Annotated in this window: 42 protein-coding genes and 1 pseudogene (1 of these 43 running past the window's edge); 25 read left to right on the plus strand and 18 right to left on the minus strand. The window is 52.9% G+C overall.

The features are described from left to right. The 8 genes from yacG to pilB form a co-directional block, all read right to left on the minus strand. On the minus strand, nucleotides 1-75 hold the beginning of the coding sequence (yacG, locus tag CDH48_RS02600) for a DNA gyrase inhibitor YacG (RefSeq protein ID WP_100687126.1). 114 nt of this gene lie to the left of the window's left edge; only the first 75 of its 189 coding nucleotides appear in the window; its start codon is at nucleotides 73-75; the stop codon falls past the left edge of the window. Next, on the minus strand, nucleotides 50-2,464 hold the full coding sequence (locus tag CDH48_RS02605; RefSeq protein WP_100687127.1) for a response regulator: 2,415 nt from the start codon (nucleotides 2,462-2,464) through the stop codon (nucleotides 50-52). The genes yacG and CDH48_RS02605 overlap by 26 nt, the downstream gene beginning before the upstream one ends. A 43-nt stretch (nucleotides 2,465-2,507) precedes the next feature. Beyond that, nucleotides 2,508-3,251 carry a tRNA (N6-threonylcarbamoyladenosine(37)-N6)-methyltransferase TrmO gene (gene tsaA / locus CDH48_RS02610; RefSeq protein WP_100687128.1) on the minus strand — a complete coding sequence of 248 codons (744 nt, stop codon included), beginning with the start codon at nucleotides 3,249-3,251 and terminating at the stop codon, nucleotides 2,508-2,510. A gap of 151 nt (nucleotides 3,252-3,402) precedes the next feature. Further along, the gene (locus CDH48_RS02615; protein WP_227520897.1) at nucleotides 3,403-4,524 is read right to left on the minus strand and encodes a hypothetical protein; all 1,122 of its coding nucleotides are present in this window, start codon (nucleotides 4,522-4,524) and stop codon (nucleotides 3,403-3,405) included. Next, nucleotides 4,496-5,095 (minus strand): dephospho-CoA kinase, encoded by a 600-nt coding sequence (gene coaE, locus CDH48_RS02620; protein ID WP_100687129.1) that lies wholly within the window; start codon nucleotides 5,093-5,095, stop codon nucleotides 4,496-4,498. The genes CDH48_RS02615 and coaE overlap by 29 nt, the downstream gene beginning before the upstream one ends. An 8-nt stretch (nucleotides 5,096-5,103) precedes the next feature. Next, complete coding sequence (locus CDH48_RS02625; protein ID WP_100687130.1) at nucleotides 5,104-5,979, minus strand: prepilin peptidase; 876 nt, start codon at nucleotides 5,977-5,979, stop codon at nucleotides 5,104-5,106. Between the two features lie 172 nt (nucleotides 5,980-6,151). After that, nucleotides 6,152-7,375, minus strand: a complete 1,224-nt coding sequence (locus tag CDH48_RS02630) for a type II secretion system F family protein (protein WP_100687131.1) — start codon at nucleotides 7,373-7,375, stop codon at nucleotides 6,152-6,154. A 2-nt stretch (nucleotides 7,376-7,377) separates the two neighbouring features. Beyond that, nucleotides 7,378-9,093 carry a type IV-A pilus assembly ATPase PilB gene (pilB, locus tag CDH48_RS02635; RefSeq protein ID WP_100687132.1) on the minus strand — a complete coding sequence of 572 codons (1,716 nt, stop codon included), beginning with the start codon at nucleotides 9,091-9,093 and terminating at the stop codon, nucleotides 7,378-7,380. 387 nt (nucleotides 9,094-9,480) lie between these two features. On the opposite strand from pilB, the gene CDH48_RS02640 reads away from it, so the two are divergent. Continuing rightward, nucleotides 9,481-9,984 carry a pilin gene (locus CDH48_RS02640; RefSeq protein WP_318276724.1) on the plus strand — a complete coding sequence of 168 codons (504 nt, stop codon included), beginning with the start codon at nucleotides 9,481-9,483 and terminating at the stop codon, nucleotides 9,982-9,984. A gap of 443 nt (nucleotides 9,985-10,427) precedes the next feature. Here the strand turns inward: CDH48_RS02640 and CDH48_RS02645 are convergent, their stop codons facing one another. Then, the gene (locus tag CDH48_RS02645; RefSeq protein ID WP_100687133.1) at nucleotides 10,428-11,393 is read right to left on the minus strand and encodes a transposase; all 966 of its coding nucleotides are present in this window, start codon (nucleotides 11,391-11,393) and stop codon (nucleotides 10,428-10,430) included. Between the two features lie 267 nt (nucleotides 11,394-11,660). Here CDH48_RS02645 and CDH48_RS02650 point away from each other — a divergent pair, with 267 nt between their 5' ends. Together CDH48_RS02650 and CDH48_RS02655 are read left to right on the plus strand one after the other, a co-directional pair. Beyond that, nucleotides 11,661-12,098, plus strand: coding sequence for a pilin (locus tag CDH48_RS02650; RefSeq protein ID WP_100687134.1), 438 nt, complete (start codon nucleotides 11,661-11,663; stop codon nucleotides 12,096-12,098). 212 nt (nucleotides 12,099-12,310) lie between these two features. Continuing rightward, nucleotides 12,311-13,672, plus strand: coding sequence for an O-antigen ligase family protein (locus tag CDH48_RS02655; RefSeq protein ID WP_188437614.1), 1,362 nt, complete (start codon nucleotides 12,311-12,313; stop codon nucleotides 13,670-13,672). A 173-nt stretch (nucleotides 13,673-13,845) separates the two neighbouring features. On the opposite strand, the gene CDH48_RS02660 is transcribed toward CDH48_RS02655, so the two are convergent. Continuing rightward, entirely contained in the window at nucleotides 13,846-15,117 is a 1,272-nt protein-coding gene (locus tag CDH48_RS02660; RefSeq protein ID WP_100687136.1) for a type II toxin-antitoxin system HipA family toxin, read from the minus strand. Next, nucleotides 15,117-15,434, minus strand: coding sequence for a helix-turn-helix domain-containing protein (locus CDH48_RS02665; RefSeq protein ID WP_100687137.1), 318 nt, complete (start codon nucleotides 15,432-15,434; stop codon nucleotides 15,117-15,119). The genes CDH48_RS02660 and CDH48_RS02665 overlap by 1 nt, the downstream gene beginning before the upstream one ends. A 310-nt stretch (nucleotides 15,435-15,744) precedes the next feature. On the opposite strand from CDH48_RS02665, the gene sodC reads away from it, so the two are divergent. Further along, the gene (sodC, locus tag CDH48_RS02670) at nucleotides 15,745-16,293 is read left to right on the plus strand and encodes a superoxide dismutase family protein (protein WP_100687138.1); all 549 of its coding nucleotides are present in this window, start codon (nucleotides 15,745-15,747) and stop codon (nucleotides 16,291-16,293) included. Nucleotides 16,294-16,360: 67 nt separating this feature from the next. Here sodC and CDH48_RS02675 read toward each other — a convergent pair whose 3' ends face one another. The 5 genes from CDH48_RS02675 to CDH48_RS02695 form a co-directional block, all read right to left on the minus strand. Then, complete coding sequence (locus CDH48_RS02675; protein WP_100687139.1) at nucleotides 16,361-17,296, minus strand: type II toxin-antitoxin system HipA family toxin; 936 nt, start codon at nucleotides 17,294-17,296, stop codon at nucleotides 16,361-16,363. Nucleotides 17,297-17,318: 22 nt separating this feature from the next. Continuing rightward, the gene (locus CDH48_RS02680; protein ID WP_100687140.1) at nucleotides 17,319-17,636 is read right to left on the minus strand and encodes a HipA N-terminal domain-containing protein; all 318 of its coding nucleotides are present in this window, start codon (nucleotides 17,634-17,636) and stop codon (nucleotides 17,319-17,321) included. After that, entirely contained in the window at nucleotides 17,633-17,932 is a 300-nt protein-coding gene (locus CDH48_RS02685; protein ID WP_100687141.1) for a helix-turn-helix domain-containing protein, read from the minus strand. Before CDH48_RS02685 ends, CDH48_RS02680 begins: the two co-directional genes overlap by 4 nt. A 178-nt stretch (nucleotides 17,933-18,110) precedes the next feature. Next, the gene (locus CDH48_RS02690; protein ID WP_227520898.1) at nucleotides 18,111-20,318 is read right to left on the minus strand and encodes a mechanosensitive ion channel domain-containing protein; all 2,208 of its coding nucleotides are present in this window, start codon (nucleotides 20,316-20,318) and stop codon (nucleotides 18,111-18,113) included. Further along, entirely contained in the window at nucleotides 20,315-21,676 is a 1,362-nt protein-coding gene (locus CDH48_RS02695) for an MBL fold metallo-hydrolase (RefSeq protein WP_100687143.1), read from the minus strand. Before CDH48_RS02695 ends, CDH48_RS02690 begins: the two co-directional genes overlap by 4 nt. 150 nt (nucleotides 21,677-21,826) lie before the next feature. Here CDH48_RS02695 and cysQ point away from each other — a divergent pair, with 150 nt between their 5' ends. From cysQ to CDH48_RS02790, 19 genes and pseudogenes are all read left to right on the plus strand, one after another. Next, entirely contained in the window at nucleotides 21,827-22,594 is a 768-nt protein-coding gene (cysQ, locus tag CDH48_RS02700; RefSeq protein ID WP_100687144.1) for a 3'(2'),5'-bisphosphate nucleotidase CysQ, read from the plus strand. Nucleotides 22,595-22,639: 45 nt separating this feature from the next. Beyond that, nucleotides 22,640-23,119 carry a transcription/translation regulatory transformer protein RfaH gene (rfaH, locus tag CDH48_RS02705; protein ID WP_100687145.1) on the plus strand — a complete coding sequence of 160 codons (480 nt, stop codon included), beginning with the start codon at nucleotides 22,640-22,642 and terminating at the stop codon, nucleotides 23,117-23,119. 167 nt (nucleotides 23,120-23,286) lie between these two features. After that, on the plus strand, nucleotides 23,287-24,069 hold the full coding sequence (locus CDH48_RS02710) for a Wzz/FepE/Etk N-terminal domain-containing protein (protein WP_100687146.1): 783 nt from the start codon (nucleotides 23,287-23,289) through the stop codon (nucleotides 24,067-24,069). Nucleotides 24,070-24,279: 210 nt separating this feature from the next. Beyond that, complete coding sequence (locus tag CDH48_RS02715) at nucleotides 24,280-25,770, plus strand: capsule assembly Wzi family protein (RefSeq protein WP_100687147.1); 1,491 nt, start codon at nucleotides 24,280-24,282, stop codon at nucleotides 25,768-25,770. A gap of 46 nt (nucleotides 25,771-25,816) precedes the next feature. Next, on the plus strand, nucleotides 25,817-28,453 hold the full coding sequence (locus CDH48_RS02720; protein WP_100687148.1) for an SLBB domain-containing protein: 2,637 nt from the start codon (nucleotides 25,817-25,819) through the stop codon (nucleotides 28,451-28,453). Further along, a complete protein-coding gene (locus tag CDH48_RS02725; RefSeq protein WP_100687149.1) occupies nucleotides 28,453-29,421 on the plus strand; it encodes a Wzz/FepE/Etk N-terminal domain-containing protein in 969 nt (322 codons plus the stop codon). Before CDH48_RS02720 ends, CDH48_RS02725 begins: the two co-directional genes overlap by 1 nt. A 649-nt stretch (nucleotides 29,422-30,070) precedes the next feature. Beyond that, nucleotides 30,071-31,489, plus strand: coding sequence for a lipopolysaccharide biosynthesis protein (locus CDH48_RS02730; RefSeq protein ID WP_100687150.1), 1,419 nt, complete (start codon nucleotides 30,071-30,073; stop codon nucleotides 31,487-31,489). 549 nt (nucleotides 31,490-32,038) lie between these two features. Then, nucleotides 32,039-33,205 (plus strand): glycosyltransferase, encoded by a 1,167-nt coding sequence (locus tag CDH48_RS02735; protein WP_188437616.1) that lies wholly within the window; start codon nucleotides 32,039-32,041, stop codon nucleotides 33,203-33,205. 19 nt (nucleotides 33,206-33,224) lie between these two features. Next, the gene (locus CDH48_RS02740; RefSeq protein WP_100687152.1) at nucleotides 33,225-34,463 is read left to right on the plus strand and encodes an O-antigen ligase family protein; all 1,239 of its coding nucleotides are present in this window, start codon (nucleotides 33,225-33,227) and stop codon (nucleotides 34,461-34,463) included. A 436-nt stretch (nucleotides 34,464-34,899) separates the two neighbouring features. Beyond that, nucleotides 34,900-35,724 (plus strand): glycosyltransferase family 2 protein, encoded by an 825-nt coding sequence (locus CDH48_RS02745; RefSeq protein ID WP_100687153.1) that lies wholly within the window; start codon nucleotides 34,900-34,902, stop codon nucleotides 35,722-35,724. A gap of 83 nt (nucleotides 35,725-35,807) precedes the next feature. After that, nucleotides 35,808-36,884: a glycosyltransferase gene (locus tag CDH48_RS02750; protein ID WP_100687154.1), complete on the plus strand. Its 1,077-nt coding sequence runs from the start codon at nucleotides 35,808-35,810 to the stop codon at nucleotides 36,882-36,884. 65 nt (nucleotides 36,885-36,949) lie between these two features. Continuing rightward, nucleotides 36,950-37,228 (plus strand): annotated as a pseudogene (locus CDH48_RS02755) (NAD-dependent epimerase/dehydratase family protein); the annotation flags it as partial. An 80-nt stretch (nucleotides 37,229-37,308) separates the two neighbouring features. Next, nucleotides 37,309-38,571 carry a Vi polysaccharide biosynthesis UDP-N-acetylglucosamine C-6 dehydrogenase TviB gene (tviB, locus tag CDH48_RS02760; RefSeq protein ID WP_100687156.1) on the plus strand — a complete coding sequence of 421 codons (1,263 nt, stop codon included), beginning with the start codon at nucleotides 37,309-37,311 and terminating at the stop codon, nucleotides 38,569-38,571. Next, nucleotides 38,571-39,704, plus strand: coding sequence for a glycosyltransferase family 4 protein (locus CDH48_RS02765; RefSeq protein ID WP_100687157.1), 1,134 nt, complete (start codon nucleotides 38,571-38,573; stop codon nucleotides 39,702-39,704). The genes tviB and CDH48_RS02765 overlap by 1 nt, the downstream gene beginning before the upstream one ends. After that, on the plus strand, nucleotides 39,701-40,654 hold the full coding sequence (locus CDH48_RS02770; RefSeq protein ID WP_100687158.1) for a UDP-glucose 4-epimerase family protein: 954 nt from the start codon (nucleotides 39,701-39,703) through the stop codon (nucleotides 40,652-40,654). Before CDH48_RS02765 ends, CDH48_RS02770 begins: the two co-directional genes overlap by 4 nt. Nucleotides 40,655-40,658: 4 nt before the next feature. After that, entirely contained in the window at nucleotides 40,659-41,216 is a 558-nt protein-coding gene (locus CDH48_RS02775) for a sugar transferase (protein ID WP_100687159.1), read from the plus strand. A 67-nt stretch (nucleotides 41,217-41,283) separates the two neighbouring features. Then, nucleotides 41,284-43,224, plus strand: coding sequence for a nucleoside-diphosphate sugar epimerase/dehydratase (locus tag CDH48_RS02780; RefSeq protein ID WP_100687160.1), 1,941 nt, complete (start codon nucleotides 41,284-41,286; stop codon nucleotides 43,222-43,224). A gap of 64 nt (nucleotides 43,225-43,288) precedes the next feature. Further along, the gene (locus tag CDH48_RS02785) at nucleotides 43,289-44,698 is read left to right on the plus strand and encodes an MBL fold metallo-hydrolase (RefSeq protein WP_100687161.1); all 1,410 of its coding nucleotides are present in this window, start codon (nucleotides 43,289-43,291) and stop codon (nucleotides 44,696-44,698) included. Between the two features lie 192 nt (nucleotides 44,699-44,890). Then, nucleotides 44,891-45,259, plus strand: coding sequence for a histone-like nucleoid-structuring protein, MvaT/MvaU family (locus tag CDH48_RS02790; protein WP_100687162.1), 369 nt, complete (start codon nucleotides 44,891-44,893; stop codon nucleotides 45,257-45,259). 86 nt (nucleotides 45,260-45,345) lie between these two features. Here CDH48_RS02790 and CDH48_RS02795 read toward each other — a convergent pair whose 3' ends face one another. Both CDH48_RS02795 and CDH48_RS02800 read right to left on the minus strand, forming a co-directional pair. Further along, complete coding sequence (locus CDH48_RS02795; RefSeq protein ID WP_100687163.1) at nucleotides 45,346-46,305, minus strand: GGDEF domain-containing protein; 960 nt, start codon at nucleotides 46,303-46,305, stop codon at nucleotides 45,346-45,348. 3 nt (nucleotides 46,306-46,308) lie between these two features. Continuing rightward, complete coding sequence (locus CDH48_RS02800; protein WP_100687164.1) at nucleotides 46,309-47,340, minus strand: response regulator; 1,032 nt, start codon at nucleotides 47,338-47,340, stop codon at nucleotides 46,309-46,311. Between the two features lie 300 nt (nucleotides 47,341-47,640). Between CDH48_RS02800 and CDH48_RS02805 the strand changes: the two genes are divergently transcribed. After that, nucleotides 47,641-48,492 (plus strand): hypothetical protein, encoded by an 852-nt coding sequence (locus tag CDH48_RS02805; protein WP_100687165.1) that lies wholly within the window; start codon nucleotides 47,641-47,643, stop codon nucleotides 48,490-48,492. A gap of 49 nt (nucleotides 48,493-48,541) precedes the next feature. Next, entirely contained in the window at nucleotides 48,542-49,984 is a 1,443-nt protein-coding gene (gene sbcB, locus CDH48_RS02810) for an exodeoxyribonuclease I (protein ID WP_100687166.1), read from the plus strand. Nucleotides 49,985-50,141 lie beyond the last annotated feature (157 nt).

Below are 50,141 nucleotides of genomic sequence, written 5' to 3' on the forward strand. Positions count from 1 at the left end.
CGAGCAGAATGGTCGCCAGGGACTGGCCTCTGACCATTCCACGGATTTTTTACAGGTAGGGCATTCGACGTTCATAATCGCCTTTCAAAGTCTCATTTGTAGGTGGGTTTGGTTTTCCGTCCGACAACCCGTGAGCGTATTGTTCCAGTACCGCCCGCAGCATTTCAATGTTGACAGGCTTGGCAACAAAGGAATCCATGCCGGCGCGGCGGCAGCGCTCTTCATCTTCTTCCATGGCGCTGGCAGTCAGCGCCACCACTGGCACCCGCCTGCGCTTGCGGGAGGCTTCCCACGCGCGCAGGCGCCGGGTCGCCTCAAAGCCGTCAACCCTGGGCATTATGCAGTCCATGAACACCAGGTCAAACGGGTGCCACTGCCACAGGCTGCTTGCCGCTTCGCCATCGTTGGCGGTCATCACATCGCAGCCCAGTTTTTCCAGCAGCCTGCGGGTCAGGGTCCGGTTTACCGGATTGTCTTCCACCAGCAACACTTTCATGCGGCGGGAGGTCAGTTCTCTGCGTTTTTCCGTATCCCCGGTGGCCTGCAGTGAGAACCGGGTAAGAAAACGGCGCTCGTCCTTCTTTGCATCCTCAAAAAGCTGGTTGAGAATGGGTGTGAGGCAGGACTCTCTCAGGGATTTGCTGAGAAACGCATCGGCCCCCGCCTGGCGGAAATGCTCGGCATCGCCCCGCTGCGGGTTGGACGAGAGGATAAGCAGGCGCATATCGGCCCACAAGGGGTTGCTGCGAATCTGACGGCACAGCAGGTCACTGTCCATGTCGGGCAGAAAACCGTCCAGGATAATCGCATCAAAGGGCTCGGTATTGTCAAACGCGAGGCGCAGGCACGTCAGGGCTTCCCCCGCCGATTTGACCGCCTCGATGTGCACTTCGTGGCGTGACAGCATCTCCAGCGTAATCTTGCGGGAAAGCTCGTAGGAATCCGCCACCAAAACCCGTTTGCCCTGCACCATACGTGCATCCGGGCGCACGCGCGAGGTGCTCTCCGGTGCTGTGGGCAGAGTCAGTTCAATCCAGAAGGTGGAGCCTTCACCGGGCCGGCTTTCCACATCCAGGGAACCCTGCATCAGATTAACGAGCTGGCGGCAGATTGTCAGCCCGAGGCCGGCGCCGGGCAGCTGGCGCTGGAATCTCTGGCCCAGCTGTACATAGGGCTCGTACACCAGGGGGATATCCTCCGGGTTGATCCCGATGCCGGTATCTTCCACCGCCAGGCGCAGGCGTACCTTCTCATCGCGGCGCCCAAGCACTTCTATACTGATCAGCACATGCCCGGAATCCGTAAACTTGATGGCATTGGATACCAGGTTCAGCAATACCTGGCGAATCCGCACAGGGTCACCCCGCAGGGCCCAGGGCAGATCCTCGTCAATGCGCAGCTCCAGCGCCAGGCCTTTTTCCCGGGCGCGCCCGCCCAGCATGTGCACCAGGTCGTTCAGGGTTTCCCGCAGATCGAACGGAATCTTTTCAAGCTCAAGCTTCCCGGCCTCCACGCTGGAAATGTCGAGAAGGTCGTTAATAATGGCAGAAAGGCTTTCTGAGGCGCTGAGCAAGGTGTGTACGTATTCCCGCTGCTCCTGATCCAGTGGCGTATCGGTAAGCAGGTTGGCGTAACCGAGAACCGACTGCAGGGGCGTGCGCAGCTCATGGCTTACATTGGCCAGAAACTGGTTTTTCGCGCGGTTGGCCCGGATGGCCTCGTCACGCTCGCCCTGGGATTGCAGGGTGGTCTGCCGGAGCGAACGGGTGTCTTCCAGAATCTGCAGGCGCATCTTGTTCAGCGCCTGCTCCAGCTCTGAAAGCTCATCGGGGGTTTTTGGCGGTTTGCGCTTTAGCTTCAGCGGGTCCACCAGGGCGTCGAGGTTCAGCCGCGCGGCGTAATCCGCCATGGCTTCCAGATGGCGGGAAAGGGTGAAGCGCACAATCAGCAACAGCCCCAGGGTGCCCAGCATCACAACAATCGACTGGAACAACAGGTTAATCAGAGCGCTGCCACGAAGCTCGGAATAGACCTGTTCAATGGACGAGGTAATGGTGAGTGTGCCCACATCCTCGGGGGCACGGAGCGTGGAGCGGTTGAACACCAACGGAAAGGTTTGCGAGATAACCCGGCCTTCCGGGTGCGTGCCGGTGGTGAACTGCTCACCGGTGGAGGTGACAACCTTGGCGTAATGAATAGTCTCCACCGCCCGCATATCATCCAGGCTGTTGGCAACCTCGCTGAAGTTCATCAGCCAGATGTTGTTACTCATGCCACCGGAAACGAGCCCGGCTGCCCGTTTCTGGGTTTCCATAAGATCGGACTTGTAACGCTCAAACTCGCCGATCATCTGCACGCCGGTAGCTACCAGCGAGATAACCAGGCTGAACAGCAGCACGTATACGAGCAGCCGCATTGCCAGCGGCCGAATCCCCATGCGCGTAAAAAAGCGGTTTGAAGGCAAGGCACAAATTCCCTGTGTCGGCTACAAATTGAACAATCGAAGTCTAACAGACCGACAGCACTTCGACACGTTTCTGTGAATGATCATTCACAAACCGGAAGCGAACATTCAGATCATAAAGGTGCGCTCCGTAAATGCGCTCCTCCTCCCGGCCTCTGCGAAAGGAGGGGCGGGGGTCGTAGCTCACAATGTCGGTAATCAGCATTTCAAGCTCCGGGTATTGCTCCGCCGCAAGGCCGGCAAGCTGGGCCTTCGCTTCCGGCCGAAATACAACCTCCAGCCGCTCCGTGGGCGCCGTTTCCGCCCAGCCCAGAGTCGCCTCCGGCACTGAATCCGCGAATGGCAGGTAAGGTTTGATATCCAGAATCGGCGTGCCTTCAATCAGATCATGGTCGCTGATCTGCAGGATCAGTTGCCCATCTTTGCGCACAAGCCCCCGGTTTCGCACCACGGACAGCCCCAGGCTGTTAGGCCGGAAAGGTGAGCGACTGGCGAACACACCCATCTTCTGATTGCCCCCCAAACGCGGCGGCCGGACCACAGGCCGCCATTCCGCCCGCACGGCCTCGTGAAACTGGAAAATCAGCCACAGATGACTGGCGGTTTCCAGGCCCCGGAACGCATCTTCCCGGTCGTAGGGCGGCTGGATGAGCAGATCGGCTCTGGCGTGGCAGGTAAGCCCTGGTTGCCGTGGTACGCCAAACTTGTCCTTGAAACATGAACGGGTGAGCGCTATCGGATCAAGTGTCAGGGCGTCGGCGGGGGGGATGGAGTGGTGTCTTGGCATTGGCTTTTAAATTCATACTCCGAGTTTGAGGCCTGCAAGCGGGACCTTCCGGGAACCGCTACAAGCACATCCATGTGCGCTTGACTCCGGCCATCCATGGCCTCCGACATTCCCGGAAGGTCCCGCTTGCAGGCCTCCTCCGGCTTTGGAGTCAGAAGTCAGGATTAATGCTACCGGAAAAGTACATTTCGATGCGGAAAATCAGCGAACCCCGGTCTTTAAAGCTCTCGTCCCGGGGGAAGGTCAATGCCGGTATCAGCTCAGCAAACAACCAATCGCTGTGCAGACGGTATCGCCAGGTGAGATCAGCAAAGGCAGAGGTCGTGCGCCAGCCCGGCTTGCTCTCACCCAGCACTCCGACCCTGGGGGATAACACAGACCGGTTATTGAGCCGCTTGCTGGTTGTGAAAATATGCGCCGCCACAAACTTGCTGTCGCGGTGAACCCACTCCAGTTCCGAAGAGGACCAGAAATGCCAGCCATTACCAATGCCGCGACCGACATTAAGCCAGCTGCGGGCACCCCAGCCATCCTGGTGGTAGTAGTAAAAACGCTGTTGCGCGCGCAGCCCCCAGTCATCGTCCAGTTTCCAGTATCTTTCCGCCGTTGCTCTCCAGAAGGCGTCCGGCGGGAAGTGCAAACGGGCACCAATATCGTTGGACAGGTTAATGGCATCACCGATTTGCGAAAGATAGCGGAAGGCACCCGTGGCCTGGCCAGATGTCCGCTCCGGCTCGGTAAGCTGACGGTCGCGCTGGCGCTCTTCCAGAGGGATCAGCTCATCACTCTCGCTTTCAATCACCAGCCGCAGTTTGCGTTTGGTGGTGGGTATGTCCAGCCGAAAGCGCGCCTCCGGCTCAAATTGTGCCGGATTGCCGTACTCGGATTCCGTGGCAAATCCCAGGCGCAGATAACTGTCGTTCCTGGGTAAATCATGGATTTCTCCGGAGAGGGTCCGGTCAGCCCATTGCCCGAGGGACTGAACCTTGGGCCCTTGAATACGCTCCTGGAGCATAATGAAATTACTGAAATCGAGCCAGTAAGAGTCCAGGGGCTCAGCCCAGCGTTCACCTGGCTCAAAGGTATAAAACGACAATGGCAGTTTTTCCGGCTTCAGCCTCTCGGTAATGCTGTCTTCCACAATCTCGAACACCGGCTCGAGACCATGGCTGGCCGAACTGAACACCAGCAGCGGCACGGCCAGGCAGCAGGTGAGTGCGATGCTGTTCCTGCAGCGGATACGGTCAACCAAAGTCCACCATGAATGCGTCATGCAATGCCTGAACCTCAGCCGCAACCTTGTCTGAAGGCTGGTTGTTATCAATCACCGCACTGGCCCTTTGCAGGCGCTGTTCCCGTGGCATCTGGGCCGCAATAATGCGCTCAACCTGCTCCCGGGAGTTGCTGTCTCTGCCCATGGTGCGCTCTATCTGAACCTCCACAGGAACATCCACCACAATCACTTTTTCCACCAGTTCATGCTGATCGGTTTCCAGCAGCAGGGGCGACACCAGCAGAACATAAGGCAGATTATAATCATCAGGATGCAGTTGGCGAATCAGCTCTTCCCGGATAATCGGGTGCAGCAACTCCTCAAGCCAGGCGCGCTGCTCGGGTTGCTCGAACACAATCTGCCGAAGGCGCGCCCGGTCAAGCGCACCTTCAGGGGTAAGAATGCCCTGCCCGAAGTGCTCTGCAATTTCCGCCAGCGCAGGCGTACCCGGCTCCACCACCTCCCGCGCTACGTCGTCGGCGTCCACCCAGTGTACCCCCAGGCTACCGAACTGCCGGGCCACGGTGGATTTGCCGGAACCAATGCCCCCCGTTAAACCGATAACAACCATCTGCCCCGTCAACCCCCCAGTACCCCGAACCAGAACCCCTGGATTTCCGCACCAAACCACAGGCACAGCAAACCGGCCGCCGCCAGGTAAGGCCCGAACGGAATCGGAACCTCGCGCCCGTGTTTCCTGAATACCATCAAACCGATACCCACAACCGCACCTACAACCGACGACAACAGAATCACCGCCGGCAGCAACTCCCAGCCCAGCCAGGCGCCCAGGGCGGCGAGCAATTTGAAATCACCGTGCCCCATGCCTTCCTTGCCGGTGGCCAGCTTAAACAGCCAGTAAACCGACCATAAAGAAAGATAACCGGCCACCGCGCCCCAGAATGCACTGGTGAACTCCCCCAGAAAACCGAAATAACTCAGCACCAGCCCAAGCCACATCAAGGGCAGGGTAATGCTGTCTGGCAGCAGCTGGGTATCAAAATCAATCACCGTAAGCGCCACCAGCGCCCACACCAGAACCAGCGCCCACAAGGCGGTTGCCGAAGGGCCAATAATAAAAACCGTTAACACCGAAAAAATCGCGGTTACTGCCTCAATCAGCGGGTAACGAACAGAAATCGGCGCCTTGCACCCGCTGCACTTGCCGCCAAGAAACAGGTAACTGATAACCGGAATATTCTCCCAGGCGCGAATCTTATGGCCGCAGGAAGGGCAGGTAGAAGCCGGGCTGGAAAGCGTTACAGGCGGTTCCTGCTTGCGCTGGTCTTCCGCAATCTCCAGAAACGCCTCACACTGACAGCGCCATTCCTGCTGCATCATCTTCGGCAAACGAAGGATCACCACATTCAGAAAGCTGCCAACACACAGGGAAACCAGTGCTACCGCGAGGTACAGAAGCCAGGGGGTTGAGAGGAAGAGATCGAGTGTTGCCATTCAAAAGCTCAAGTTAAAAAATAAAGAATAAAAAATAAAAAAAAGAACCCCCTCTCCCCAACCCCTCCCCCTCGAGGGGGGAGGGGCTAAAGACATATGCCTGAGACCGGGGAGTTGCCTCCCCCCTCTCCCCTCGCGGGAGAGGGGCCGGGGGAGAGGGGGTGCACCACCCTTACCCCACAACCTGCCCCATCTGAAATATCGGCAGGTACATGGCAATAATCAACCCACCTACAAGCACCCCCAACACCGCCATAATCATCGGCTCCATCAGCGCCGTCAGGTTATCCACCATGTCATCAACCACCGCCTCATAATGCACGGCCACCTTCTCCAGCATCTCGTCCAGATTACCGGATTCCTCACCAATCGCCGTCAGCTGCACAGCCATCACCGGAAATATATCCTGCTGCCGCATGGAAGCCTGTAACTGCGTACCACTGGAAACATCGTTCTTGATACGGTCAATCGCATCCCGGTAAACCGCATTACCTGTAGCGCCCGCCACCGAGTCCAGCGCATCCACCAGCGGAACACCCGCGGCAAACGTAGTGGACAGAACCCGGCCAAATTTCGCCACGGCTGATTTATCCAGAATCTCGCCTACAACCGGCAACTTGAGCACGTATTTGTCCACAAGATCCGAGAACTTCTGCGACCGGCGTTTGGCTTCCTTGAACAGGAAAATGGTGCCCACAATGCCCAGCAGCACCACAAACCACCAGGACTGCATCCATTCAGACAGCCGCACAACCATCTGGGTAAACACGGGCAGTTCGGCGCCAAACCCCTGAAACAGGCTCTCGAACTGCGGAACTACTTTTACAAGAAGAATCGCGGTAACCACGATTGCAACAACGATAACCGCAATGGGGTAGGTCATCGCTTTCTTGACTTTCTTTTTCAGCAGTTCGGTTTTTTCAAGATAGAGCGCAATCCGGTCCAGCATCTGCTCCAGCGCACCGGCTTTTTCACCGGAATCCACCAGGTTGCAGTAAAGGTTGTCAAAGTGTTTCGGGTGCTTGCGCAAAGCCCCCGCAAAGCTGGTGCCCGAAGCGATATCGTTGCGGATGTTTACCACCAGCTCCTGCAGGCCTTTATTTTCAAGGCCATCTGCCACAATGTCGAAGCTTTGCACCAGCGGTACACCTGCTTTCATCATGGTGGCCAGCTGGCGCGTGAGCATGGCAATGTCGAAGGGGGTGATTTTTTTGCTGCCGCTGCCAAACAGGGGCTTGGGTTTTTTCTTCACCTTCTCTGGAATAATGCCCTGTTTGCGCAGCTGGGCTTTTACCAGCGACAGGCTGACACCATTCAGCTCGCCCCTGGATTTATTGCCTTTCCGGTCTTTGCCTTCCCAAACGTACGATTCCAGTTTTTGCGCTTTCTCTGCCATGCTTAATCCTTCGTGACGCGGTTGGCTTCCTCAAGACTGGTTACGCCCTCAATCACCTTCCTCAGTGCAGATTGGCGCAAATTCCGGAAGCCCTCAGCCTCAGCCTGCTTTGCAATTTTAATGGAGCTGGCTTCTTCCATAATCATGTTGGCCAGCTGGTCAGTAATCTTGACCACCTCGTAAATCCCGACGCGGCCTTTATACCCACCATTGCATTTATCACAGCCCTTGGGGTGGTACAACGTGAACCCTGTATCAATTTGTTCCTGTGTGAACCCCTCGGCCAAAAGTACGTCTTTTGGCACATCGCCGGGCTGCTTGCAGGCGCTGCACAGGCGGCGACCGAGGCGCTGGGCAATAATCAGGCTAACGGAAGTGGCAATATTGAACGCAGGCACACCCATGTTCATCATTCGGGTAAGCGTTTCCGCGGCACTGTTGGTGTGCAGGGTAGAGAGAACCAGGTGCCCGGTCTGGGCCGCCTTGATCGCAATGTTGGCGGTTTCCAGGTCCCGGATCTCGCCCACCATGATCACATCCGGGTCTTGCCGCAGGAACGCCCGCAGCGCCTCGGCAAAGCCCAGGCCCACGCGGTTGTTAACGTTTACCTGGTTAATGCCTTCCAGGTTGATCTCCGCCGGGTCTTCCGCCGTGGAAATGTTGATGTCCGGCGTGTTGAGTATGTTAAGGCCGGTATAAAGGGAAACCGTTTTACCCGAGCCGGTGGGGCCGGTCACCAGAATCATGCCCTGGGGTTGCGACAGCGCATCCATGTACAGCTTCTTCTGGTCCTCCTCATAACCCAGCACATCAATGCCCAGCTTCGCCTGGCTGGGGTCCAGAATCCGCAGCACGATTTTCTCGCCCCAGAGCGTTGGCAGGGTGTTAACCCGGAAATCTATGGCCTTGGTTTTGGACAGCTTCATCTTGATGCGGCCATCCTGCGGAACCCGGCGTTCGGATATATCCAGTTGCGCCATGATCTTCACACGGGCAGAAATCTTGGGCGCCAGCTTGATGGAGGGCCGGGACATTTCCTTGAGAATGCCGTCTGTTCTGTACCGGACCCGGTAGATCTTTTCGTAGGGTTCAAAGTGGATATCCGAGGCGCCGCCGCGAATCGCGTCCAGAAGCATCTTGTTTACATACTTTACGATGGGTGCATCATCTACTTCACTGGCTGAAACCGCACCATCGTCCTCCTGCTCGCCACCCTCGGTTTCCACCCCTTCAAGATCGGCATCATCCAGATCACCCATAGTGGTGTCCTGGGATTCCAGGTACTTGTCAATCGCCTCCCGAAGTTTGGCGTCGTCCACCAGAATGGCGTCGGTGCTCAGGCCGGTGTTGAACTTGATTTCATCCAGCGCCTGGATATTGGTGGGGTCGGAAACCGCAATAAACAGGCGGTTGCCTCGTTTGAACAGCGGGAGCGCATTGTGTTTGCGCACCAGCTTATCGTCCACCACCTTCTCCGGCATCATCTCCGGAAGAAAAGACGACAGGTCCAGCACCGACACCCCGAACTCCATGGCGGCGGAAAACGCCAGCCTGGCGCTGTCCGCCAGCTTGTTCTGGGTGAGGTAGGTTATGAGTGGAATGCGGTTCTGGGAGGCCTGTACAAAGGCATCCTTGGCGGTTGCTTCATCAAGAAGCCCGTCATCCACAAAACGCCGGGCCAGCCCGGTGAGGGTGATGTTGCTTTTGTTGGTAGCCATAAACGGAGTAAAGAGTGCTGCCTAAGTGGTTGAAAAGGGTATTTCAGCGATTGCAGAGAGTTTAGATGGCTGGTGTGGGTTTGGAAAGGTGTGGGGGCAACTACTCGGGCAAAGCTACTGCAATGGGCTTGGTGGCATCGGCCTCTTAACAGGTGACAAAATTTGTCATTGAATGACGGGGTGCGGCTCAAAAGATGTTTTCAGGTATGTAGCGTTTATCTCTGGCTGCCTGGTAATGGGCTGATTAAAAAGGATTTGCGTCTCGGGCTTCATTGTTGGCATGGAAGGTGCTGACACCTCTGCAGGCTCATAAGAACCGGTTGCGGGGCAAGGCTCCACCGGCCCCGGGCCATTTTGAGTTAATAAACGACAATGAAGAGGTCGACTATGAAGAACATGCAAATCAATCATGCTCAGAAGGGTTTTACCCTGATCGAACTGATGATCGTTGTGGCGATTATTGGTATTTTGGCGGCTGTGGCTATTCCGCAGTATCAGGATTATACGGCTCGCTCGCAGGTAACGAGAGTTGTTGGTGAAGTTAATGCTCTGAAGACTAATATCGAAGATGCGTTGCAGCGTGGTGCTGAAATTGTTGATGGTTACACCGACAATATCTCTGCCAACGAAATTGCGCTTGCATATGATTCCACCAAGTCGAATCTTTTGGACTCGAGTGCAGGCACGAATGGGGTGACAATTACCGGTGGCGATACCGCTACCCCGACGATTGCAGCAACTCTCGGTGGTCAAGCTTCTGCAGCAGTGACTGGAGCGGTAGTTCAAATTACTCGTGATGCTCAGGGGCGCTGGACATGTGCCGTTACCAACGGTGGTAATGTCACGGGCTGGAAAGACAGCTATGCTCCTGCAGGCTGCCCGGCTTCTTGATCAGATGGTTTGAATTACATTTAAGTTTGAATTGGACAGGCACGGCGTAGCCTGACCTGATCCCCAAAGGCCCGGCGGATTCGATCCCCGGGCCTTTGCCGTTTTGGAGGGCGAGTTTGAATAGTTTGAATTGGACAGGCATGTCATGGACAGGCACAGCTCAGCCTGACCTGATTCCCTAAGCTGATCATGGAGCCTTGGATCATGGACAGGCACAACTTTGGCAGACAGGCACAACTTTGGCACAACTTAGCCTGACGTGATTCCCAAAGGCCCGGTGGTTTCGACCTCCGGGCCTTTGCCGTTTTGGTGCGTCTATTTCGGGTTTATGGTAAGTCCGTCCCCGTATTCCGCAAAAACGTGCCGAAATCGTTGAAATTCGGGTAAGAGAGACCCTCGGCAGCGGTGCCGACAGGTGTGTTTGGTCAGGAGAGGGGAATAAGCTAGGCAGCCCGTTGTCGGCCAGCGGGGTTTCGATAATCCTGATAACTGTCTTCAAAGGCTGTCGCCCGATGACACCACCGATCCGGATCCAGGTTCAGTCTTTCCAGAATGGGCAGCGCTTTTTCATTAATGGCTCCGCGTTTGTCATCCCGGCGGATGCGCCCGGTGCAGTCCACCAGTTCCAGGTAATCTTCAAAGCTGAATAGAATTCCGCGCTGAATGCCATTCCGGATGATGCCCTCAAATCCCAGTAGCGGTTTCAGCGGTACGGCAAATTCGTTCAGTGCCTGCTGTTCCGTTTGCCGCGTGATTGCTTCGGCCAAGTTAAAAGTAGGCTGGATGCGTTCTTTAATGCTGGTGTGATCCGACGTTTCCGGGGTGTCCGCCATGGCGGCCCGGATGGGGTTCAGATCCACATAGGCCATGCAGGAGAGCAGGGCTTCTTCCGTGTCCAGAGCCTGGGATTTGAATCTGCTTTCCCAGAAATGCCCCGTGCATTCGTCTTCTTTGTTGGCTTGTCGGGCTATAGGTTCATTCAGGCATTTCATAAACCAGCTCAAGTCCCCCAGCCGCTGCCGGAAGGTGTCTGCATATTCATCAACTCGCCTTAGTTCGGCTGGGTGCAGGTTATCTCCCCGGTAATAGCGCTGTACCAACGGTGGCCCTTTGTAAAGGCTGCACCAACGTGCCAGAACCTCCTCGTTGCTCCAGGGCTTCACGTCATCCGGATTGAGTTTCACCACCAGGTGATAATGGTTAGACATCACCGCATAGGCCGCCACATCCACAGCAAACACGGAGGCCAGCAGCCGGATTCGCTCTTCAATCCAGGCTCGCCGGTGTTCGTAACTGCGCCCGGTAACACGGTCTTCTCCACAAAGAAACGTTCGCCGCACACAGCGGGAAATCACGTGGTAGAAAGGGGTGTCTGCAACGCTGATCTGCTCGGTACGCGGCCTGGGCATGACTGACTCCTTGTCGTTTTTCTGTACTAATGTAAAAATGCTGTATAAATATCCAGCTTTTTCTTGATTTTTGCAACACCCAGTCATGGACAGGCGCAGCCTAGCCGGGCGCAGCCTAGCCGCCTGGCGTGACTTGGTTCCCAAAGGCCCGGCGGATTCGATCCCCGGGCCTTTGCCGTTTACGCTCATAACAAAAATCAATCCTGGATAGGCACTGAATTTGCTTAATCAGCAGAGTAAACGCAAAACACCAAAAGCTGACCCTATATGACCAAAAGCACCGGTTTTACTCTCATTGAGCTGATGATTGTTGTTGCGATCATCGGAATTCTTGCAGCAGTTGCTATCCCCTCCTACCAGAGCTACATCGTAAAAACCCAGATAAACCGCGCTGTTGGTGAGTTGTCAGCTTACAAAGCTCCGTTTGAAGAGCGTGCGGGCTCACGTGGGAGCGTGACGAATGGAGATATTGGCTATACCCCCTCCGATCTCACCACGGGTAGCCAGGCTGTTGATATAGGGGTGCTTAACCTTGACGGTTCTGGTCAGTTGCAAGTGACCATGGGCGGCAACGCGCACCCAAATTTGGCAGGCTTGGTCCTGAGCTTTGAGCGCAGTTCCTTGGGCACCTGGGAGTGTGTCCTTGACACGAGCTCAGCGCCTGCATGGAGGGCATCTTACTTGCCGTCTGGCTGCAGGTTGTAAATCCGCCTCATTCATTGCTGGGTTGTTCGTGAAAGGCGTTTTTAGCGCCTTGTCTGAAAGCAATGACAATTTGATCTTTATATCTCTGAGGTTTTCGAGTGCAAATAGCCCGGAATATGCTCCTTTGGTTTGTCGTCGCAGCAGTATTCGTCAGTGTGTTGTTCGCAGATTTTCTGCCCTTGGCACTCGGCGGCTATGCATCGCAGCGGTTCATGTTGGTATGGCTTCTGGCGGCGGTAGTCAGTGTGGCAGGGGCGGTTTTGGTGAACCGGAATGGCTGCGCTGTTTTAAAGGGTGTGTGGCCGGTATTGCTGCTCGCGGCTGGGTTTATACTGCTGGCATTGCCATTTTCTGACGCCTTGTACCCTTGGGTTGAACCCGGAATGTACGCCGCGTTTTTTCTTGGTTTTGTGATGGCGGGGAGCTTGCCGAGAGGGAGCGCACAAACGCATCATTGGGTGGTTGTTCTGGTTTACATTGGGGCAGCTACTGGCGCTTTGTATGGCGGTGCGACTATCACGGTGTACCTTTTTGCGCTCTCTGATCAGGTCGCAAACTTGTCGAATTTTATTCCCTGGGGTTTCGTCAATATTCGTTACTGGAGTCATGTCGCCACATGGCTAATCCCCTTGCTGCCCCTGGCGGTACTCGTTGGGCCGCTCCAGAATCAAAGATTATGGCGCTTTTCCGTTGCCCTGGGGGCCGCCCTGTGGTGGTGGGTTGTGTTTCTCTCATCCTCCCGGGGCACCATGCTTGGGCTGGCGTTCGGAGTGCTTGTGGCAGTCATTTTCGTTGGTCGCCCGGCGTTGCCTTGGTTGAAGGTGTTTTTGCGATATCTGGCCTATGGCCTGGTTGTATGGTTGTTTCTTTCGGTATTGATTCCTTCATTGTTAATGGATGAAGTAAGCATTCGTACACTCAAAACTGATTCCTCTGGCAGAATACCGCTGTTCATTGAAGCCTGGAAAATGAGCCTGGAATATTTCCCCTTCGGCATGGGCCCGCAATCCTGGTTGACTCATGACCTCCTGACTGAAAACTATCGCCAGTCTCCCAAATTTGGCCACCCCCACAACATGTATCTCATGTGGGCTGCCGAGTATGGCTGGTTGTTAATTGGTGCTCTTTTAACTGTGGCTGGCCAGGCAATCCGGCTCTTTTGGCAGCGTCGAAGTGAGGTGCGTGCTGCGGAAAATACTGTGCTGGCTCTACCTTTAGTTGCGTTTACCGCATCGGTTTCAGCCGCTTTGTTGCATGCCGGCGTTTCTGCAGTATTCATGGCGCCTGGGTCCATGCTGATTGGTTTTCTGGTGCTGTGCGTGTTTTGGGCGTTGATCACCCCGAATACGCCGCCTAATACACCCAGGTACCCCAGGGTGAGAGCATTGATAGCTATTCTGGCGGCGATGTTGATAGGTCTTTCCTGCTACTTCTGGCTGCAACAAGTAGCTGCATATCACAAGGCCATGGAAAGTGACCAGGAATTCTATTACGAAAACGTGCCTGCCGGCACACTACCAAGGTTCTGGTTTCACGGGAATTTTCCGAGGCATCCCGATCAAATGCCTCGGTGATAAGGCCATGGACAGGCACAGAAGGCCATGGACAGGTGAAGGCCATAAGGCCATGGACAGGCACAGCCCAGTCTCAGCCCAGTCTAGCAATTGACACTATGGACAGGCACTGAATTGGACAGGCACTGAATTGACTGAATTGGACAGGCACTGAATTGACAACGTTGGCCTTCTCATAGAATGCGAAAGTCTTCCTGAAGTCTGCCCCAGTGCTCTATAAGTGACTGTTTGTGGCCTTCGTTCATCGGCAGATCTTTAATGGCTCCGGGCCATAGGCACCTGGCTTTCTCCATCGTTTCATCCAAATGGGGCTTGATTGCCCGCCAGGGAATTCCTGAGCGCTCTGCCCAAAGCTGAAAGTGATCGTAGGAGACGGTGTACCAGGCTTTGGTTTTCCCTAAATTAAGTGCGTAATCTTTTTCGTTCTCGATGTAGGCGCTGGTTGTAACGATGTCATATGCCGGGGCAAGCCGGGGCGTAATCTGATCAGGATATAGCAGGCTCCAGTTCTTGAGGTGCGCATCGCCATTGGCAAGCAATACGTTAACGAGTAATCGTTTGGCGAATTGTTGGGCGTCTGCCAGCCCATCGCCAGAATACTCGTATAGAATTCTGCCGATTTGTTCGTAGTTGGCTGAGTTGTATTTTTCGTGAGGGTATTTCACTAGTACCTGAGCGAAGTCCTCCATGTGAATCCGCGTGTTGCCATTCCGATCAAAACGCTTGATTGCAAACGCCAGTTTTTCGCCGGGCAGGTTTATTGGGGGGAGGTTGTCGAGCCTGTTTAATTCAACCAATTTGATTTCTGGTATGTTGATCCCCGCCTGCGCCGCAAGCGACATGGCCGTAAATTCGTTTGCCGGCACTTCTTTGTGCTGTGTTGATGGTGTTTTGATGATCCAGTCGCCCAGCGCATCGTTACCGGAAAGGTTGTAACGCCCTTCTTTTTCCTTCATTGAAAACTTCATTTGCACACCGGCCAGGGAAAACTTGTTTCCCATGGACACCCTCCCGAAATTAACGGCTTGGGCTTTACTACCGTGGGCACCCAAAATACTAGCGGGCACGTCTTCTGGCGCCAGTGGCTCAGCTATCAAAGCGCCGGGTAAGTCTCCTCCAAGATACGACAGGATGTGAAATTCGTTATCAACATGAACCTTGAGCCCTTGAGCAATCAACTCTCTCAGGGCTCCTTCCGGAAGCAGGTTGGATAGCACCGGGTGCAGCCTTTGGTTTCGTGCCCAAGGCTTTTCCATCAGTGCTTTTGCGCGCGGAAACGCGGGGTGGGTAATCAAGCTAAATGTGGGGCGGTTTGTGTCGGTCGTGAATACCTCGGCAAAACTCAGTACGTTTCGGCCATTTTGAAAGCCTGCCAGATAACCCACCAGTCTGTCATGCAGGGTCAGTTTGAGTACCTTTATTTCATCAATGCGGTTACTACCCATCAATCATCCCCCAGCAAGCCCTTCCAGGGGTCGTCATGTAAGCTTGTGCTGGCACCTTCCCGGGGCGTATCTGAGGTCTGATCCGATGGTTCATGCTCCAGCACCGCAATCACTGCGCCAAGCTTATCTTTGGGGATAAGCATGAGTTCGCTGTTAAGGGCCTGTGCTATGAGTTCCAGGTTATCCAGCCTGGGGTTTCCCCTGGATTCCAGGCGCTGATATTGCTGGCGAGACATGCCCGCTCGCAGCATCATATCGCTCTGCTTGAGGCCGAGTGCCAGTCGTCGTTTTTTAAGTTGTTGAAGTAAAGAGGCCATAGGTGTCAACGTTTGTGTTGCTTTATTTGTTACACGAAACACATTAGTTGCTTTTTCGGTAAAAGGCAACAAATGTGTTGCTTGTGATAGAAGCGACGTTCAAGCGACGCAAGCGACGTTGGACAGGCACAGCCTAGGGACAGGCACAGCCTAGCCGCCAGGCACAGCCTAGCCGCCAACCCCGCCCATCATCATCCAGCACATCAACGAATGTTTAAAAAATTGGAAATCATGGCTACGCTTGTTGATGAACGTTCACAGCGCAGGGTCGGCGGGGCCTTCTTTGTCAGAAATGGAAAAGGAGAAGATTATGCATTGCACAAAACCCGGATTATCCCTTCTGGCAGCTTCCGCTGCTTTGATTCTGTCAGCTTCGCAGGTGTTCGCAGAGCCGAAGCTTGAGGTAGAGATGTTTGAGGCAGGTGTGGAAGGCCAGGGGGATTCGTTGGGTACGGTTACCCTCATCGCTTATGACCAGGGCGTATTGATTGAGTCGGATCTTCGTGGGCTTGCGCCGGGAATTCACGGCTTTCACCTGCATGAAAATCCTGACTGCAGTCCGGTAGAAAAAGACGGAAAGATAACGCCCGCAGGTGCGGCTGGCGGGCATTATGACCCGCAAAACACCGGGAAGCACAAAGGCCCATTCGATAAGACAGGGCATCTAGGGGATCTGCCGAGACTGCACGTGGGCCCGGATGGAGAGAACGCCCAGACCAATATTGCGCCAAGGCTGACGCTGAACGATTTCAAGGGCCGGGCTCTGGTGATTCATGGTGGAGGGGACAACTACTCGGATTCTCCCCAGCCTCTGGGCGGCGGCGGTGCCCGCATAGCCTGTGGTGTTGTTGCCGATTAACAAGGCATGGACAGGCACAGCTTACTCGATTAACAAGGCATGGACAGGCACAGCTTACACAATGGATTCATTTATCTTCGGGTTCGATCAGCTTCATGAACTTCATTCTTTGCGAGATCAGATTCAGGTACCGGGTCTTCATCTCATCGGGCATGAAGGAAGCGCGAATGGTATCCGGAGCGTGGCTTTCTATCTGTTTTAATAGCTGGATGATCCGTTTCCTGACGGCCGGTTCAAGAAGGCCGGCTTTCTTACCGAGTTCAACAAAATCAGAGCCGGCATAATAGCCGTTGCCCATTTCATGGTAATACTGCGGTTCTCCTTCTTTGAGAAAAGGTAAAGCCATGGGGTTCTCGGCTTGGGAGCTATAAAGCGATGACGCAAGAACGTCGTAACAGGGTGTTAGTCGGAACATAGGTTCATGGTAGAAACTGATATTTTTCAGGTGGTGGTCGTCATTGCCAACAACATAGCTGAAAACAAGTCGAAGCAGCAGTTCCATGGCTACAGCCATACCCGCATGTTCTATGATCAGTTCCATAACCTCTTGGTAGCTGGCGGATGTGTACTTTCGTGATGATTCGGTATTGGCAATCCCAAGGGCTTGCATTGCATCTTCCTGATGGAGCCTGGAGCCATCGGTGAAATTACGGTCGTAACGTCTGATCAGGAAAACCAAGTGGTCGTCCTGAAGTCTCAGGAGCCCACAAGGAGGGACCTCAAAACCAATCCGGTCCATTATTACCAGCGTTGCGTGTTCGTTCTCGGCAACATTCTGATATTCCTCTGGGGAGGGTTTCATGATGAACTGGCCACCACTGTCGACCAGTTTGAGTTTTTTATCCTCAATCGCCATCTGGCACTTCATTTGAACGCCACTGATTGAGAAGCCGTGAGTTTTTTTGGGTATAGCGGAGACGAGGTCCTTTCTGCTCTCAGGCAGGTTCAGGTCGAGGACTTTGCTGCCAAGCAGGTAGTCAAGGCACTTGCTGTGGTAGCCCATTTGGGTGAGCTTTGGTAATGGTTTAAGGCAAATCAAGCAATTCAATGGTTATGGCTCCCGGCAAATCCTCTCCGTTGGACACGAGTAAGGCAAAATCATCATCAGGGTCAATGCGTTGTTCGCGTGCCTGGACTCGTTTCAGCCAGCCCTCACTGACAAGACCGCTAAAATAGGGCGGCAGACCCTCGTATTCATAGGCTTCTTTTCGTAGGGGGAGGCTCTTGCTCAATGCCGGTTGCCCGAGTGTTAAATAATTTTTGTCGTATTGGAACCAAACCGTTACTCCTTTTCGTTCCAATATGCCAGCAACCGTGCCGTTCATGCGTACCAGAGCCTTCATTTGAGCTCGATCCACAGCCTGAAGTTGAGTACCTTGCCAACGACTTGCAGCGTCTGAATGGTAGGGTTTGCGTTTCCGATCTCCATTGCGCGGTATGTGTTGGGCGACAAACCGGCAAGATCGCTCACCTCCTGGGCGCTGAGACGGAGGGTTTCGCGGCGGTTCTTCAGAACAGGCGCAAGCTCTGAAAGCGGGCGCAGGTCCGGTTCTTCGGAAGACTCAATTCGCTCGGCCAGTGATTGCAGATTCCGGATCTCTTGTTGAACGGCAGCCAGTAATCCCTGTTTTGTTTTCATCTGTTGCTTCGGCCTTCAATTTAATGCGTAAACGTCGACTGCGTCTTAACTTCTATTACTATAATGGTTGGCAGGGATGGCCAAGTCAATTTAATTTTTATTTTTGTCGATATCGGGTTATGTGCTCATTAAAATGCAGTGCGGCGTTTGCACTGCTTTGATAAACCCCGGTTGCGCCTCAGGCCTCACCCGGCGCCCGCTTCTCGATATACGGTGAGCGCGCGCCACCTTCCCCTTCCATCTGCACGCTGATCCTTGGCGCAGCAATATCTATGTAGCGCTCTTCCGTTCTCCGCTTGAGCAGCAGGTTGAAGGCCCGGGAAACGTCCCACTGGTACTCCGGCTTGGTGCGCATTCGCATCCGCAGCACCGGGCAGCCGTCTTCGAAGGCATGAATGCCCTGCATCTCCAGGGGGGACCAGATCAGCCAGCGCATGTCCGGCAGGGTGCGCAGTTCCTCGGCAGTTTCGTTCATCAGCAGAATGGCATCATCAATGGGCAATTCCCGGGGGATGCGGATCTTGATGAGGGCGATACCGAACTGGCGGGACATGTTGTGAATGGAGCTGATCTTGCTGAAGGTGATGTGGTGAACAATGCCTTCCAGATCCCGTAGCCGGACCGTGCGCAGGTTAAAACCCTCCACCGTGCCCATAAAGCCGTTGATTTCCACAAAATCGCCCACTGACATGGAGTCCTCAACCACAATAAACAGGCCGGTAATCAGATCCTGAACCAGTGTTTGCGCCCCGAAACCCACGGCCAGGCCGATGATACCGGCACCGGCCAGCAGCGGGGTTACATCAACACCCAGGGTGGAAAGCCCCACCAGGGTTGCGACAACCAGAATGATAATGAGCAGGGTATTGCGGGCAATGGGCAGAATGGTCTGGGCCCGCGCCGGGTTGATCCTTTTTTTGCGATCCCCGCCGCGCATGGCCCGTTCCAGCAGTTCGTCCACAAATATCCAGGTCAACTTGGCAATCAGTGCGGTCAGAAGCAGGCCCACCAGTATGTCGGCCAGGCCTGCGCTTATCGCGGGTGATTCACCAAGGCCGAACAGGGAAAAGCCCCATATCTGCAGGATCAACTCGAAAAATACCAGCCAGGCCGCGGTTTGAATCAGCCGGTACCCAAGCTGCACAAACCGGCGGCTGAACTCGCTCAGGGCCTGATGCTTGGGCCGGTTCTCCTGAATGCCGATCAGCCCCTGAATGGCCAGGGTCAGGGCGAGCAGCAGCGCGCAGATCATGGCCTTGCCGAGCGCTGCGTCGGCTTCACTGCCATTCACAAAAACCGCAAAAACCGACGCGCTGATGGCCAGCAGCATGGGTATGTGCCAGAGCCGGGCCAGCAGTGTAATAACTTCACGCCCGACGCCCTGGTCCTTGCGCTGGCGATAGGGCCGGTTACGGATCAGATGGGTTACCGGGCGCCGGTTGCGCAGAATAAGGAAGAAGCTCAGAAGTGCCGCAACTATGCTGAAAATGAGCGCCAGTGCGCTGGCCAGCTCTGGCCCCAGTTGCTCCGTAAGCTCTGGCGTGCCAAGGGCATCTTCGAGCGCGAAAAGTACACCGATAACAAACAGTGGCCTCAGCATCCGCCGGCGCAGAATCACCACCGCTGCCTGGCGGTGGCCGCTGGAGAAAACGGAGATCAGCACATCGAACAGGGATGTCAGCACCCGGGCGCCGAGGGCCGCATAAGCCAGAATCAGCACGGTGGTCTGGCCGGCCTCCGACATACCGAATGTGGGTAGCCCGGCCAGCAGGGCAGTGAAGGTGAGTAACCAGGGCAGAATTCGCCGCACAAAGTGGGCTATCAGCATCCACGGCCTGGGTTGCCGGGGCATTTGCAGTGGCCAGCCGCGCCATACAAAAAACAGGCTGGCCAGGCGCGAGAGCCCGTAAAGCGCCGCCAGCCAGGCCACAAGCCCGACGGCGGTTTCGGCCATAACCCGGAATGAGGCGCTGGTGAGCAGCTTTTTCGCGGCGCTGTAGGCGTTGTGAAAATTGGTTTTCCACTTGCCCAGCGGCGTTTCGTCGCTGCTCTGCGGGTTGGTAGCCTCGTCAAAAAAAACCGCAAGGGCGCCCAGCAGCCCGCCGTTCCCTCCGGGGGCGCTTTTTGCAGATTCTGCAGCCTCGGCCTGCAGCCCTTGCTGAATGGCCTTGAGTTGTTCAACCAGGGCTTCCCGGCTCTCGTCGTCTTGCAGGGCCTGAATGGTTACCTCAAGCGATGCCTGCAGCTCTTCCGGTGAGGCGGTTTCCTCCTGCTCCGGTTGCCCGGAAAGCCCGGGAATGCCGGGCAGGGTGAAGGGCTGCGCCTGGGCAGTGCCAAGGGTAGCAAAAAGCAGGAAAAGGCCGCAGAAGAGTGCAATAAACTTCAAATTTCTACCTCTTCGAACAAATCCGGCACCTCCGCATCCCATCCAAATTTCTCGCTGATTCGCTTGCGCATAATGTCGCTGGCCAGCATTTCGCCGTGGGTAACGTACACCTTCTCCGGTTCCAGTGTTCCCTGCTCCAGCCATTGCAGAATCTCATTATAGTCGCCGTGGGCGGAGAGGGAGCCCATGTTGTGGATGTCAGCCTTCACCGGCCAGTACTCCCCGTGTATTTTTACGGATTCCACACCGGCCACCAGCCGGTCGCCACGGGTTCCCGGCGCCTGAAAACCGGCAAACACCACGCTGTTCCTGTGATTGGGCAACAGGGTTTTCAGGTGGTGGAGCACGCGCCCGCCGCTTGCCATGCCGCTGGCGGAGACAATGATGCAAGGATAGCGCACGGAATCCAGTTTGATGGAATCGTCCACGGTGCGAACAAATTCGGTGTGGCTGTCGATTGTCTCGCACTGGCTGGCGCTGAGCTTGTGCTCTTTATGGTGCTTGCAGAAAATCTCCGTGGCCTTGATGGCCATGGGGCTGTTGAGAAACACCGGCAGCCTGGGAATGTGTTTCTCTTTCATGATCTTGTGAATCACATAAAGCAGCATCTGGGCCCGGCCAACGGCGAAAGCCGGTATCAGCACTATACCGCCCCGGCTTGCAGTGCGGTTGATGATCTCCGCCAGTTCAATTTCCGGGTCGGTGCTCTCGTGCAGTCTGTCGCCATAGGTGGATTCACACACCAGCACATTGGCTTTGCGGATGGGCTCCGGTGGGCGCATTATCGGGTCGTTCTGCCGGCCCACATCGCCGCTGAAGACCACCGTGCGGTCATGGGCCTTATGGTGAACATGCACGCAGGCAGAGCCCAGAATATGCCCGGCGGGGGTAAAGGTGACTTCAAAGCCTTTTACCGGCTCGAAGGTTTCGTGGTAATGCAGGGATTCAAAGTGCTTCAGGGCCTCCCAGGCATCCTTCTCGGTAAACAGCGGCTCCGGGTGTTCGTGCCTGGAGAATTTCTTGCGGAAGGCGTATTTGGCGTCCTCTTCCTGCAGATAACCTGCATCCGGAAGCAACACCTTGCACAAATCGTGAGTTCCCTGGGTGCAGTAGATCTTGCCCTTGAAACCGTTTTTCACCAGCGCGGGCAGGTAGCCTGTGTGGTCTATGTGAGCGTGTGTAAGAACCACGGCATCTATGGTGCCCGGGTCGACAGGGAACCTGGCCCAGTTCCGTCTGCGCAGGGTTTTCACACCCTGGTACATGCCGCAATCGATCAATACACGGTGGTTGTCGTCTGATAACAGGTAACGCGAACCGGTTACCGTGCCGGTACCACCAAGGAAGCGAAGTTTCATAGCAAAAGACCTTCTGGCTGGTCAGATTGGAAAATACCCGAAATGAATCCTGCCAGATTGCCTGAAAGCGCCCCTACAAAAAAGCCTGAATACGGATAGGGGCCAATATTTGATACCATAGCCGCACCCCAGACAAGCAGGACGCAGGCAATGTATTACAGCTCCATACTCCCGAAAGTTATCAAAGTGGCGGATGAAGCCAGTGAAAAGGTGCTTCACATTTACCAGTCCGATTTCAAGGTGAGTTACAAGGAAGACGAATCGCCCATCACCGCTGCCGATGTGGCCAGCCACGAGATTATTGTAAAGGGCCTGCGAAACATAAGCCCCGATATACCTATCCTCTCGGAGGAGGGAGCGCAGGCACCCTGGGAGGAGCGTAAGCACTGGCGCCGGTTTTGGCTGATTGACCCTATAGACGGCACCCGGGATTTCACCCAGCGCACCGGTGAATTCACCGTGAACATCGCCATGATTGAAGACGGCGTGCCCGTTATGGGCGTTGTTACCGCCCCTGCGTTAAAAGAAGCCTTCTGGGGAATAAAAGGTGAGGGCGCCCACAAGCGCGACCGCACCGGGCAGGTGCACCGCATTCGTGTGGCGGAGCCAAAGGCAACCAGGCGCGTGGTTGCCAGCAAAAACCATATGAACGATGAAACCCGCAACTTCATCCGGGCCCTCGGCCCCCACAGAACAGTCCAGGCGGGCAGCTCCCTCAAATTCTGCCGCATCGCCGAAGGCCACGCCGACCTCTACCCCCGAATGGGACCCACCAGCGAGTGGGATACAGGGGCCGCCCATGCCGTGCTGCTTGCGGCTGGCGGTAATGTGTACACACTGGATGGCGAACCCCTGCAATACGGCAAAGAGGATGTGCTAAATCCATATTTCATTGCTGTCGGAAATTGGTATTTTTGAGCGCTTGGCGTTTCAGGGCTCATCATTAACCAGCACCGGATTCCTATGACTTGGTACGCACTCCAACACAAACCCGCCCAGGGCGACCGGGCACTGGCACACCTGCAGAATCAGGACATCACCTGTTTCTACCCGAAAATCCGGGTAGAAAAAATCAAGGCCGGAAAACGCACCAAAAAGCTCGAGCCGCTGTTTCCCGGCTACCTGTTCATCAACCTGGAGCAAACCGACCCCAGCTGGGCAAAACTGCGCTCAACCCGCGGTGTGCTGCGAGTGGTCAGCTTCGCCAACAAACCGGCAGCCATTGCCGATGAGGTTATCCAGCACATCAAGGACAGCCTTGATACCGTTACCCGACAGGGCGGGCTCAAGCCCGGCGAAGCGGTTCAGCTGAGTGAGGGGCCGTTTGAAGGGATTAACGCGGTTTTTCAGGCTTATGATGGGCAGGAGCGGGCGATTGTGTTGATTCATTTTATGCAGAAGGAGCAGAGGGTTAAGGTGCCGGTGGGGGCGCTTGGGAGATGATGAGGGAATCGAAGCGCTTGCCGCGCCCCCTCTCCTGTGCAACCGGAACATCGGTAACTGCAAAAGCAGACCATAGCCTGTAAACTAGAACCCCAAACTAATCACTACCGGAATCCGCCGCCATAACAAACGCGATTCCCGACCCAACTTTTTCGGACAAACAGCGAATGGATCACAGGCAACCCCCCCTCCCTGATAGCCAGAGGCCAGAGTATTCCGATGAAATCAATCTGGTAGATCTTGTCGCTACCTTCATCCGCAGGCGCATGGTTTTTTACGTGGTTTTTGCGTTTGTAACTCTCGCCGGCCTGGCCTATGCCCTGCTGGCGGAGGCAGAGTACGAATATGTCAGCCTTATCCAGATAGCCCAGAAAGATAACGGATCATATTTTCAGTCGCCCGAAACAACCGTCGCGACACTGGAAAACCGCTGGTTGCCCGAGGTAAAAACCGCTTACTACGCTAACCACGATAAAAACTTACCTTTTGAGGTGTCGTTCAGTAACCCCGAAAGCACCGGCCTCATTCGTTTCACGACCAGCGCACCGGATGAGGCAAACGAGGATGTTAGTGCCGCGCACAGTGCATTAATCAAAGGCGTCAAAGATCATCAGGGTGCACTTGTTGAAAGTGAAAAGTTGAGCCTTGAGCGCCAGATAAAATCTCTGGAAGACGTTCTTGAAACACTCAAGGGAAAGGACGCGGGCGAGGCTATCGCCAGTGCCATAGAAAGGCGCTCAAACCTTGAAGGCAAGCTGGAACGCTTGCAAAACCTTGAGGTGCTTGTTACCAGCCGTCAAAGTGCGCATAAAATCGCCCCAAAGCGTGTTCTGATTGTTGTGCTGGCAATAATGCTCGGCGGGATGCTGGGTGTTTTTTTGGCCTTCATGAGTGAATTCGCAGCGTCTGTTAAAAGCCACATAGCCAATGAGGCCGAAGAGCAGGGTTGAATTGGATGTAACTCTGATCTTTTGACAAGCTTTAACGCTAATGCCTGGGCCAGGAAGACCTGTCAGACTTTTTGTCACTTGCTTGTCTCATACGATGGCGTAAAATCGCGACGCTTCAGACACGGAACATCCACACGTTAACAGGGATGCAGTTGGGAGCGTGCTTTCCCCTTTCTGGATTTCATCCCTGTTGTTGCTGGCAATTTATTTATGACCTTGAAACACTGGGCACTGGTCGGTGGGGCGGTAGCGTGCCTGATCAGCAATTTAACGGCAGCGGCGCCATGGCTTGAGCCCGGTGATGCACGTGCCCGGTATGCGGTTCAGAAGCTTGCAGATCGCGGGCAACTTCAGCGCCCTGTTACGAGCTGGCCAATAATGTGGGGCTCCATCACCAACGGTCTGAGCGAGGCTGGCGGTAAGTCTGGTCCAGCCGCCGGGATGGCTCGTTATTACCTTGAATTTGAGCGTTCTCAGCAGGCGCCTGCGGGTTTTCATACTGAGCTTGAGATTTCCGGCACCAATGAAGTGGCCATGGTTCAGGGTTTTGATCGCGGGCCAATGGCCGATGCAACAGTAAAGCTTGACGTGCAGTGGCAGGGACAAAACTGGGCATTTGGCCTCAGCCCAGCCTATGCCCACAATGCCGATGACAATGAAAACGCCCGGTTTGACGGCTCCTACCTCGCAGCTACCGCAGGCAACTGGGTATTTGGCGCTGGCGCTATTGACCGCTGGTGGGGGCCTGGCTGGCAATCCAGTCTTATTCTGTCCAGCAACGCCCGGCCACTGCCATCCGTATGGTTGAATCGCAAAGATGCCTCTGCGCCAGAAAGCCCCTGGCTGAACTGGGTTGGCCCCTGGCAATTAACAGTGTTTGCCGGGCAGTATGAAAAAGAACGCGAAGTGCCAGAAGCCAAGCTGATTGGTATGCGCCTGAATATGCGCCCATTGAACGGGCTGGAGCTGGGCTTCTCCCGGGCAATCATGTTCGGTGGCGAAGGCCGGCCCGAAGGCGCATCTACAATCTGGAATGCGTTGATCGGCAAGGATAACGGCCAACTGGAAGAAGATGACCCGGGCAACCAGCTTGCCAGCATAGATGCGCGTTACGGCTTCGCCCTAGGTCAGCAGTCCATGGGCGTGTATGGCCAGATGATGGGAGAGGACGAAGCCGGCGCATTCCCTGCGCGCAAATCCTGGTTGCTGGGAACCGACTGGACAAGCCAGCTCCTCAGCGGCGAGCAACAGTGGTTTGCTGAGTACGCGAACACCCTCGCTGATGACTTCATGGGTACCGCCATGCCCAACATCACCTACGATCACTCCCGCTATAAAAGTGGTTACCGCTATCAAGGCCGCACCATGGGTGCCAGCTTCAGTGGCGATGCAGAGGCGGTCACCTTGGGTGGCTTTCACTTCTTCGACGATGGCCGCAACCTCTCAGGCAGCCTCAGTTATATTGAATTCAACAAAGACGGGATCAGCAAAACCCCGGTGATCGACAAAGACATCAAACTGATGGTGCCCGCCGAAAATGCCAAACAAGTGATCGCCAAAGTAGGCTATGGCACCCAAGTATTAAATGGCTGGCTGGATCTGAGCGCGCAGTTTGCTGGTAAAAAACTCGAACTGATCAACCCCGACGAAAGCAAAAGCGGCCAATGGTCGGTCGGCGCCACCTGGCGCTACCGCTTCTAGTTTCCAGAATTAACCAATCTAAGCAATAAACCGGACCCCAATAACCGTGAATCTAAAGAACCTCCTGCTCTCTTTAACACTCCTGCTCCCCATAGCAGCTCAGGCGCAATCCATCACGCCTGCTCAAATCCAGCAGTTCAAGTCATTACCACAAGCGCAGCAAGAAGCCTTGGCGCGACAGTACGGCGTAGATCTAAGCCAGATTCAGGGCAGCGCAGGCTCGAACGGGTCGAAGCCGAGCCAGCCAGTATCGGTGGTTGAGCCGCTTGAAAACGGCCAGCCTGATAATGAAGGCGACAACAAGCAAGCAAGAGAAGAGCAGGCGTTTGCAAAAAAGAACAAAGGCCTGAAGCCCTTCGGTTACGAATTGTTTGAGGGTAAGCCCAGCACCTTCGCTCCGGTGACTGAAATCCCGGTTCCCGCGAACTATACACTGGGCCCGGGTGATGAATTGAAAGTTCAGCTCTGGGGCAACGAAAATCGCCAGCTGTCTCTCACGGTTTCCCGCGATGGCACCATTGATATGCCTGAGCGTGGCCCGATTGTTGTTGCCGGCATGAGTTTTCAGCAAGTCAGAGATGAAATCAGCAAACTGGTGGCCGAGCAGTACATAGGTGTTAAAGCTGCAGTGTCGTTAGGTGAACTCCGCAGTATGCGAGTGTTTGTGTTAGGCGAAACCCGCACGCCCGGCTCCTACAGTGTCAGTTCCCTGTCGACCATCACCAACGCTCTGTATGTATCCGGCGGCATACGCCACACCGGTTCCTTGCGCAACATACAGCTCAAACGCAACGGCAAAGTGGTCAGCACCCTGGATTTATACGACCTGTTGCTCAACGGCGACACCAGTGGCGATACCCGCCTGCAAGCAGGAGACGCGATTTTTATACCGGCAGTAGGCCCTCGCGTGGGCATAGACGGCGAGGTGTATCGCCCCGCTCTCTATGAACTTAAAGGCCCAACCGATTTGCAGGAGCTGGTCAATCTGGCCGGTGGTATGACAGCGCAGGCCTATCCGCAAATTACCCGCATAGAGCGCACAAACCAGGAATTTTTGCGTGTGATTGCGGAGGCTGATCTGACTGAAGCGACCGGCAAGCAGGCGCGCGTAATAGCTGGTGATCGAGTGACTATTGCGTCCATTGCCGATGTAACAGGGCAGTATATTGATATAACCGGCGCGGCAACACGCACCGGCAAATTCGCCTGGGTTCCAGGAATGCGGGTGAGCTCCGTAATACGCAATCTGGATGCAGATCTGTTGCCCATGGCGGATACCAACTTCGCAGCCATTGTCAGAACCAACCCCGACACTCAGCAGATTTCCGTACTGAGCCTGCAGCTCAAAATTGCGGTAAGCAATCCCGGTGGGCCAGCCGACCTGGTGATGCATGAAAAAGACCAGTTACTGGTGTTTGCAGATGAAAGTAAGGGAGACTTCCGGCAGAGCTTCCCTGAAAAGGCCGGCATGCACAATGGAAATGGTGTGGCGGAAAACAGATCTGGTGAATTTACACAAAACGGAAGTGACGAACTGGCACAAAATAAATATGGCGAATGGACGCTAAACCGAGCTGATGACCAAAAAGACCCACAGCGTTTTAGCCGCAATGCACTCTTCGATCCCGTGGTAAAACGCTTGAAAGCCCAGGCAACACCGTCAGCGCCGCAGCAAACCATGACCATCAGCGGCCCGGTGCGTTATCCCGCTGAATACCCGTTGCCGGCCACCGGAAAAGTACGGGACGCCATTATAATGGCGGGCGGGTTAACAGACGCTGCCCTCATGCTGGAAGCTGAGCTGGCCCGCCGCACGCTGGATGACAACGGCGTAGAACGAACCCGTCTGCAAACCATTGACCTGACCAGTGCAATGAATGATCAGGTAGATGTGACCCTGCAAAGCCGTGATCGTTTGATGGTCAAGTCTGTACCCTTATTTGGCGCTACGCGCACGATCACTTTACAGGGCGAAGTTGTGTACCCAGGGGAGTACACCTTCAGCGATGGCGAAACTCTGGCAGAGGTACTTCAACGGGCCGGCGGCCTCACCAGCAACGCCTTTCCCCGTGGCGCTGTCTTCACTCGCGAAAAGTTGCGCGAGCTGGAGGCCCGGCGCCTGCGCGAGGCTGAAAAGCGACTGCAAGGCGATCTGCTCGGAGTACAGTTGGAGGGCGATAGCTTTGGTGGCAAGAACGCGCAGCGGATAGATCAGGTTAAAGGCCTGTTGGATGATGTGCAAAGTAGCCGGCCGGTGGGTCGCATGGTGATCGACCTGCAGGCAGTACTGAGTGATAGTGACTACCAGTCCATTCGCTTGCAAGACGGCGACACGCTGACCGTGCCCAGCATTCCGCAATCCGTCAGTGTGTTCGGTGAAGTACAGTTCCCAACCAGCCATTTGCACGTAGCCGGGTTAACGGTTGACGACTACCTGGAACGCTCCGGTGGCCCAACCCGGCAAGCCGATGAAAACCGGGTGTACGTTGTGAAAGCAGACGGCTCAGTCATGTTGCCCGAGAAAAGCGCCTGGTTCGGCGGTCGCAGCCAGCAGCTTCAACCCGGCGATACCGTCATCATGCCGATTGATGTAGACCGCCTGAACCAGCTGGAACTGTGGACCAACGTAAGCCAGATTGTTTACCAGATGGCTCTGGGTGCTGCAGCTGTGGGGAATTTGTAATGAATCAGCAGGTCAACCTTGAAACTACACCCCGGTACGCAGACGATGAAATCGAACTTCGTGAGCTTTTCGCCACGCTGTGGCGCGGCAAGTGGATCATCATCCTGTTCACCATCGTCTTCGCTGCCGCCGGCCTGTTCTATGCGCTAAGTAAGCCCAATATCTACCAGGCCAGTGTACTGTTGGCTCCAGTGCAGGATGAAGGCGGAGCAGGTGGAATCAGCGGTCAGCTCGGTGGCCTTGCCAGCTTGGCTGGCATCAATCTTGGCGGTGGTAGTACAAATCAAACGATCATGGCTAAGGAGGTGCTTCAATCTCGTGCTTTTTTGACTGATTTTATTCATCGTCACAATCTGATGGTTCCGCTTATGGCCGCCGAAGCATGGGATATAAAACGTGCAAAATGGGTAATCAATAGAGAGGTCTATAACCCCAAACAAAAAGAATGGCTCAAAGATGATGAGGGCGAAAGCCTTAAACCCACAGATTGGGATATGATAAAAAAATTCAAAGAAGAGCATCTGAGCATTTCCAGCAATAACGAAACTAGTATGGTGACAGTAAACATTAAAAACATGTCACCTCCCGCCGCGAGAGACTGGGCTAAAAATCTGGTACATGACATTAACGAACACATGCGCCAACAGGATGTCAAAAAAGCCGAAGCGCGCATTGCCTATTTGGAAGGAAAGCTCAGCGAAACTAATATTGCGGGCATGCAGCAGGTGTTTTATCAGCTCATCGAAAATGAGACCCGCACTGTAATGCTGGCTAATGCTCAAGACGAATATGTTTTCAAGACAGTAGATCCGGCTGTAGTACCCCAGGAAAAGAGTGAGCCCAAGAGGGCGTTTATAGTGGTAGTGGCTGCTATGTTGGGAGGGATGCTTGGGATGTGTACCTTATTTGTGATTGCCTTTATCCGCTCCGAAAAGAAAGATGCAGTAGAGAAACTGAAAAAAGATTAAAAGAAACAAACCGAATAAGAGACACCTATCAGTTTTCAAAGCTATGATATATCCGATTGGTTAGATCTTCGAATTTTTAGCGTTGAAAAGAGAATTGCCAAACCTTCACCGCTAATTGGCTGTAGAGTGGGTCTCCAGTTTTGAAAATCCAGCCCTACCCGTTTCCTATATTTAAAAAGTGCTTTTCATGAAATGTGGCAGGTTACGAATGATAGAAAGTTGTCAGATTAAGAAATCCGTTTTTCGAATCTAAAAAATAAGTGGTTGGCGGGCACTAATAGATTCACTTTAAGCTTGTCAAGAGTATCAATCGTGAATTCAGATAAATAAAACCTTCCTTAGAATGATATAAAAACTCCAATGACACGGGTTTTTAAGTCGTGTGTGATTTTTTATACTATTATTTGGATCTTTAACCACGAGCTTTCAAAAAAAGGCATTGATTTTGAGCTTTTAGTTCATGAAATATCTCGGCAGGCGCTCGCAACAAGCACCTGCAGTTAATCGAATTTGGTGGAAGGTTTGTGTGGTTTTGATGAGAATCGACATACAACTACTCAAAATGAAGGGTTAGTATGATTATCAGCGTGTTGTCGCGAAGCTACCAAAGTCGAAGTAAGGTAGCTGAGGCTATTAAAAGGCTAAGCAAGTGACGCCAAAAAAAATAGTCGCCTTTGCGATAGGTCCAATTGGTGCGGCTATTCTCGGCTTTATTTCTTTGCCGATCATTACCTGGTTTTTTACCCAAGAAGACGTGGGGCGGATGGCGATGTTCCAGGTGACTTTAAGTTTCAGCACCCTGTTGTTTAGCCTTGGTCTTGACCAGTCTTACGTCAGGGAATTTCACGAGGTGGAGAATAAACCGGCCCTGCTAAAACGAGCGATGCTACCGGGTTTAATACTACTAACAATAGCGGTCATAGTGCTCTTGTCGTTGGGCGAGTTGATAGCCAGTTGGCTGTTCGGTGTTCCGCATTTGCATTTGGGAGTTCTTGTTGTGCTTGCCCTCGTGACGAGCTATATCTCCCGTTTTCTGTCTCTTGTGCTGCGCATGAACGAACGCGGCTTGGCTTTCTCAATGAGTCAGTTGCTTCCTAAGCTGCTACTGCTGGTCATTATCGGGGGATATATTGCAGCTGATGCTGACAAGGATCTGACTAATCTTGTTCTGGCGAACACTGCAGCACTCGCCTTTGTTTGTGCAATCTACGGTTGGAATACCCGTGAGGAATGGCTTGCCGGTATTCGCGCCAAGCTGGACATTGACCAATTAAAAATGATGCTCCGTTTCGGGCTACCTCTAATTCTTGGTGGTCTGGCGTTCTGGGGGCTCACGGCCATAGACAAGGTATTTTTGCGCGCACTTGCCAGTTTTGAAGATCTGGCCGTTTACTCGGTGTCGGTCAGCTTTGCCGCAGCGGCCGGCATACTGCAAAGCGTTTTCTCTACGGTTTGGGCGCCCACAGTCTACAAATGGGCCAGTGCAGGCATTGGGCTGGAGAAGGTGCACAAAGTAAATCGTTACGTGCTGGCTATGGTTGTACTTGGGTTTTGTTTAGCTGGACTGTTGTCGTGGATTGTCGCTATCTTCCTGCCGCCCAACTACGCGACCGTACAATGGATTGTGGTGTCTTGCATTGGCTACCCTCTGCTCTACACGCTTTCAGAAACCACGGTTGTGGGAATAGGCATCTCACGGCGAAGCTCTTTTTCGATGCTGGCTTCTATTGTTGCGTTTTTACTTAACCTTGTGGGCAATTGGTGGCTTATACCCATTTTCGGAGCGGCTGGTGCGGCAGTGAGTACCTGTATATCTTTCTGGGTGTTTTTCTTTCTGCGAACCGAGTTTTCTGTCTACTTGTGGAAACCTATGCCGAGGTTGCTGCTCTACTCCTTCACTCTGAGTGTTGTTTTCGGGGCGGTGGTCTTTACGATCTGGGGAGAGATATTGCAGGGCTGGATGGTTGTATATTGGTTGGTTGTTTTAGGATGCTGGGCTGTTGCCTTTAGAGTAGAGATGCGGGAGGTTATTGGTTTGATTGGACGTAGGAAGCCCATAGTGGTTTGAGCCGGTTATCAATAAGCAACCTCAATGCGGTTTAATGAGCATAAATCTCCAATTCGATTGTTTTCATAACCTGTTTCGTAGAAATCTGGTTGTCACATGCCAAAAAAACATTCTTGCCATAGTGTACAGAAGGCTGATTTCAGATGGCTTTAATGAGATTAATTTCTACTGTAGCTAAAAACGTCTCCTCCATGGGTATAATGGGTTGAAGTACGTTAGTGGCAAGCTATCTCAGAACGCTTATGTCGAATGTTAAACTTACACTGTTCGATAGAACTGGCGAGCTCAGCACTTGTTCGAGAGTACATATAACGTCAAGAATTACACAACCCGTTGGCTCTGGCATAGTAAATGCGAACGACCTAATATTATGGGGCTTGGGGGGATTACCTCTCAACAAAAGGTGATCGTGGTCCCTTCATATCTTTTGCTCAACTCCGCCAACACGAAAGGAGTATCGATGAACGTTAAAGAATTGCTACTTTGAGGCCGCCCATGAATGTTTGTGTGTTTCCCGGAAACTTTCCAACGCGCTCCGAAACGTTTGTTATGAATCACGTTACCGGGTTGATCGATCGCGGCCTGAACGTGACGGTGTTAGCGAATAGCGAAGACGTCCATGCTTGGTCTAGTCTGGAGGATTATCAGAGAGTATTGAGAGATAAGGTTTTTTATTACCGACTTCCGAAGTCGAGAAGAGCGCGGATAACCGGTGGTGTTGAAAAACTTTTACACGGCATTGTTAGGGGAGACCGCAAAGCCCTCTCTACTATGAATTACAATCGCTATGGCCGGAGTGCCATAAATTTTTCCTTGTTATATGCGTATTCGCTTGCCAAGACAATGCCTAAAATCGACGTGTTGCATTGTCATTTTGGCCCGATTGGAACACTCGGCGCGCACCTAAAACGCATGGGAGTAGTGGATAAACTCGTAGTTACCTTTCATGGACACGACGTATCGAGGGCTCTGGTTAGTAGTGAATCGAATCCGTACGAAGCGGTTTTCGAGCAGGCGGATCTGATTCTGCCAATCAGTGATCGCTGGTACAGCGCTTTGAGCAAACTTGGAGCACCCAGCGACCGAATGTGTGTCCATCGGGTTGGCATCGATGTTTCACGTTTCCGCTTCAAAGCGAGAACGGGGACTCCGGGGTTTCTGCACATTTTGACTACCGCAAGGTTTACGGAAAAGAAAGGGATCCGCTATGCCGTGGAAGCGGTGGCAAAAGCTTTGGAGCGCCAACCCGATCTCAGCATCCAATACGATATCGTTGGTGAAGGCGAACTATTTAAAGAAATAAGGGAGCTCATCGATATCTTGGGATTGACAGCTTCGATCAAGTTGCATGGGGCTAGAAGCCATTCGGAAGTAAGAAGTCTTCTGGGGGAAGCCGACATTTTCTTGCTACCCAGTGTGACCGCCACCGATGGAGATCAGGAGGGTATTCCGGTGGCATTGATGGAGGCAATGGCTGTGGGTATGCCTGTAGTCACCACGGAGCACAGCGGAATCCCGGAGCTTGTGGAAGACGGAGTTTCCGGTTATCTCAGCCCGGAAAAAGATAGTGACAGCTTGGCAGAATCTATTCTGACGCTATCGCAGAACCCTGATAGCTGGCAACGACTCGGTGCAGCTGGCAGAGAAAGAGTAGAAAAATATTTTAGTTTAGAGGTTCAAAATAATAAGCTGATCGAGCTATACCGAACATTATGATTTTAATCGCGAGCCATTAATGATTATTAGTAAAACTTTTAATCCAGAGAAGGTTTTTTTTTCAGTCTTTATTGTTTACTATGTGTTTAGATTCCTTTTTCCCGCCGTAAATGGCCTAGGTGTTGGAACCCTTATATTTGGGCTTTGTATATATTGGGTCTCTGTTTCGTTTAGATATATTGAAACACGCATGCTCTTCCCGGCTCACATTCTGTTTCTCTTTCTTTTTTGCTTTTGGGCTATAACTCTCACATTTTTCGCTACCTCATTTAGCTTGGCTACCGTAATTTTCTTTGTTTATTTGCTGGCTTTCAGTTATGCAGCTTATTTCCTTTCGAAACTAGGAGCATATAATTTTGTTGCGAAAATTCTTTTGCTTTTCCTTGGCTTCCAGCTTTTTGTAGTTCTAGGCCAAGCAGCAAAAATTCACACAGGGTTGGGCTTTGATGTGCCAGCGTCGAGCATAGAGGGTATCGATAAAAGTTACTTTTTAATGACTCCAGGCACTTTCTTTAATAAAAATGATCTAAGTGCTGTATCTGCTCTTTCATTTGTCTATTTTCTTATTTTTGGCCATTACCTCGGGTTCGATAAAAAGGTTACGTTAGGGCTTTTTTTCTCCGTCATTTTGGTCTTAATTACTACATCTAGATCATCTTTACTTCTTCTGGTACTATTAGTTTTTATTTATCTTCTGTTTAAAAAGCGAAGATTATCAATACTTTTGGTTCCGGCTTTGATTTCTATCTTTTTTGGTATATGGTTGATATTATTCGAGTATAGAGAGGAAGTTGTTCTATTAGATATCATTGTAACTAAAATCGAGACGATTTCGGAAATAGTAAAAGGAGGAGCATCTAGTAGCAACTCGGTTTCTATTAGGCTTTATTCATACTTTAATTTTATTGAAAATATTGGAATATTAGGCTTTGGATCGGGGGATCTTAAAAGCTATGGTGCATATATTCCGGGCGATGCTCCGTATAGGGGAATGCTTGCGAGCGTCCCTCACTCTTTAGTGGTTGAACTTGGTTATTGGGGTGGGTGGCCCCTGCTGATTCTTTTTTTTATTTCAATATTATCTTTTAAGATGCTTTGGTCTTTAATGTTTTTTATTTATGTTGTCGCTTTTTTGGGCCTTTCATTTGTAAGCTCTAGTGTTATTGGAAATTTTGCATTTTTCTGGGTTTTTTTTAATGGATTTCACTTGTGCTTAGATAAAAGTATATTACGACCCAAGACACAAAAGGCACAATAATTGATAATGGGTTTAGTCAATGTCAAAATTTTCGAGGTATTAAATAACGTGAACTGATGCGATGGCTCTGTAGCCTGAATCGTTAAGGAGAGAGCGCGTCCGGTGGGCACGCCCGTCGGTCGACCCATTAAGCGCCATCATGCCTATGAATTGCTTGGGCAGTTTTCCTCTTTGTTACATTCTTGTTTTTCCCCTCCGACTGTTCCAGCAGAACTTGGGTGCACTGGCTTCGCGCCAGTTGGGGTATTGCTCCCATGCCAACAACAGCGAAATATGAACAAGATAAACTGGTGTTACTACGTTTTTTGTGAGCTCCTCTATGCGATCCGAAGCAGAATTGGGAAAGATTTGCTGGCGGTTAGAGAAACAATCCGGAGGATTGTGTGGCTGAAGCTGGTTTGGTGAAAAGAATGATTTCGTGGTTAAGGACTTTCTGATGAAAGAAAAAGTCTCAATAATAATTCCGGTCTGCAATCGCGAGTTTGAATTGCGACGCGCAGTCCTTTCAGTCTTGAACCAAACGCATCAGAATGTTGAGGTAATTGTAATTGAGAACAATTCGAGAGATCCAGTTCTGGTAAGGACTGTCGTGGATAAACTGAATGACGAGCGTATTCATTTTCATTCCCTGAAATATTGTCGTAACGCCAATGTCGCGCGGAATTTTGGTATGTTAGTCGCTAAGGGGGACTACATCGGTTTTCTTGACTCCGATGATGAGTTTGAGCCGGATCATATCCGGACATCAATCCAGTTCATTGAAGAGAATGGACTGGATTTTTGTTTTGGCTCGATGCGAGTATTCAATGGCAGAAGCTACCGCTTGGCGCCGGCACGGCGCCTGGAACCCCACGAAAGTGGGCCGGGCTATCTGTTTGAAGGTAAGGGGTTTGAGGCCCCAACACCAACATACGTTTTGACGCGTAAGGCTGCTGAAATTGTCAAGTGGGATAATAAATTAGATAGGCACCAGGACTGGGATTTTTTCTTCAGGCTAGTGGAGGCTTGCCGGGGAGATGCGAAGGTGGAGCCAACGGTTATTGTGCACTGGATGCCGGGGAGGAAGGTTCGGTTACCGGTGAGTTCGGTTGACCGATTCTATCGCACATGGTCGGGGAAGATGACAGGCGCAATGAAGCTACGGTTTTTGTTTTCGAAGGTTAAGCAATCGGTAAAGTTGAGAAACCTTGATCTATTGCGTTGGTCGGTGCGCAATCTATTTTTTGTGATTTCATCTCTTACCAAAACGCGCTTTAAGTAGTATTTTAAATATTAAATACCGATAAGTAATACGGTTTAGTCTATTAATACTTATATTTTTTAATTTTACAAAATCTCTTATATATGAAAATTCTTCATTTTATCTCTTCGCCCGCAGCCGGAGGCGCTGAAACTTACGTTCGTGACCTGTCGATTCAAATGCGCAGAAAAGGCCATGATGTTCACGTAGTGTTTCTGCAGTCTGCTGAGGAGAGCGGGCGCGACCTTGAGTTCGAGAAACTGTTTCTTGAATCGCTTTCCGCAGAGTCGATCTCCTATTCATTCGTAGGAAAAGCCGCGCGGAGAAAGCCCTGGCTTGGTGGGTTACGGCTGCGTTCGGAGGCGAAGACTTTTCGACCAGATATTATTCATTGCCATCTTTATTATGCGCTGCTGTTTTCCTTTTTTCTGTTTAAGTTGCCGGTGGTGTATACACATCACAGCTTCAAATTAGGGTTGCCTAAGTTTTTTTATCTTCTTTTCGATTTTAAGGTCAGCGAATACATTGCAATCTGTACCGCCTGTAAAGCGCTGCTGCAAGGTGGCAGTCGCCGCATAACGCAAATCAATAATGCGGTATCAAGAGATCGAATCATCACGCAGGCCGTGGTGGTCAATCCAGCAGTTTGCGACGTGACCTGTTTGTTTGTGGGCAGCTTGAGGGAACCCAAAAACCTGCCGCTATTGTTGACTGCGTTTGGGGAGCTCAAGTGCCCCAATGTTCGGCTGCTGATTGCGGGAGAAGGACCTGAGAAGGCTGAATTACAGAGACTGGCGGATTCTTTAGGGATTACAGGGCGGCTAACGTTTTTGGGCAACGTATCTAATATTGGAGAGGTGCTGGCCAAAAGCGATGTGTTCCTCATGTCCTCCGCGTGGGAAGGGCTGCCGATTTCCTTAATCGAGGCCACGTTGACAGGTTTACCTGTAGTCGTTACTAACGTAGGCGGTTGCGCAGAGGTAGTCCACCAATGTGCGAACGGTTTTGTGGTGGATGATTTGACTGTTGGCTCCTATGCTGCTGCGTTGAAAAAAATGGTTGAAGATGCTGAGTTAAGGGCTTTTTTCTCCCGTAACGCCTTGTCGTTTTCTAGCGTGTATGAAATTGACGAAGCCGTGGAACAGCACTTAGAACTCTATCAAAGAGTAAGAAATTTATAACTGTGAGGCGAGACTGAACATAAAACTTTATGAATTTGTCTAATAGTTTTATAGTACTTCAGGGCCTAGTCACCTCGGAGCAATGGGCTAACTTCACCTTCATCGAAAACGATATCCACAACCAAGCTGATTGTGTTAATGCCTGCGAAGGCGTCGTTGATTTTGTGCTGCACCAGGCTGCCCTGGGCTCAGTACCACGCTCCATCAACGATCCTATCACCACAAACGCAGCCAACATCACCGGCTTTCTGAACATGTTGCTAGCTGCCCGAGATGCCGGCGTTGAAAGCTTCACCTATGCTGCCGGTAGTTCCACTTATGGGGATCACCCGGCATTGCCAAGGCGATGCCTCGGTATCTTGATCACAAAAGCTGATATCACCCGCCAGTCACCTCTGTTCGTATTTATTAACGGATCAACTACATGAAGAAAATCGCAATCATTGGCCTCGGGTACGTAGGCCTCCCCCTGGCTGTAGCCTTTGGCGAAAAGCGGCCGGTTATCGGTTTCGATATCAATGCCAAACGCATTGCCGAGCTTAAAAAAGGTGAGGACTTCACTCGCGAAGTTTCTCGAGAGGAACTGGCGGCTGCGTCTCACTTGTCGTTCACCGATTCCCTGAGTGACATTGCTGACTGCAAGGTGTTTATTGTGACCGTGCCGACGCCAATAGATGATTTCAAAACGCCGGATCTCATGCCCCTGGTGAAGGCTAGTGAGAGCGTGGGTAAGGTGCTGAAAGCCGGAGATATCGTGATTTATGAATCTACGGTTTATCCTGGTGCTACTGAGGAAGTGTGTGTGCCGGTACTGGAGCGGATCTCTGGTCTGGCATTCAATGCGGATTTCTACGCCGGTTACAGCCCGGAGCGGATCAATCCGGGAGATAGGGAGCATCGGGTGACCACAATCATGAAGGTCACCTCGGGCTCTACTTCCGCTATTGCCGAGGAAGTGGATGCCCTGTACGCGGGCATCATTACGGCGGGCACTCACAAAGCCAGTTCCATCAAGGTGGCGGAAGCCGCCAAGGTGATTGAGAACACCCAGCGGGATCTGAATATTGCGTTGGTAAACGAGCTGGCAATGATCTTTGCCCGGTTGGGGATTGATACCCACGAGGTGTTGGCTGCGGCAGGTACCAAGTGGAACTTTCTGCCGTTCAAGCCTGGTCTGGTGGGGGGGCACTGCATTGGAGTGGATCCGTACTATTTAACTCACAAAGCCCAGGCTATCGGCTACCACCCGGAAATCATTCTTGCTGGCCGCCGGGTGAACGACGGTATGGGGTCGTATGTAGCCTCTGAACTGGTTAAGGCAATGATCAAAGCCGGCCACACCATAGCCAAAGCGCGAGTGTTGATAATGGGTTTTGCTTTTAAGGAAAATTGCCCAGACTTGCGCAATACCCGCGTAATTGATGTAGTGCAAGAGTTGCGGGAATTTGGCTGCCAGGTGGATATTACCGACTGCTGGGCAGATGCCGCCGAGGCGGAGCACGAATACGGTATTAGCCTCACCGAGCAGCCAGTGAAGGGTGGGTACGACGGTGTGATTGTAGCGGTTCCGCACCAAGAGTATGCGGTGATGAGTGCAGGTGATCTGAGGGGCTATCTCAAAGAGAGTGGCGTGCTTTATGACCTCAAAGGCTTGCTGCCTTTGGGTGAGGCGGATTTGCGGCTTTGATGAAGGCTTCAAATAAAATTCTGTTTGTGGTGAATGCACCAGAGTTTTTTCTCTCGCACCGGTTGCCCCTGGCGCAAGCTGCTAGAGCTGAAGGCCATGAAGTGCATGTTGCGTCGGCACTTGGAGAATGTGCCCATAAAATTGAAGACCATGGTTTCACTCATCATATTGTGCCTTTTGCGAGGAGCGGGCAAAACCCGCTCAATGAGCTGACAACGTTATTCAAACTTGTTGGATTGTTTCGCAGCCTGAAGCCGGATTTGGTTCACCTTGTTACTATTAAACCCGTTCTATACGGAGGCATTGCGGCGAGATTCTCTGGCATCAGTGCTGTAGTTTCCGCTGTTTCAGGGCTAGGTACGGTTTTTCTTGCATCTTCAGTTGTAGCAAGAGTTCGTATGTGGCTGGTAAAACGCCTGTATGCCGCTGCGTTTAAACAGAAAAGGCTCGCGGTTATTTTTCAGAACCCGGATGACCGCGATACTTTGCTAAGCTTGGTTGCCTTGGATTCGTCTCGTACGCGTATGATTCGTGGTTCTGGTGTGGCTCTTGGTGAATACCTTTGCCAGCCGGAGCCAGCGGGTACGCCGGTTGTGGTCATGGCAGCGCGTTTGCTCAGGGATAAGGGTGTTTTTGAATTTGTTCAGGCGGCGGAACATTTGGTTGAGCGAAACGCTGCTGTGAAAATGCGCCTGATTGGATCGCCGGATCCCGGTAATCCAACCAGTGTATCGGAGCATGACCTGGAACGCTGGAAGCAAGCTGGAGTGGTTGAGCTGCTCGGCTATCGTACAGATATTGCGGAGCAGTACGCGGCTGCCAATATTGTCTGCCTGCCATCCTACCGTGAAGGATTACCAAAAAGCTTGGTAGAAGCCGCTGCGTGCTGTAGAGCGGTGGTTACTACAGATGTACCAGGCTGTCGCGATGCAATCATCCCTGATGTAACCGGACTGCTTGTTCCTGTAAAAGACCCAGTAAGGCTGGCTGACGCTCTTCAGTCTCTTATCGAAAATCCAGTATTGAGAAAGAAAATGGGGCGGGAAGGACGAAAGCTCGCAGAAGAGGCGTTTGCGATTGAGCGGATCGTGGCGCAGCATCTTCAGATTTATAGAGAGTTGCTTGAGTCATGACGAATAAAGTGCGGGTGCTTGTAACCGGGGCTAACGGTTTTGTGGGAAAAGCTCTTTTTCGCTTGCTCTGCAGAAAAGAAGGCTTTGAATGCACGGGCGTTGTTAGGTCGCATGCTCAAGGTGCTATTTCAGAAAATAGTTTTGTTGTAGGAGACCTGGGTGCCGATTGGTCTTCCGTCCTTTCTGGCCAAAATATTGTTGTGCATACTGCTGCTCGAGCACACGTCATGAAAGATGAGGTGGGAGATCCACTTTCAGCATATCGCACGGTTAATACGATAGGCTCCCTTAATCTTGCCCGCCAAGCCGCTGCCGCTGGTGTGAAGCGCTTTATTTTTCTAAGCTCGATTAAAGTGAATGGCGAACAAACACTCCCGGGGGGGGCGTTTACAGCGGGCGATAAACCCGCACCAGAAGATCCCTACGGCATCTCAAAATGGGAAGCAGAGCAGGGGTTAAAAGAGCTGGCTGTTGAAACCGGTATGGAAGTCGTTATTATTCGGCCTCCACTTGTTTACGGCCCGGGGGTGAAGGGCAACTTTGCCAGTATGATAGAACTGGTCGGTAAAGGCGTGCCGCTGCCGTTGGGCGCTGTCCAAAACAAACGCTCTTTAGTTGCTTTGGATAACCTCATCGATTTGATCATCACCTGCACTGACCACCCCGGCGCTGCAAACGAGACGTTCCTCGTGAGCGACGGGGAGGATCTTTCTACAACGCAACTGTTGCAAGGTATTGCTGAAGCCATGGGTGAACCGTCGCGGCTGATACCTGTTCCCGCTGGCATACTGCAATTTGGAGCTACTCTACTTGGCAAAAAAACTGTCGCCCGGCGTTTATTAGGGTCTCTTCAGGCTGATCTCAACCACACCCGGAAGTGTCTAAACTGGACGCCACCCTTAACGGTGAGGCAGGGCCTTCAGCGTTGTTTTCCAAATCATCAGGATTGAAGTTTTGATTCGTACATTGGATTTTTTATTCTCGTTGCTCGGCTTGGTGTTCGGTTTTCCCGTGTTACTTGTTCTTTGCGTGATCGGGTTGTTTGACACAGGCTCCCCGGTATTCCGTCAGGAAAGGGTCGGGCGAGATAAACGACCGTTCACTCTGGTTAAATTCCGGACGATGTCAGTAGATACCGCCTCCGTCGCCAGCCACCTTGCAAACAGCGCATCCATCACAAAATTTGGTCATTTTTTACGTCGCACCAAGCTAGACGAACTGCCACAGTTATGGAATGTTCTGAAGGGTGAAATGAGCCTGGTTGGCCCACGGCCCTGTTTGTTTAATCAGGAAGAGTTGATTGCGGAACGTGAGCAGCGGGGCGTGTTAAAAGCCCGGCCGGGCATCACTGGCTTGGCCCAGATAAATGATATTGATATGTCGACACCGAAACTTTTGGCGGAGACGGACGCCCGGATGCTGGCCAGTTTGAACTTGACCGCTTACTTTAAATACATCTTTATGACAGTTTCCGGTAAGGGGTCGGGCGATAGAGTACCCGGAAAGGATTGATTTCTCCCTCTTCTCAACCCTTCTCTCGCAGGGAAGAGGAGCTTACTCATTTTTAGGGACTGAAAACATGTTTAAGAGTTTTTTGGGGCTGCCTCGCCTGCATAAACGTGTTGTTTCTGTTGCGGTAGACGCGGCTGCTCTCTCTTTTGCTTTGTGGGCGTCGTTTGCGTTGCGCTTGGAGCAGAGTCTTTGGCTGCCTAATCAGGGCCAGTTTTTAGTGACAGCGCTTACCGTCATTTTCACGCTCGGTGTTTTCGTTCGTCTCGGTCTTTATCGCGCTGTAGTCCGTTACATGAGCGACCGGGCGTTTCTCACCATCATTATGGGCGTAGGGATTTCTGCGTTGTTACTGATTGTGCTTGGTTACAGTCTCAACGTTTTCATTCCGCGCTCGGTTCCTGTTATTTATGCGGCCCTGGCATTTATTTTTGTGGGCGGCAGCAGAATGAGTGTGCGCATGCTGGTGCACCATTCGACTAACCGGGGCAAGGAGTGGGTAGCCATTGTGGGTGCGGGGGAGACAGGCGCCCAATTGGCCAAGGCCTTGCAGGAAGGCACGGAATACCACCCGGTGGTGTTTATCGGGCTGAAGCCCGCCAACCACAAAGCGCTGATAGCGGGTGTGCCGGTGGTTGCGCTGAAGGATTTGGAAGAAGCGGTACGTATTCACGGTGTAAAACGTTTATTGCTTGCACTGGATGCGGAGAAAAATGTTGACCGGCGAAAGCTTTTGAACCGTTTGGAAGCGCTTAAACTGCCCGTGCAGACGGTGCCTTCCATGTCGGAACTGGTGGCTGGCCAAGCCCGGATTAACGATATCCGCGATCTGGAAATCGAGGACCTGCTGGGCCGGGATCCTGTGCGCCCGGATAACGCCCAGGTAGCGGCGAGCCTGTATAACAAGGCGGTGATGGTAACCGGGGCAGGTGGTTCCATTGGTTCTGAGCTTTGCCGGCAGATCATTCATCACCGGCCTCGGGTTCTGGTTTTATTTGAGCAATCGGAGTTTTCCCTTTATGCCATTGAGCGCGAACTTCAGGCTATCAACCGGATTGATGGACTGAATGTTGAAATTCATCCTCTGCTGGGCAGTGTTGTTCACCGCCGTCGGTGTGAAATGGCTATGCGCAGTTTTGGCATTGAAACGGTCTACCATGCCGCCGCCTACAAACACGTACCTCTGGTTGAGCTCAATGTGATTGAAGGTGTTCAGAATAACGTGTTTGGTACGCTGCACGCCGCAGAAGCCGCGATTTCGGCGGGAGTGAAGCATTTTGTTCTCATCTCTACTGACAAGGCGGTGCGCCCAACCAATGTGATGGGCGCGAGCAAGCGCATGGCGGAGCTGGTATTGCAGGGTTTGGCTCAGCGGCAGAGTAAAACTATTTTCTCTATGGTGCGGTTTGGTAATGTGCTTGGCTCTTCCGGTTCCGTAGTGCCTTTATTTCGTGACCAGATCCGCGATGGTGGGCCGATTACCGTGACCCATCAGGACATCATTCGCTACTTTATGACCATACCGGAAGCCAGCCAGCTGGTGTTGCAGGCAGGCAGCATGGGCCGTGGCGGTGAGGTGTTTGTGCTGGATATGGGCGAGCCGGTGAAGATTGCGGATTTGGCGCGCAAGATGATTCATCTGATGGGATTGGTAGAAAAAACACCAGACCGGCCCGAGGGTGACATTGAGGTTGTGTTCACTGGACTGAGGCCGGGGGAGAAGCTATATGAGGAGTTGCTGATTGGCGACAACCCGCAGGGTACTTCTCACCCCCGTATTCTAATGGCGCGAGAGGTTTCTATGCGCTGGGAGGAACTGGAATCTGTTCTGAGCACTTTGCTGCGCGCAAGCCAGGAGTTTGATTGCCGTCAGATTGTTGAGACCCTCAAAAATGCGCCGACAGGTTTTACGCCAAATGGTGATGTGGCGGATCTGGTTTGGTGTAACGGTCACCACGATGTAAAAGCTGCTGAGGGGAGTGCGGGGAAGGTGCATCGGTTGCCGGTTTGATGGATTGCTCCGCCTCGCCCCCTCCCGAAGCGTCGGAGACATAAAAAACAAAGGACTGTTGCCCATGATAAACATAACCCACCATGGCGCCACCACAGGCGTTACCGGCTCCTGCCACGAACTTACCCTGAGTTCCGGGCAGGGCGCGTCCGCTGGCATTCTCATTGACTGCGGCCTGTTCCAGGGGCAGGAAAAGGGCGACGGCGCCAACGCTTCTTCTCTCTCCGTTGACTTCCCCATTGAGCATATCCGCGCTCTGGTAGTCACTCATGTTCATATTGACCATGTCGGTCGCATTCCCTATCTGTTGGCGGCGGGTTTTGAGGGGCCGATTATTTGTTCGGAGCCTTCTGCCATAATGCTTCCGGAGATTCTGGAGGATGCGCTGAAGATTGGTTTTACCCGCGACAGGTCGCTGATTGAACGGGTGCTCGGGCTGATCCGGTCCCGGCTGGTGCCTGTGCCTTACGGGCAGTGGCATGAGGTGTTTGCAGAGCTGGGGGCTTCACTGTCGGTGCGCTTGCAGCGTGCAGGGCATATTCTGGGTTCGGCGTACGTTGAGTGCGATGCGGTGTGCGACGGTGAGCGTGAACGCGTGGTGTTCAGTGGTGACCTGGGCGCGCCTCACGCACCTTTGTTGAATGAGCCGATCCCGCCTGAGAAGGCAGATCGCCTGGTGATTGAGAGCACCTATGGTGACAAGGATCACGAGAACCGGGAGACCCGTCGTTATCGCCTGAAAGCCATTCTTGAGCGGGCGTTGGCAGATGGTGGTACAGTGCTGATTCCGGCGTTTAGTATCGGGCGCACTCAGGAAATATTGTATGAAATCGAGGGCCTGATCCATGAATTCCGCGATGAGCCGGTTGCGGAGGATCTGGCCTGGGACGACCTTGAAATCGTGGTGGATTCGCCTCTTGCGGCGGAGTTTACCAGTATCTACCGCAAGCTGAAGCCGTTCTGGAATGCGGAAGCCACCGATCTGCTTCAGCAGAGCCGGCATCCGCTTTCGTTTGAGCAGTTAACGGTTATTGATTCCCATGAGGATCATATTAACGCCGTGGATTACCTTGCCCGCTCCCGGCGTCCCTGTGTGGTGCTGGCCGGTTCCGGCATGTGTGCCGGTGGCAGGGTGGTTAATTACCTTAAAGCGATGCTGGGTGAAGCCAGGAATGATGTTTTATTTGTGGGTTATCAGGCCGAGGGTACACCGGGGCGGGATATTCTTGTATATGGCCTCCGGGGTGGCTGGGTAGAGCTTGATGGCGAGCGGTTTGATATTCACGCGCAGGTTCACCAGGTGGGTGGTTATTCTGCCCATGCCGGGCAGTCGGATTTGATCCGTTTTATTGAAGGTATACCGCAGAAACCTTCCGAGATTCGTATTGTGCACGGGGATAATTTGGCAAAGCTGGCGTTTAAACATTGTCTTGATACATTGCATTATCCATGCGTAATTATTCCCGAAGAATAGAGGTCAACTCTTTATTTCGGGTTTTTAATTACATTAAATCAATAACCTTTGCCATATGTAATTCGATGTCTTACTATACGATTGATTTCTGAAATATTGGCTGGCCTTTGGTTGTGAAGGCGAAGTTCGGGTTCTCTTCTCGACGTTTGAAAGCCAAAGATTAAATGCAGATCAACACAGGGTTTCAATTCCATGGCAAAGATTAACGACTACTACGAAAAGAAGCAGCTTATGGAAAAGCTTGCCGCCGAGATTAATCAATTGGAGCAGGATCAGGCGCTGAAACGTGAATTGGCTTTTGAAAGCAGCGTGCGTGAGCTGATGAAGGAGTACGACAAGTCTCCGAAGCATGTGCTGCAGGTGTTGGCAGCTATTGATCCGTCTATTGCTGTAGCCAAGGCCGAGGCCTCTACCGGCACCCGCGCCAAGCGCCCTATGAAGACCTACAAAAACCCGCATACCGGTGAAGTGGTTAAAACCCGGGGTGGTAATCACAAGGTCCTGAATGAATGGCGTAAAAAGTACGGCAAGGAAGCGGTGCAAAGCTGGCAGGAAGGCTGACTGGTTCGGCGTAAGCCGATTTGAATGATACGGAAAATAAAAGAGGCCAGGTGAGAAGTTCGCCTGGCCTCTTTTTATTGGTCGAATTATTGCCCGAAAACAACCACGCGATTGCGCCCGCCTTTTTTAGCTGCGTACAAAGCCTCATCGGCCTGTTGCATCCATTCCATATGATTTTTTGGCGTATCACTTAACCCCGCAATACCTATACTGACGGTATAATGAATCGGCGCAGAGGGTGTATCGACCACACTTTGTTCAATGGTCTCTCTTATACGCTCGCATATTGTATGGGCACCTTCGGCATCGGTTTCCGGCAATATGATTCCGAATTCTTCACCGCCATAACGGCCAATACTGTCTGATTGCCGCAGAATATGTTTAGCGGTTGCAGCGGTATGTTTGATAACTTCATCTCCTGCCAGGTGGCCGTGGTTATCGTTCACCTTTTTAAAAAAATCGATATCAAACATCACAAGGCTGGTGGCGTGGCCATAGCGACGGAATCGTTCGAACTCTGCATCCACCAGGTTTTCCCAGGTGCCACGGTTCAGCAGGCCGGTTAGGCGATCTGTTTTGCTGAGTTTGGCCAGCTGTTCGTTGGCCCGCTCCAGAGCGCGTTTGCCTGTGGCAATGTCGGTTACGTCGTACACCATAAGGCACACTTTCTCTACCTGCCCGGTGCTGCCGTATAGCGGGCTGATGGTGAGGTTCTGGAACATGTACTCCTCGGTGCCGGTAATGGGGCGGGTGTTGCGAAACCGGAAAAGATAGGGGCGCTGCTCCCAGGAGGTAAACGCACGGGTGTTGAGTAGTGCGACTGCATCCACTTTGCGGGTGAGCCAGGCTTTGGGGATATCCGGGAACAGATCGAAAAGCACCCGGTTGCGGATTTTACTGGCAGTGATGCCGCTGTGGTTTTCCATAAACCCGTTCCAGGCCTGTACCCGGAAGTCGAGATCCAGCACCACCAGGCCCACCTCAACGGATTCCAGCATATCCACCAGCCAGTGGAAGGATTGTGCTTCGATTTCGTTTATCGTCATGGATTAATCCACCAGGTATTGAAGGCGCTTTTCAAGGAAGGGTACTGAATCTTCCGTGAGCAGCACCAGCATGTCGCAATGGATATCCCGTTCTTCCAGCGTGTAACTGATTTCGATGCACAAGAGCTGCTCTTCCCGGGAGTTCTGGTGTTCCAGCAGTTCTGCGATCTGCCGGTGCTGGCCCAGTACGCTGGGATGACCAAGGCCGAGTTTGAGATCCAGCTGATCCCCCACACCTTTGAGGAAGGCGCCAAACAGAATGCTGGACATGTCCATCAACACTTCGACGTTTACCGACTCACCCTCAAGGGTTTCGTAGTGCAGCAGCTCTGCCATTTCCCGGAAGCTTGCGTCGGCGAACAGCAGCAATGCCTCGCCGGCAATACCTGCGCCGGTGAACCCCTGGCAAACGGCTGAATAGGTGTCGCTGTCGTGAGCGGCCGATATGGCCATGTGCAGTTCGGAGTTGGCAATAAAGGCCACTCTGGGAATGGGTTGTTTCACAAATACTCGCAGCAGGCGCGCAAGCAGGTCCGACGAGCGGCCCATGGCGACGTTGGCAATTTCCTGCAGGTAATCGTTGAGTGAAACCGAGATCTCCCGCGCCTGCGAGTTGTCATCGGGGTTGAGCGTGCTGTCGCTCAGAGCGGCGTTTTCCAGATCCCCGGGTCGATAGAAGCCGTATTCCGAAAGCAGACTGAGCACAACTCCCAGATCTGTCGGCTTTTTTATAAAGTCTATGGCGCCGAGTTTGCGTACCCGCTCACGGGCCTCGGGCTGGATATCGCCGGAAACCACGATGGTCATGATGGGCAAGTCTTCAGCCAGGACATGCTCCAGAACCTCATAGCCGTCCATCTCGGGCATGTTGAGATCGAGAAACATCAGGTCGGCTTGACCGGCACGCAGCGTTTCCAGTGCTTCTACACCGTTATTGGCAAACAGGATTTCATCGGCAAGGCCTGCAGGCAGGGCCCGGGCCATCTGTTTTCTGGCCAGTGCTGAGTCGTCGCAGATAAGAATGCGGGTGGTCATGATGGCTGCCAGAGAGAGTTGACTGGAAAGGCGGCTAACAGGTTGACGCTCACTCCCCATATTATAGCAGCGCGCTTTAATATGTACACAAAAACGACACCTTTTGCTGTTTTTGAGAAAGTAACTGGATTGTAACGGATTGTGATCTTTGTTTGTGACCAACCTCACTCCATAGGCCGATCTGTCTGCGCTACAGTGCAATTACGGCCAATGACAAGATAATGAGCATTAAACGTACAGATTCCTTGTATTCGGTCGCAAAATTAACATCGGTTTTGCACTGAAATCAGAGACATTTCTATGAGATTCCACGCGTACGGATGCGCTGCCCTTATTTCTGTTGTTCTGGGCCTTGCGCCTATTGCCAGAGCTGAACTGAAGCCCATCACCGACTCGGCTATGGGGGAGGTAACCGGGCAGGCCTTTATGCAGGTTGAGAATATTCCCGGTGCGGCTCATGAATTTACCCGCATGACCCTGAATATGGACGTGGAAACCCGGGTCAATATCGACGATGCGCAGGTTGGCCAGATTGACGGCGGCACAGACTACGCGGCCCAGCATGTGGCTATGGGCCATATTGCCCGGGCTGATGGCGAACAGTTCAACGGCGTTACCTACAACAAAGACGACGTTATACCTTTTGAGGCCCGCCAGCCCTACATCGAACTGGCTGAAGACAGCGCCGGCCTGGCGGGTTTCCGCATGGGTTTTGGGCAGGCCCGGGGATCTGTGTCTTCCCATACCACCAGCTTCAGTGGCGACATTGGCCTCAAATTCGAGGACAACACAGGGGCTCAGTACGACGCTGTACTGATGGACAGCACCGGCGCCGCTACGAATAAACGGGCTTCCCACATTGGAATATCGCCCGGTAGTTGCATTACGGGCACCAACTGCGCGCCTCTCACGGATCTTCGCTCTGTTAATGTGGGTGGTGCCAACGACAGCTTTACCGATGGCTTCTTCATCGGCTTTCAGCGAGAAGGGATGGATTGGCAAACCCTGAATGGCGCCAGCACTATCAGTGCCGGAAAAGGTGTGTTCATTAACCTGCCCACCAACATGACCCTTAACCTTGACGATTTTGTAAACGGCGGCGTGGACCGGCTGCGCACCCATCAGGTGGATATGGGGACTAATCTGTTTTGATTTTGCTAGACTCCTGACTCGGTTAATTCACAAGGCAGGAGTCTTACTTTTGATCCGCTCTTTTTACTGGCACGATTACGAAACCTTTGGTGTCGACCCGGTTCACGACCGCCCCGCCCAGTTTGCCGGTGTGCGGACCGATGCGGATCTGAATATTATTGAAGATCCGCTGGTTATATACTGCAAGCCCACCGATGATTACTTGCCATCACCGGAAGCCTGCCTGATTACCGGCATTACACCCCAGAAAGCGCTGGAAGAGGGTTATCGGGAGGCGGAATTCATTGCTCAGATTAACGAAGCCTTCAGCCAGCCCGGCACCTGCGTAGTAGGCTACAACAACCTGCGCTTTGATGATGAAGTCACCCGCCACACCCTCTACCGCAACCTTCGGGACCCCTATGCCCGCGAATGGCAAAACGGCAATTCCCGCTGGGATATTATCGATATGGTGCGGCTGACCTACGCACTCCGGCCAGAAGGCATCAACTGGCCGCGCAAGGAAGATGGCAGCCCCAGCTTCAAACTTGAGGAGCTTACAGCCGCCAACGGCATTACCCACGAAGCCGCCCATGATGCCATGTCGGATGTGGAAGCAACACTTGCTGTTGCCAGGCTGATCCGGGAAAAGCAGCCAAAGCTGTTTGATTTTGTTCTGAACAACAAAGACAAACACGCCGCTCGCGCCATGCTGGATACAGCAGCCATGAAGCCGGTTTTCCACATTTCCGCCAAATACCCCGCTATTCGCGGCTGCTGTGCCATGGTTGCGCCCATCGCAGATCACCCGAGCAATAAAAACCAGGTGATTGTTTACGATTTAAGGGAAGACCCGAGTGAACTCATTCATGCCACACCTGAGCAGATTCGCGAGCGGGTTTTTACCTCCCAGTCGGAACTGGGGGACAAGGCCAGGTTTGCTCTCAAAGGCGTGCAGTTGAATAAATGCCCGGTTCTCGCACCAGCCAACATGCTCTCCACGCTCTCCGCCGAGCGTTTGCAAGAACTGGAGCTGGATGGCGACACCCTGCGCGCCAACCTGGCGCTGCTGAGAAATGCGCGGGGGTTGCCCCAGAGGATTGCCGAGGCGTTCGACCAGCCCCACGAAGGGGATCTCACCGACCCGGACGAACAACTCTACGCCGGCGGCTTCATCTCACCGGCAGATCGCAGCGAATTGAACCGTGTGCTGCAAACGCCGACGGAACTGCTGGCGGAACAAAACTTCAGCTTTAAAGACGAGCGCTTGCAGGAACTGCTGTTCCGCTATCGCGCCCGCAATTACCCGGATTCGTTAACCAGCGAGGAAGCCGAGCGCTGGGAAGAGTTCCGCACCCAACGATTAATGGCTCCAAAAAAGGGCTGGCTGTCGCTTGAGGCATTCGGCCGTGAGTTACAGCGGCTAGCCAGCGACCCCGAACTGACACCGGAGAAGCAGCATATACTGGAGGAATTGCATTTGTATGGGGAATCTTTGATTCCTTATATATGAAGCAAGGAAATTGATCCCTCTCCCCCGGCCCCTCTCCCGTGAAGGGAGAGGGGAGCGTACTCCCCAAGGCCGAGGGATGACGCCAAGGCCTGCGGGCAACTCAGTAGAAGCCCCGCTTTCCCAGTGGGAAAGGGAAAGAATAATTGATGTTGGCCCT

It is taken from the genome of Marinobacter aromaticivorans, from assembly GCF_002806975.1.
In the GTDB taxonomy this organism is placed as follows: Bacteria; Pseudomonadota; Gammaproteobacteria; order Pseudomonadales; family Oleiphilaceae; genus Marinobacter; species Marinobacter aromaticivorans.

Bases quoted from the DNA above. Each gene is read 5' to 3' on its own strand.
- coaE (WP_100687129.1), bottom strand. From the start codon at position 5,095: ATGGTTGTTATCGGTTTAACGGGGGGCATTGGTTCCGGCAAATCCACC.
- CDH48_RS02745 (WP_100687153.1), top strand. From the start codon at position 34,900: ATGAAAGAAAAAGTCTCAATAATAATTCCGGTCTGCAATCGCGAGTTT.
- CDH48_RS02640 (WP_318276724.1), top strand. From the start codon at position 9,481: ATGAAGAACATGCAAATCAATCATGCTCAGAAGGGTTTTACCCTGATC.
- CDH48_RS02680 (WP_100687140.1), bottom strand. From the start codon at position 17,636: ATGAAGGCTCTGGTACGCATGAACGGCACGGTTGCTGGCATATTGGAA.
- CDH48_RS02665 (WP_100687137.1), bottom strand. From the start codon at position 15,434: ATGGCCTCTTTACTTCAACAACTTAAAAAACGACGACTGGCACTCGGC.
- CDH48_RS02740 (WP_100687152.1), top strand. From the start codon at position 33,225: ATGATTATTAGTAAAACTTTTAATCCAGAGAAGGTTTTTTTTTCAGTC.
- CDH48_RS02735 (WP_188437616.1), top strand. From the start codon at position 32,039: ATGAATCACGTTACCGGGTTGATCGATCGCGGCCTGAACGTGACGGTG.
- CDH48_RS02615 (WP_227520897.1), bottom strand. From the start codon at position 4,524: ATGACGCATTCATGGTGGACTTTGGTTGACCGTATCCGCTGCAGGAAC.
- cysQ (WP_100687144.1), top strand. From the start codon at position 21,827: ATGTATTACAGCTCCATACTCCCGAAAGTTATCAAAGTGGCGGATGAA.
- CDH48_RS02650 (WP_100687134.1), top strand. From the start codon at position 11,661: ATGACCAAAAGCACCGGTTTTACTCTCATTGAGCTGATGATTGTTGTT.
- CDH48_RS02660 (WP_100687136.1), bottom strand. From the start codon at position 15,117: ATGGGTAGTAACCGCATTGATGAAATAAAGGTACTCAAACTGACCCTG.
- tsaA (WP_100687128.1), bottom strand. From the start codon at position 3,251: ATGCCAAGACACCACTCCATCCCCCCCGCCGACGCCCTGACACTTGAT.
- rfaH (WP_100687145.1), top strand. From the start codon at position 22,640: ATGACTTGGTACGCACTCCAACACAAACCCGCCCAGGGCGACCGGGCA.
- CDH48_RS02800 (WP_100687164.1), bottom strand. From the start codon at position 47,340: ATGACCACCCGCATTCTTATCTGCGACGACTCAGCACTGGCCAGAAAA.
- CDH48_RS02645 (WP_100687133.1), bottom strand. From the start codon at position 11,393: ATGCCCAGGCCGCGTACCGAGCAGATCAGCGTTGCAGACACCCCTTTC.
- CDH48_RS02695 (WP_100687143.1), bottom strand. From the start codon at position 21,676: ATGAAACTTCGCTTCCTTGGTGGTACCGGCACGGTAACCGGTTCGCGT.
- CDH48_RS02625 (WP_100687130.1), bottom strand. From the start codon at position 5,979: ATGGCAACACTCGATCTCTTCCTCTCAACCCCCTGGCTTCTGTACCTC.
- CDH48_RS02805 (WP_100687165.1), top strand. From the start codon at position 47,641: ATGAGATTCCACGCGTACGGATGCGCTGCCCTTATTTCTGTTGTTCTG.
- CDH48_RS02685 (WP_100687141.1), bottom strand. From the start codon at position 17,932: ATGAAAACAAAACAGGGATTACTGGCTGCCGTTCAACAAGAGATCCGG.
- CDH48_RS02790 (WP_100687162.1), top strand. From the start codon at position 44,891: ATGGCAAAGATTAACGACTACTACGAAAAGAAGCAGCTTATGGAAAAG.
- CDH48_RS02725 (WP_100687149.1), top strand. From the start codon at position 28,453: ATGAATCAGCAGGTCAACCTTGAAACTACACCCCGGTACGCAGACGAT.
- CDH48_RS02630 (WP_100687131.1), bottom strand. From the start codon at position 7,375: ATGGCAGAGAAAGCGCAAAAACTGGAATCGTACGTTTGGGAAGGCAAA.
- CDH48_RS02770 (WP_100687158.1), top strand. From the start codon at position 39,701: ATGACGAATAAAGTGCGGGTGCTTGTAACCGGGGCTAACGGTTTTGTG.
- CDH48_RS02795 (WP_100687163.1), bottom strand. From the start codon at position 46,305: ATGACGATAAACGAAATCGAAGCACAATCCTTCCACTGGCTGGTGGAT.
- CDH48_RS02785 (WP_100687161.1), top strand. From the start codon at position 43,289: ATGATAAACATAACCCACCATGGCGCCACCACAGGCGTTACCGGCTCC.
- CDH48_RS02655 (WP_188437614.1), top strand. From the start codon at position 12,311: ATGTTGGTATGGCTTCTGGCGGCGGTAGTCAGTGTGGCAGGGGCGGTT.
- CDH48_RS02675 (WP_100687139.1), bottom strand. From the start codon at position 17,296: ATGGGCTACCACAGCAAGTGCCTTGACTACCTGCTTGGCAGCAAAGTC.
- CDH48_RS02715 (WP_100687147.1), top strand. From the start codon at position 24,280: ATGACCTTGAAACACTGGGCACTGGTCGGTGGGGCGGTAGCGTGCCTG.
- CDH48_RS02710 (WP_100687146.1), top strand. From the start codon at position 23,287: ATGGATCACAGGCAACCCCCCCTCCCTGATAGCCAGAGGCCAGAGTAT.
- tviB (WP_100687156.1), top strand. From the start codon at position 37,309: ATGAAGAAAATCGCAATCATTGGCCTCGGGTACGTAGGCCTCCCCCTG.
- pilB (WP_100687132.1), bottom strand. From the start codon at position 9,093: ATGGCTACCAACAAAAGCAACATCACCCTCACCGGGCTGGCCCGGCGT.
- CDH48_RS02750 (WP_100687154.1), top strand. From the start codon at position 35,808: ATGAAAATTCTTCATTTTATCTCTTCGCCCGCAGCCGGAGGCGCTGAA.
- CDH48_RS02765 (WP_100687157.1), top strand. From the start codon at position 38,571: ATGAAGGCTTCAAATAAAATTCTGTTTGTGGTGAATGCACCAGAGTTT.
- sodC (WP_100687138.1), top strand. From the start codon at position 15,745: ATGCATTGCACAAAACCCGGATTATCCCTTCTGGCAGCTTCCGCTGCT.
- CDH48_RS02780 (WP_100687160.1), top strand. From the start codon at position 41,284: ATGTTTAAGAGTTTTTTGGGGCTGCCTCGCCTGCATAAACGTGTTGTT.